Genomic DNA, 54,395 nt, shown 5'->3' with positions numbered 1-54,395 from the left:
GCCCGGCCGCGTTCCCCCGCGTCCGGTCCGTCGAGACCGAGGACCACGTTGTCGAGCACCCGCTTCCAGGGCAGCAGCCGGGCGTCCTGGAACACGACGGCGACCGGGTCGGGGGAGCTGACCTCCCCACTGCCCGCGACATCGTGGTCGAGACCGGCGAGCGCGCGCAGGAGCGTGCTCTTGCCGGAGCCGCTGCGGCCGAGCAGGGCCACGAACTCCCCGGCGCCCAGGTCGAGATCGAGACCGTCGAGGACGTTGCGCTCGCCGAAGGAGCGGATCAGGCTCCGGATCCGTACCGTCGCGGCCGGACGGCCGGTGGTCAGCCCGCCAGTGTGCGTCGCCATGACAGCGTCCTCCGTTCCACGAGCCGTACGAGCGCGTCCGACAAGAGCCCGAGAAGCCCGTACACGACCAGACCGACGATGATGATGTCGGTCTGCCCGTACGTCCTGGCCAGCTCCATCATGTAACCGATCCCGCTGGTCGCGTTGACCTGCTCGACCACCACCAGCGCCAGCCAGGCACCGGTCACGGCGAACCGCATCCCCAGCAGGAAACCGGGCAGCGCGCCGGGCAGGACGACATGCCTCAGGAACGCCGTACGGCTCAGCCCCACCGTCTCGGCCAGCTCCACATAGCGGGTGTCAATGGTGCGCAGCCCGTTGTGCGTATGGATGTAGACGGGCACGAAGACGCCCAGCGCGATCGTGATGACCTTCATCGACTCGCCGATGCCGAACCAGAGGATCAGCAGCGGGATCAGGGCCAGCGACGGGATGGCCCGTTTGATCTGCACCGGGCCGTCGATCACGCCCTCGGCGATCCTGCTGAGGCCCGAGACCAGGGCCAGGAGCAGACCGGCGGCGACACCGAACAGCAGGCCCAGCGCGGCGCGTTGGGCCGAGGTGGCGAGGTTGGACTGGAGCCTGCCGTTCTCGATGAGATCGCCGGCCGTCGTCACGACGGTCCAGGGCGCGGAGAGGTTGCGGGCGTCGATGAGGCCGGTGGCGGAGCCCGCCGCCCATACGGCGAGGAGCAGCAAGGGGCCCAGCGCCCAGCCGTACGGGACGGGGCGTCCCAGGCCCAGCCTGCGGCGGGGCCCGAGCCGCTTGGTGGTGCGGGTGTCGCGGACGGGCGGAGAGGCGCCGGCCGGGGCGCTGCCCGCGGCGGCCGGCTCGGCCTTGGCCAGGGTGACTTCCTCGGCTGCCTCGGTGCTCATGATCCGCCTCCCGTCCCGGCCCCGGTGTCGGCCGCGGTGCCCGCGATCGCCCCGGCCCCGACCTTCTCGTAGCGCCGGTCGAAGAGGATCCCCGCGTCGAACGACTCCTTGCCGGTCTCCTTGGCCAGCAGGTCGATCGTCTTCTGCTGGTCGGCGACGGCCCGGGTCCAGTCGCCCGGGATGGCGGGGTGGCCGCCGGTCCTGACCAGATACTCGCCGTCCTCGCGCGAGAGCCCCTGGTCCTTCACGTAGTAGCCCTCGATCCACTCCTTCGGATGTGTGTCGATCCAGACCTCGGCCCTGGCCCAGTATTTGACGAACTCCCTGATGGCGGCGGCCTTCTGAGGGTCACTCACCGACGCGGTCGGCACCCAGAGATGGCTGGGGTCGTCCCGCAGCCCGTGCGGGATCGTCTTGCCGCCGTCCTTGCCGTACTTCGCCGGATACCGCTTGATGTTGACCCCGCCCAGCGGCGCCGCGTCGACCTGCCCGCCGCCGAGCGCGGTCGGGTAGACGTCCCCGGTGCTCGGCAGCTCGACCAGCCGCACGTCGTCCTTGGTGAGCCCCGCCTTCGCCAGGATGCGCAGCACGAGCGCTCCCTGGGCCTGCCCGGGGCTGTACGCGATCTTCTTGCCGCGAAGGTCGGCGAGGCTGTCGATGTCCGCGCCGGGTGCGATGCCGAGCTCGTATATCGGGTTCTTGATTGGGTCCGTACGGAAGGCCGCGGCCACCAGCTTGGTGTCGAGCCCGGTCCAGTGGGCGTGGATGGACGGGATCTCGGCCGCCGCGCAGACGTCCAGGGAGTTGGCCCGGAACGCCTCGGAGCACTGCGGACCGCCGCTGAGGTTCGCCCACGTGACCTTGAAGGGGAGCTTGTCGATCTGGCCGGAGAGCTTGAGTGCCACCTCGATCTCCGGACTTCCGATCGTGAGCTCGGTGTCCGGATCCACCGTCGTCGGAATCTCGACGTCGGAGAGGTCCTTCGAGGAGGCGGTGGTGGTGGCGGAGTTGTCGGCGCAGCCTGTGAGCACGGCCGAGCCGATCAGGACGGAGGCGAGCAGGGCAGCACGGAGTGCTCTGGACATGTGTGTTCCCGGTTCTCTGAATTGCTGGGGCCGACGCTGGATGGGGCGGAGAGGTCAGCTACAGAGGGCGGTGGCGACGCGCATCAGATCGACGGCGCGTCGTCTCTTGAACCGCTGGGACATGGACATGTCCGCGAAGCTAGCGGCCGTACGAAGCCACGGGCAAGGGAACCGGATCGGATGTGCGATACGGCAACAATGGCTTCGTACGCCCGCTATACGCCCGACACAGAAGGGGCCAGGGCCCCCGGGAGACCGATGGCGGCGCGCCGCCTCAGCCGACGGTGACCGGGACCCTGACCATGGCGTCGAAGAGGTAGCCCTGTGTGTTGGGCACCGAGCGCTCGGGCTGGGTGTTCCCCGCCATGTCCGTGGCGCGTGCCAGGAGGTGCGTCCGTCCCGCGGTGTGCGGGCGCCAAGGGGCCGACCAGCGGACCCAGTTGTTGCGCAGCGGGGTGTCCCGGAGCCGGGCCCGCTGCCAGCGTGTCCCGCCGTCGGTGCTGAGCTCGACGTGACGCACCGGGGCGTGGGCCGACCAGGCGCGGCCGGTCAGCAGATGGGTGCGGCCGGCGGCGAGCACGGTGTCCGGGGCGAGCTCGATGCCGGACTTGATGGTCTGCCGGGTGAGCGGGGCGCTGCCGCCGGGCGGGTACGACGGGCCGAAGAGCCGGTAGAAGTCCGTGTTCCAGGGCGAGTTCAGCGGCTCGGCGCTCACCTCGATGTCGCCGACCCACTTGATGGAGGCGATCCCCACCCAGGACGGCACGACGACCCGGACCGGATACCCGTGGTCGTACGGCAGCGGCTCGCCGTTCATCTCGTACGCCAGGATCACATCGTCCAGAGCCTTCGAAACCGGCAGCGGCCGGCGCACCCGGCCCAGGTTCACGCCCTCGGTGACGTAGTCGGCGTCGAGCCCGCTGGGCATCACGTCGACCGCGTGCGTGCCGATCCCGGCGAGCCGCAGCACGTCCGAGAGCCTTACGCCGCGCCAGCGGGCGACGCCGATGGCGCCGAGCGTCCAGGCCGTGCCGGTGGCGGCGTCGCCCTGCTGGGAGGTGTAGTAGCTGCGGCCGTTGCCCGCGCACTCGACGGCCACGTCGCGGGTGACGGAGGGGAGCCGGCGCAGCTGGTCGTAGGTGAACCGGACGGGGCCGCCGCGCAGGCCGCTGCCCCGGACCGTCAGGCTCCAGGTGTTCTTGTCGAGGACCGGGGTCGACGTGTGGTTGCGGACGAAGAAGCGCTCCACGGGTGTGTGGAGGCCGGTGTCGCGCAGGGCGGCGAAGTTGGCCTCGGCGTTGGTGCCCCGCACGGTGAACAGCTCGGGCGGGAGCGGCTTGACGATGCCGGGCACGGTCGGCCCGGCGCTCGGCCCGACGGCCGTCGCGGGTGTGGCGGTGGCGAGCTGCGCGGCCACCGGGGCGAGCGGGGCGGACGCGAGCAGCTTCAGCAGGGAACGACGGGCAGGGGTCATCACAGGACTCCTCGAAGGAGGGGAGGACCGCGGAGGTCCGGGAAACGGGGAGAGAGGGAGACAGGCGTCAGCGACAACAACAGCGGCGCGGCGAAAGGCGCGACATGACAGCCATGCCCGCATCGTAGACGCGCCTCTCCGGCCCGGTCGGTCCTTTCCCGTAGCACGCCGAGGATCATCGAGGCGGGCGTCCGAGAGGGCGCGGGAGGGGGCGGGGCGGAGAGGGGGCGGAGAGGGCGCCTGCCCGCCGTGCCGTGCGTGTCGCCTTTCTTCAAGACGGTGCCCGACGGGATTCCTACCGTGAGCCGTATGAACAGCGACACGAAGAACGCCATCAGCACCGTCCACCCGGCGATGCGGGAGTGCGCCGCCGAGGCCGCCCGGATCGCCGGCGCCGTACCCGCCGACCGGCTCACGGCGCCCACGCCGAGCGCCGGGTGGGACGTCCGGGCCCTGGTCAACCATCTGGTGCTCCACACCTCGCACGGACTGGAGCACCGCGCCCGGCGCGCCGAGATGCCCGAGACTTTCACGGCGTGCGACTTCACGGCGGACGCGGACTGGTCAGAGCGGTACGGGGTCGCGCTGGAGGGCGCCGTCGCCGCCTGGGAGACTCCCGCCGTCTGGGAGGGCGAGATCGGCGAGGGCGCCGGAGCCTCCCCGGCGGCCTCCGTCGCCGCCCTGATGACCCTTGAGATGGCCCTGCACGGCTGGGAGTTGGCGCGCGCCACCGGGCAGGAGTTCCGGCTCTCCGAGGGGACCGCGGCATTCGTCCTCGGAGTCGTCGAGGAGTACGCCGAGATGTATCGGCAGTACGACGGCTTCGCCGCCCCCGTCCCGGTCGCCGGGACGGCCGGCACCTTCGAGCGCGCACTCGGGGCGAGCGGTCGCGACCCGCTCTGGACCATCTGAGACCCCTGCCGGAAGGAGTCCCTCCGGACTGCTCCGGACCTCTCCCGTCTCAGGCCTCTCCGCTGCTCAGGCGGTCAGTACGGCGACCTTCCCGGGGGCCCTCGCCGCCTCGTAGCGCCGTACCAGCAGCCGCGCCAACTCCGGCGCGGGCCCCAGCACACCCGCCAGCACGTCCGCCCCCGACTCGCGCGCCCCCCGCGCGATACGGTCCGGCAGACGGCCCGGCGCGATCACGTACGGGGCCACGGCCACCCGCCGCGCCCCCTCCGCCCGCAGCTCGCGCACCGCGTCCTCCGTGCGGGGCAATGAGGCGGAGGCGAACGCGGGCCGCACGGCGCACCAACCGGTGCGCCGCCACTCCCGCGCGACCTGTGCGATCACCGCGATCGCCTCCGGGTCGCTGGAGCCCGCCGAGGCCAGTACGACCCCGGTGGAGCCCTTGTCGCCGGGGGTGAGCCCGGCCTCGTACAGCCGCCGCTCCAGCGCCTCGGTCAGCAGTGCCGACGGGCCGAGGACGTCCGCCTGCCGTACGGCGAGCCGGGGCAGCCGCGTCCGGGACTCGTGCAGCACCGCCGGGATGTCGGACTTGGCGTGGAAGGCGCGGGTCAGCAGCAGCGGCAGCGCCACCACGTCCCGTACCCCCTCCGCGTCCAGCCGCTCCAGCAGACGGGGCACCGAGGGGGCGTTGAAGTCCAGGAAGCCCGCCTCCACCCGCAGCCCCGGACGCAGCGCCCGCACCCGGCGAAGGAGCGCGTGCACGGTCGCGGCGTGCCTCGGGTCGCGGCTGCCGTGCGCGACGACCACGAGAACCGGGCGGTCGGCGGAGTGTGCCAAGGGGATCAGCTCCTGACCAGGAGACCGCGGCTGCGCAGGACGCGACGCTCCAGGGGCGAGAAGAACAGCAGGTCGATGCCGATGCCGACGATCAGGATGAGGATGATCGTCGCCAGTACACCGGACATGTCGCTGTAGGTGCGGAAGTTCTCCATGAGCTGGCCGAGTCCGGTCCCGAGGTCCGGCGAGCTGGCGATCAGCTCGGCGGCCATCAGCGAACGCCAGGAGAACGCCCAGCCCTGCTTCAAGCCTGCCAGATAGCCGGGCAGCGCGGCGGGCAGCAGGACGTGCCGGATGCCGTTGACACCGGTGGCGCCGATGGTCCGGCCGGCCCGCAGATAGAGCGGCGGGATCTGGTCGACACCGGCGACCAGACCGTTGGCGATGGACGGCACGGCGCCCAGCAGCACCACCGCGTAGATGGTGGCGTCCGTCAGACCGAACCAGATGATCGCCGCGGGCACCCAGGCCACCGACGGCAGCGACTGGAGCCCGGACAGGATGGGCCCGATCGCCGCCCGTACGACCTTCACCCGGGCGACCAGCAGCCCGAGCGGCGTACCGATGGCGACGGAGACGACGAAGCCCAGCGCGCCCCGGGACACACTCGTCCAGATGTAGCCGATGAGTGTGCCCTCCAGCCACATCCGCTCGATGGAGCGCCAGACGTCGAGCGGTCCCGGCAGGACGTAGTCGGGCTTGATGCCGGACGAGGCGGCGAACTGCCAGACCGTGATCACCAGGACGACCGCCACCAGCGGCGGAACGATCTTGGAGACCACGATGCTGCCGAGCGACACCCGCTCGGTGGTCCGGGTCTCCAGCGCGTCCAGGCCGGCCTCCAGACCCGCCAGATCGTGCTTGGACACCTTGGTGTCCGACGACGCGTCCGCGTCAGTGCTGGCCATGTCGGCGAATCTCCCCACGCAGCTCTTCGGTGATCTCCACGGACAGGTCGGCCACCGCGGAGTCCTCGATCCGGCGCGGCTGCGGGATGTCGATGCGCCACTCCCGCGCGATCCTCCCGGGCCGTGACGACATCAGCACCACGCGCTCCGCGAGCCGGACGGCCTCGCGGACGTTGTGCGTGACGAAGAGGACCGACACGTTCGTCTCGGCCCAGATCCGGGTCAGCTCCTCGTGCAGCACATCGCGGGTGATGGCGTCGAGCGCGGCGAACGGCTCGTCCATCAGCAGCAGTTGGCTGTCCTGCGCCAGCGCGCGGGCCAGTGCCACCCGCTGCCGCATACCGCCGGAGAGCTCGTGCACCCGCTTGCCGTACGCGCCCTTCAGCCGTACGAGCTCCAGCAGCCGCTCCGCCTCGCCGTGCCGGTCGGCCTTGGGCATGCCCCGCATCTTCAGGGCGAGTTCGATGTTCTTGCCCGCGGTGAGCCACGGGAACAGCGCGTGCTCCTGGAACATCAGGGCCGGCCGGCCGCCGGGGACGTCGATCGCCCCCTCCGACGGCAGATCCAGCCCGGCGACCAGATTGAGCAGGGTCGACTTCCCGCAGCCGGACGCCCCCAGCAGGGTCACGAACTCACCCGGAGCCACGTCGAGGCTGACGTCGTCCAGCACGAGCTGCCGGCCGCCGGCCCGGCCGAACGTCTTGGAGACATGGTCGAGACGGGTGGCGTACGGCTCTGTGCCGGCCGTTGTGGCCTGCTTGACGAGTGTGGTGGTCATGAGTCACACCTCCTGGGTCCTGGGGGGGCGGTCCGGTGACGGGCGGATCGGGTGAGCGCCCCGGGCTACTTGACGCCGAGACCGGCGTCGTCGATCGCGGGCCTGCCCTCGGCCTTCAGTACCTTGTTGAGGGGCGCCAGGTCGTAGATGCCGTCGAGCAGCGGGTCTTCGAGCAGCCCCGCCTTCACCGCGTGCTCGGACGAGATGCCGAGCGTCGAGGCGAGCGGGTCGTCGGTGATGTCGACGTTCTTCCACGCGGGGTCGATCACCTCGGGCGGCAGCGCCGCGCCCGAGTCCGACTTGAGCTTGGCGTTGGCCGCGGCCTTGGCCTCGTCGGGGTTCTCGTTGATCCAGGCGTTGGTCCTCACCGAGCCGCGCAGCACCGCCTCGACGACGTCCGGGTGCTCCTTGAGGAACTTCTGGGAGACGATCACGTTCGTGATGACGAACTTGCCGTCCTTCCAGAGCTTCTTCTCGTCCAGCAGCACCGAACCGCCGCCCGCGACCAGCTTCGACGCGGTCGGCTCGGGCACCCACGCGCCGTCCAGCGAACCGGACTCGAAGGAGGCGGGTATCTGCTTGTTGTCCTGGCGGATGACGGTGACGTCGCCCTTGCCGGTGGTGGTGTCGACCTTCAGGCCCTTGTCCGACAGATAGTTGAGCAGGGCCACGTCCTGGGTGTTGCCGAGCTGGGGGGTCGCGATGCGCTTGCCCTTGAGGTCGTCCAGGGACTTGATCTTCTTGGGGTTCACGACGAGCGAGACACCGCCGGAGGCGGAGCCCGAGATGATCCGCAGATTCTGGCCCTTGGACTTCGTGTAGCCGTTGATCGAGGGGGAGGGGCCGATCCAGCCGATGTCGATGGCGCCCGCGTTGAGCGCCTCGATCTCCGAGGGGCCCGCGTTGAAGACCTGCGGCTTGATCCTGGTGCCGCCCAACTCCTTCTGGATCAGGCCTTCCTGGAGGCCGACCAGCGCGGTGGCGTGCGTGATGTTGGCGAAGTAGCCGATCTTCACCTCGGCGAGGCCGTCGACCTTCTCGCCCTTGGCGGCGGGGGCGGCCTTCTCGTCCGTGTCGTCGTTCTCGGAGCCGTAGCCGCAGGCACCGAGCACCACGGTGAGCAGGGGCAGGACGGCGACGGCGGCGAGGGCGCGTCGGCGGCGTGGGGCGGTGGTACGGGTGGCTGGCACGGGAGGCTTTCCTCTCGTCGGCCCGTGCTCACTCCCCTCGGTGACGAGGCGGTGCGGCCGGGCGGTTGGCGGGTCTTCGGCGGAGCGGGTACGGCGGGCACGGCACCGGGGTGCCGGAGATTCGCTGGGCGCGCGTGCGGTGCGCGTACGTCAGCCCGCACATCGCGCCACCCCGCCCGTCCCCGCGCCGAGGGCGCCGCTGCCGACACGGCCGCCCTCCTTCGCGAAGGTCGCGAACACGTCGAGCGCGCCGGCCGCCATCAGAAGTCCCAGCCCTGGTCGTCGGCCGCGGGGTCCGCCGCCGGGGCGGGCGGCGGTTCGGCGGCGAACGACTCGCCCGCCATACCGGCCGTCAGCGTGGTGCCGTCGGCCGGGTCGATCAGCAGGAAGGAGCCGGTACGGCGCGAGTCGCTGTACGCGTCGAGCGCCAGCGGCTCCGCCGTACGGATCACGACCCGGCCGATGTCGTTGGCGACGAGCCGCCCCGGAGCGGGGTGCTGGGACAGGTCGTCCAGGGTGAGCCGGGACGGGATGTCCTTCACGATCGCCTTCACCGTGCGGGTCGTGTGCTTCAGCAGCACCCGCTGGCCGACGGTGAGCGGCCGGTCGGCGACATGGCAGACGGTCGCCTCGACGTCCCGCGTGGTCGCGGGGACGTCGAGGCTGGGCGCGATCAGATCGCCGCGCGAGACGTCCACGTCGTCGGAGAGCCGGATCGTCACCGACTGCGGCGCCCACGCGATGCCGACGCTCTCGCCGAGCGCGTCGATGCCCTCGATCGTGCTCGTACGGCCCGAGGGCAGCACGGTGACCGCCTCGCCGACGCGCAGCACACCCGAGGCGATCTGGCCCGCGTAGCCGCGGTAGTCGGGGTGTTCGGCGCTCTGCGGCCGGATCACGTACTGGACGGGGAAGCGGGCCGGGCAGCCGGACAGGTCGTGGCTGACGGCGACGGTCTCCAGGTGCTCCAGGACGGTGGGCCCGCCGTACCAGTCCATGTTCGCCGACGGCTCCACCACGTTGTCCCCGGCGAGCGCGGAGATCGGGATCGCGGTGATCTCGGGGACGCCGAGCGTGGCGGCGTACCCGGTGAACTCCTCGGCGATCGCCGCGAAGACGGGCTCCGCGTACTCCACGAGGTCCATCTTGTTGACGGCCAGCACCACGTGCGGGACCCGGAGCAGGGCGGCGACGGCCGCGTGCCGGCGGGTCTGCTCGACGACCCCGTTACGCGCGTCGACCAGTACGACGGCCAGCTCGGCGGTGGAGGCGCCGGTGACCATGTTCCGGGTGTACTGCACATGCCCGGGGGTGTCGGCGAGGATGAACCGGCGCCGGGGCGTGGCGAAGTAGCGGTAGGCCACATCGATGGTGATGCCCTGCTCGCGCTCGGCGCGCAGCCCGTCGGTCAGCAGCGCGAGGTCGGGCGTGTCCTGCCCGCGGCCCAGCGAGGCGCGCTCGACGGCCTCCAACTGGTCGGTGAGCACGGACTTCGAGTCGTGCAGGAGCCGCCCCACCAGCGTGGACTTGCCGTCGTCCACGGATCCGGCGGTGGCGAAGCGCAGCAGGGTGGTGGCCGACAACTGCTCGGCCAACTGGTCGGTGGTGCTCTGCCCGGTGGTCGTCATGGTTAGAAGTACCCCTCGCGCTTGCGGTCTTCCATGGCGGCCTCGGACATCTTGTCGTCGGCGCGCGAGGCGCCCCGCTCCGTGAGGCGCGACGCGGTGATCTCCGTGATGACGGCGTCCAGCGTCGTGGCCTCGGAGTCGACGGCGCCCGTGCAGGACATGTCGCCCACGGTGCGGTAGCGCACCAGACGGGTCTCGGTGGGCTCGCCGTCCTTAGGGCCGCCCCAGTCGCCCGCGGTCAGCCACATGCCGTGGCGGTTGAAGACCTCACGCTCGTGCGCGAAGTAGATCTCGGGCAGTTCGATGCCCTCGCGGGCGATGTACTGCCACACGTCCAGCTCGGTCCAGTTGGAGAGCGGGAAGACCCGGACGTGCTCGCCGGGCGCGTGCCGCCCGTTGTAGAGCTGCCACAGTTCGGGGCGCTGGCGGCGCGGGTCCCACTGCGAGAACTCGTCGCGCAGCGAGAAGACCCGCTCCTTGGCGCGCGCCTTCTCCTCGTCGCGGCGGCCACCGCCGAAGACCGCGTCGAACCGCTCGGCCTGGATCCTCTCCGTCAGCGGAAGGGTCTGGAGCGGGTTGCGGGTGCCGTCGGGGCGCTCGCGCAGCGTGCCCGCGTCGATGTACTCCTGCACGGAGGCCACATGCAGACGCAGCCCGTGCTCGGCCACCGTACGGTCGCGGTAGGCCAGCACCTCGGGGAAGTTGTGACCGGTGTCGACGTGCAGCAGTGTGAAGGGCACCGGCGCCGGCGCGAACGCCTTCAGCGCCAGATGCAGCATCACGATGGAGTCCTTGCCGCCGGAGAAGAGGATCACCGGCCGCTCGAACTCGCCCGCCACCTCACGGAAGATGTGCACACCCTCCGACTCCAGGGCGTCCAGATGGCTCAGGGCGTACGGCGCCTCACTGCCGCCGGTGCCCTCGCCCTCGCCGCCCTCGGTCCCGTCGGTGACGGACACGACGCTGGTCGCCATCAGGCCAGACCCCTCTCGGTGAGCAGCGCGTGGAGCGCCGCCGCGGACTCCTGCACGGACTGCGTGTGCGACTCGATCCGCAGATCGGGCTCCTCGGGCTCCTCGTAGGGGTCGTCGACGCCGGTGAGACCGCTGATCTCGCCCGCCGCCTGCTTCGCGTACAGGCCCTTGACGTCCCTGACCGAGCACACCTCGACCGGGGTCGCGACATGCACCTCCAGATACGCGGTCCCCTCGCTCCGGTGGCGCTTGCGGACCGCCTCGCGGCTGTCGGCGTACGGCGCGATCACCGGCACCAGCGCCTTGACGCCGTTGGACGCGAGGAGTTCGGCGACGAAACCGACGCGCTGCACGTTGGTGTGCCGGTCCTCGCGGCCGAACCCGAGGCCGGCGGAGAGGAACTCGCGGATCTCGTCGCCGTCCAGGACCTCCACGCGGTGGCCGTCGGCGCGCAGCCGGCCCGCCAGTTCCACGGCGATGGTGGTCTTGCCGGCGCTGGGCAGACCGGTCAGCCAGATCGTGGCGCCCCGGTCGGCGCGGCCCATCAGTGGAGCCCGCATTCGGTCTTGGAGTTGCCCGCCCAGCGGCCGGCGCGGGCGTCCTCGCCCTCCAGCACGCGGCGGGTGCAGGGCGCGCAGCCCACGGAGGCGTAACCGTCCTGGAGCAGCGGGTTGGTCAGGACGCCGTGCTCGGCGACGTACGCCTGAACGTCCTCCTGCGTCCAGCGGGCGATGGGGGAGACCTTGACCTTGCCGCGCCGGGCGTCCCAGCCGACGACGGGGGTGTTCGCACGGGTCGGCGACTCGTCGCGGCGCAGTCCCGTCGCCCAGGCGTCGTAGGCGGTCAGGCCCTCTTCGAGGGGCCTGACCTTGCGCAGGGCGCAGCACAGGTCGGGGTTTCGGTCGTGCAGCTTCGGGCCGTGCTCGGCGTCCTGTTCGGCCACCGTCGCGCGCGGGGTGAGCGTGATGACGTTGACGTCCATGACGGCGGCGACGGCGTCGCGGGTGCCGATCGTCTCGGGGAAGTGGTAGCCGGTGTCGAGGAAGACCACGTCGACGCCGGGCAGGGCGCGCGAGGCGAGATGGGCGACCACCGCGTCCTCCATGGAGGAGGTGACGCAGAAGCGGGCGCCGAAGGTGGTGGTGGCCCAGGTCAGGATCTCCAGGGCGGAGCTGTCCTCGAGTTCGCGGCCCGCGCGTTCGGCGAGCGCCTGGAGATCGGCGGCCCTGCGGTCGCCGGTCGCGGTGAGAGTGCTCATATCCGTTCCCCTCCGTCGTCCGTCGTCAGCCCGCGGGTCAGCAGCCCGAGGAACCTCAGTTGGAAAGCCCGGTTGCAGGCGCCGCATTCCCAGGCGCCGTGGCCCTGTTCGTTGGGGCGCAGGTCCTCGTCGCCGCAGTAGGGGCAGTAGAAGGGGGCGGCGCGTTCGCTCACGACAGCGCCTCCTCGGAGGCGCGGGCCGCCCAGGTGGCGAAGCGCTCGCCGCTCTCGCGCTCCTTCTGGAAGCGCGTCAGGACCCGCTCGACATAGTCCGGGAGTTCGGCGGCGGTGACCTTCAGCCCGCGGACCTTACGGCCGAACGAGGGGTCGAGTCCGAGCGCGCCGCCCAGGTGCACCTGGTAGCCCTCGACCTGGTTGCCCTCGCCGTCCAGCATCAGCTGGCCCTTGAGACCGATGTCCGCGACCTGGATGCGGGCGCAGGCGTTGGGGCAGCCGTTGACGTTGATGGTGATCGGCTGGTCGAAGTCGGGGATACGGGCCTCCAGTTCGTCGATCAGGGAGGCACCGCGCGCCTTGGTCTCGACGATCGCCAGCTTGCAGAACTCGATGCCGGTGCAGGCCATCGTGCCGCGCCGGAAGGGCGACGGCTTGACGCGCAGGTCCAGCGCTTCGAGGCCCGCGACGAGCGAGTCGACCCGGTCCCCGGCGACATCGAGGACGATCATCTTCTGCTCGACGGTGGTGCGCACCCGGCCCGAGCCGTGCTCCTCGGCGAGGTCGGCGATCTTCTTCAGGGTGGGGCCGTCGACGCGGCCGACGCGCGGCGCGAAGCCGACGTAGTGGCGGCCGTCCTTCTGGCGGTGCACACCGACGTGGTCGCGCCACTCCTCGACGGGCCGCTCGGGTGCGGGTCCGTCGACGAGCGCCCGCTTCAGATACTCGTCCTGGAGGATCCGGCGGAACTTCTCGGTGCCCCAGTCGGCGAGGAGGAACTTCAGCCGGGCGCGGGTACGCAGCCGGCGGTAGCCGTAGTCCCGGAAGATCCCGATGACGCCGGCCCATACGTCGGCGACCTCGTCCAGCGGGACCCAGGCGCCGAGCCGCTGACCGATCTTCGGGTTGGTCGACAGCCCGCCGCCGACCCAGAGGTCGAAGCCGGGGCCGTGCTCGGGGTGCTCGACACCGACGAAGGCGATGTCGTTGATCTCGTGCGCGACATCGAGGAGCGGCGATCCTGAGACGGCCGTCTTGAATTTACGCGGGAGGTTCGAGAACTCCTTGGTCCCGATGAACCGGGCGTTGATCTCGTCGATGGCCGGGGTGCCGTCGATGATCTCGTTCGCGGCCACTCCCGCGACGGGGGAGCCGAGGATCACCCGGGGGGTGTCGCCGCAGGCCTCGGTGGTCGACAGGCCGACGTCCTCCAGACGCCGCCAGATCTCCGGCACGTCCTCGATCCGGATCCAGTGCAGCTGGATGTTCTGCCGGTCGGTGATGTCGGCGGTGTCCCGGCCGAACTCGTGCGAGATCTGGCCGATGACACGCAGCTGCTCGGTGGTGAGCCGGCCGCCGTCGATCCGCACCCGCAGCATGAAGTACCGGTCGTCCAGCTCCTCCGGCTCCAGGATCGCGGTCTTGCCGCCGTCGATCCCGGGCTTGCGCTGGGTGTACAGCCCCCACCAGCGCATCCGTCCGCGCAGGTCGGCCGGGTCGATCGAGTCGAATCCGGCCTTCGAGTAGATCGTCTCAATGCGTGTCCGCACATTGAGACCGTCGTCGTCCTTCTTGGTCTGCTCGTTGGCGTTGAGGGGGGTGAAATGCCCCACGGCCCACTGGCCCTCGCCACGGTGACGGCTCACCTTGCGGCGGGGCGTGGCGGCAGCGGGGTTCTCAGGGGTGGCGGCCATGGCGGCATACGTCCTTCGGGACTACGGAGACGGCTCTGACCCGCACACGTGGCTACGGGCGCAGCGGTGCGCGGGAGGATTCGAGCGAAGGGGGGAGCGGGTGCGGCGTGGCGGTGGCTGTGCTGGTCAGCTCGCCCGACAGATGGCGCTGGACATGCGGCAGAGATCGACGTGCCGCCGACTCACCAAGGCAATTCCAGCTGTAGACATGGGGGAAGCCTGGCACGCGGATCTGAGGCCAGTCCACCACGATCCATGATGTGGACGAGACTGTCCCGCTATGCGAGATTCGATGTCGGGTGGGCGCCGGCCCAGGGCCCCGGCGCCGCCACGTCCGGCTCCTCGGCCACCTTGGTGTCGAAGAGGGTGAAGCCGCGCCGCAGATAGTTGTCCATCGCGTGCTCCCCGTCCTTGGAGCAGGTGTGCAGCCAGACGCGCTTCGTCGGCGTCCGGCCCGGCCGCCGCTCCGCCATGTCCCAGGCGCGTGCCACCACGTACGACAGCAGATGCCCGCCGATCCGGCGGCCCCGGAAGGCCGGGACGAGCCCGAAGTACACGATCTCGACGGTGCCGTCCTCCTGGGCCTGGAGCTCCACGTAACCGGCCGGGGTGCCCTTCTCGTACGCCACCCAGGTCTCGACGCCCGGCGCCGAGACCGCCTCGTGCCACTCCTCGTACGACAGGGAGAGCCGGTCGGTCCAGCGGATGTCACCGCCGACGGCCGTGTAGAGGAACCGGCTGAACTCCGCCGACGGGATCTCGGACCGGACGATCCGCACGTCGCCCCCGGGCTCCGCGGCCGGCCGCAGATCGTCGGGGGAGGTCTGTTCCAGGGACCACGTGGTCACAGTGATGCTCATGGTCGCCAGGGAACCACGCGGCCCCCCACCGGCCAAACCGTGCCGCCGGCCGGGTGACACGGGCGTACCCGGCCGCCCCGCCCCGGGGCCGGACGGCCCCCCTTCAAGGGACCTGGCCCTCGTCCCGCCCGTAGTGACGGCCGCCCGCCACCGCCGGCGCGGTCGAGTGCGGCAGCAGGTCCGCCGGGTGCGCCGGCCGTACGACCTCCACCTCGACCTCCTCGCTGAAGCGGTACGGCCGGTGGGCCAGCACCCCCGCCAGATGACGGCGCACCCGCGACATCTCCGCCCGTACCGTCACCGTGCGCGTCGGGTCCCCGAAGACGTCCGCCGCCAGCTCCGCCGCGCTCCGGCCGTCCCGGTGCACCGCCAGGACGTAGAGCAGCTCCGCGTGGCGCGGCGTCAGCTCCTGCGCCCAGCTGCCCGCCGCCCCCGAGACCGTCAGCGACCAGCGCCGGGGGCGGCTCAGATCCAGCACCACCTTGCTCGGTGCGTCCGGCGGCGGCTCCTCCTCCACCGTCAGCAGCCAGCCGCCGGGCAGCGGTTCGACGGCGCACATGCCGAGCGTCGGCAGCCAGACCCGCCCCGGCCGCAGCGACTTGGGCAGCGGCAGCCGGTCGACCGGCGCCATCCCCGTCACGGCGGCCGTCCAGCCGTGCCTGTCGACGGCCACCGCACGCCCGCCCACCCGGCACAGGATCGGCGCCGCCACCGAACGCAGCCGCTCCACCGCCCGCCGATGCCGCTCCCGCAGCTCGCTCTCGGCGAGTCTGGCGACGGACGTGACCAGCGCCAGCGTCGTCGGGTGGAAGCCCGCGGCCGGGCCGCTCACATCGATGGCACCCAGCAGCCGCCCGTCGCGCGGGTCGTGCACGGGCGCCGCCGCGCACGTCCAGTGCGTCAGGGTGTGCACGAAGTGCTCGGCCGAGTGGACCTGCACCGGGGCCCTCGCGGCCAGCGCCGTACCGATCGCGTTGGTCCCCGTGACCTGCTCCGCCCAGGCCGCGCCCTCCGCCAGGCTGATCGTGTCGGCCTGCCGGCTCACCTTCGGGTTGCCCTCGCGCCACAGGACCCGGCCCTGGTCGTCCGAGACCACCAGGATCTGGAGCGTCGCGTCCGTGACATCCGTCAGCCCGTGGGTGACGCTGCGCATCACCTCCGCGAGCGCCGACGTACGACGCCGGTGTTCGAGCTCCTCCGCCGCGAGGACCACCCGCTCGCTCTGCCGGTCCGGGTCCACCCCCAGCCGCCGCATCCGCTGCCAGGACGCCCCGATGACGGGGCGCGGCGCCACCGGCGGCCGGTCACCGGCCAGCGACGCCTCCCGGATCCGCTGGAGCAGCCGCCTCGCCTGCCCGCCGTCCATCGCCGCGAGGCGTGACAGGTCGAGCGGTGTGTCCTTCATCGGGCCCCCCGCCGCGAACGGCGTGTCTGTCGATTCCGCGACGTCCCGGCGAAGAGGCGCGGGGACTCGGGCACCGGCATGGTCTCGGGCATGGTCTTCGGCGTGAACTCGGGTGCGGGCGGGGTCATGTGGTGCTGCTCGCCCCTCCCCCCATCGTGCCGTTCCGGCCCTCACCGGAGGCGACGGTTCGGATATTCTGCAACCACTTGCAACTCTGGCAAACGCCCACCACATGCGTGAAGGTGACATCAAGTCGTGGGTGGTGCCGTGTCGGCGCAGCACCACCCTCGGCCCCAACGCGTGCCCGCTCACGGCCCGTTCCGGCCGCGCGCCGCAGGTCAGACAGGTCGCGCCCGGGTCACGACCGACTCCAGGTCCAGACTGTGCGGCAGCGTACCGAAGGCCGTACCCCAGTCGCCGCCGAGCCGGGACGCGCAGAACGCGTCCGCGACCGCCGGCGGCGCCCAGCGCACCAGCAGCGAGCCCTGGAGCACCAGCGCCATCCGCTCCACGAGCCGCCGGGCGCGGGCCTCGATGCCGTCCAGATCGGCGAGTTCGGTCAGCAGGTCCTTGATCGCCCCGTCCAGCCGGTGGTCCGCGCCGCGCGCCGCGCCGACCTCCCGGAGGAACGCGTTCAGCGCCTCGGGCTCGCGCTGGAGCGCCCGCAGGACGTCCAGCGCCTGGACATTCCCCGAGCCCTCCCAGATCGAGTTCAGCGGCGACTCACGCAGCAGCCGGGGCATCCCGGACTCCTCCACGTACCCGTTGCCGCCCAGACATTCGAGGGCTTCGGCCGCCACCGGCATACAACGCTTCGTCACCCAGTACTTCGCTGTCGGCACCGCGAGCCGCAGGAACGCCCGCTCCGCCTCCGAGCCGGTGCTCTGCACGGCGTCCTGGGCCGCCGCCAGCCGCAGCCCCAGCGTCGTCGCCGCCTCCGACTCCAGCGCCAGATCGGCCAGTACGTTGCGCATCAGCGGCTTGTCGATCAGCTCGCCCCCGAACGCGCTGCGGTACGCGGCGTGATGGACGGCCTGCGCCACCGACTGGCGCATCAGCGCGGCCGAGCCGAGCACGCAGTCCACCCGCGTCGCCGCCACCATCTCGATGATGGTGCGCACGCCGCGCCCCTCCTCGCCGACCCGGCGGGCCCACGTGCCGTCGAACTCGACCTCGCTCGACGCGTTGGACCGGTTGCCCAGCTTGTCCTTCAGCCGCTGGATCAGGAACACGTTGCGCGTCCCGTCCGGCAGCACCCTCGGAACGAGGAAACACGTCAGCCCGGCAGGGGCCTGGGCCAGCACCAGGAATCCGTCGCACATCGGCGCGGAGCAGAACCACTTGTGGCCCGTCAGCAGATACTCGCCCGCCGCGTCCAGCGGCCTCGCCGCCGTCGTGTTGGCCCGTACGTCGCTGCCGCCCTGCTTCTCCGTCATGCCCATCCCGAACAGCGCGCCCGCCTTCTCACCGGCGGGCCGTAGACCGGGCTCGTACCGGTGCGAGGTCAGCCGCGGCTCCCACTCGGCGGCCAGCTCCGGCTCCGCCCGCAGCGCGGGCACCGCCGCGTGCGTCATGGACAGCGGACAGCCGTTCCCGGCCTCCGCCTGGGTCCACACGTAGAACCCGGCGGCCCGGCGCAGATGCCCGTCGGGCCGCCCCCAGGCGTCCGTCAGCCCCGCCGACACGGAGGCGTCCAGGAGTTGGTGCCAGGCCGGATGGAACTCGACCTCGTCGATCCGGTTCCCGTACCGGTCGTGCGTCCGCAGCCTCGGAGGGTTCTCGTTGGCCAGCGTCCCCCACTCCTGGGCCCGCGCGGAACCGGCCAGCAGACCGAGCGCGGACAGCTCCGACCGTGCCTCGTCGAGGACTTCGGGCGCGGCGTGCCGCTCCAGGCCTTCCGCGAGGGCCCGGTCGCCGCCGAAGACGTCGTATCCGACCAGGGGCGGAACCTGGTTGGTCACTGTGTGGGTGGTGGCAGTCATGCCGCTACGGTAAGGAGGTGCAGGCAGCAAACGAAACACCCGAGCGGCCACGGGGCCGACTCCGCCGACTCCGCCGGGCCCGTGCCCTCTACCGCAACGTCTCCAAGCGGAAGATGGCCTGGCTGCTGCTGAAAGACACGGTCAACTCGTGCATCGAGTACAGAATCCTCGGTCTGGCGGCCGAGGCGGCTTTCTTCACGCTGCTCTCCCTGCCGCCGTTGATGCTCGGTCTTCTCGGCCTGCTCGGGTACATAGACGACTGGACCAACACCACCACGGTCGCCTCGATCGAGGAGAACATCCTCACCGCGGTCGGCACGGTCCTCTCCGACCGGGGCGTCGACCAGATCGCGAAACCTCTCCTGTCGGACGTCACGCACGGCGGACGCCCCGACATCATCTCCATTGGTTTCGCGATCGCGCTCTGGTCGGGCTCCCGCGCGGTGAACGTCTTCATCGACACGATCACCGTGATGTACGGCCTCGACGGCCGCCGCGGCATCGTCGCCACCCGGCTGCTCGCCTTCCTCCTGTACATCGTGGCGCTGCTCATCGGCGCCGTCGTGCTGCCGCTGGCGGTGGTGGGGCCCGACCGGGTCGTCGACATCATCCCGTGGGGCACGGAGGTCGCCAGCGTCCTGTACTGGCCGGTGGTGATCCTGCTCTCGATCGCCTTCCTCACCACGCTCTACCACGTCTCCGTGCCCGCGCGGTCGCCCTGGATAGAGGACGTGCCGGGCGCGCTCGTCGCCCTCGGCATGTGGGTCTTCGGCAGTTTCCTGCTGCGGATCTATCTCACGAGCACGGTCGAGGGCCCCACCATCTACGGATCGCTCGCCGCCCCCATCGCGGTCCTCCTCTGGATCGGTATCTCGGCCTTCGCCGTCCTCGTCGGCGCGGCCGTCAACGCCGCCATCGACCGGGTCTGGCCGTCGGTCTCCACGGCGGCGGCCCGCGCCGCCAACGACCGGCTCCGGGCCGCGCAGGCCGCCGAACTGGTGGCGCGCGTGGAGGCGCTGTCCGGGGAGATGGACGAGGAGGAGTACGGCCCCGACCCCGACATGCCGTCGGAGTTCCCCGAGCGATGGTCCCGCTTCCTGCCCCCGGACGACCTGAAGTCCCGGTTCCACTCCAGCCGGGACCGGGAGGGAAAGCCGTAGCCTGGAAGGGTGTACAGGGAAAGGGCGTCGCACGTCGACGGCGTCGTCGTATGGAGGCGGACGGCGCCGGCGGGTGACCACGGCCCCGTCTACCCAGTCCTGCCGGACGGCTGTATGGATCTGCTCTGGACCGGCGGCCGGCTCGGTGTCGCCGGACCCGACACCCGCGCGTACGCGCCGGACCTCACGGGCGGCGCCGGGACCGGGCCCGGCGAGTGCGTAGGGGTCCGCTTCGCGCCCGGCATCGCGCCCGCGGTCCTGGGCGTACCGGCACACGAACTGCGCGACCGGCGGGTGGACCTGTCCGACCTGTGGCCGGGCCCGGAGTCGCGCGAGATCGCCGAGCGCCTCGCCGCCGCGAGCGACCCGGCCGCCGCACTCGAATCGGTGGCGCTGCGCCGCATGGCCCTCGCGGGCCCGCCCGACCCGCTGCTGCGGGCCGTCGTCGAGGGGCTCGACGCGGGCCGCACGGTCGCCTCCGTCGCCGAGACGGTCGGTCTCGGCACCCGCCGGCTGCACCGCCGCTCCCTGGACGCCTTCGGCTACGGCCCCAAGACCCTCGCCCGGGTCCTGCGGCTCCAGCGCGCGCTCGCGCTCGTACGGGCGTCGGTGCCCTACGCGGAGGCGGCCGCGGCCGCCGGCTACGCCGACCAGGCGCACCTCGCCAGGGAGACGCGCGATCTGGCCGGCCTCACGCTCGGCACCTACGAGGCGTTGGCGAACAGCGAGACACCGCAGCCGTCGGGGTCGAGCACGACCGCGTAACGCTGCCCCCACGTCGCGTCCCACGGCTTGAGGTGTCCGCGGTACCCGGCGCCGATCAGTTCCTCGTAGACCGAGTCGACCTCGGCGGGGCTGTCGCAGAGGAAGCAGAGCCCGATCCGCTCACCGGGCGTCGGCGGGGTCCAGCCGGGGTCGAAGGACCGCATGACCTCCTCCGAGTCCCAGGCGAGACGCATCCCGCCGGGCAGGGTGATCTCCACATGGGGAGCGGAGTCGGCGTCGGCGGGGATGTCCAGGCCGAGCCTCCGGTAGAAGGCGAGAGAGGCCGCCATGTCGGAGGCGACGATGCCGATCATGTCCAGTCGTGTCTTCATGCGTTCACCGTAGGGCGGGCCGGGACGGCCGGTCTTGAACGAATCGGACGACGGGGAGCGTCGCCGCGTTCGATAATCTCGAACGATGCGGGGGCGGGGCGGCGACAGCGAGGCGGGTGGGCCGGCGGCGGTCTTGGGCGCCCGCGGCCGGAAGGCGACCGCGAGGGGTCAGGCCGTACGCGACACCGCGCTGTGGGGTGTCCTGGCCGCGTTCGCGATCGTCTGGTTCCTCGGCCACCCCGACCCGTCCGTCGCGCTGGAGTTGGCGCTTCCGCTGCTCGTTCTCGCCGTCGCGATACCCGCTCGCCGCCGCCGGCCCCTGGCCACCCTGTTCGCCGTCGACGCGCTCTGCGCCCTGGGCCTCGCCCACCCGCTCACCCCCGCCAACGCGTATGTCCTGGCGCTGGCCGTCCTCGCGGGACTGCTGGGCGCGGGACCGACGACCGCGCGCGCCGCGCTGACGGCGTTCGGCGGCTGCCTGGCCTTCGACCTGGCGCTCTGCGCCGTCCTCGGCGTGGGGGCGGTGTGGTGGTACTGGACGCTGACGGTCCTGCCGCTCGCGCTCCTGCTGCCCTGGCTCTTCGGCCGCTACTGGCAGGCCCAGCTCTCCCTCGTGCACGGCGGCTGGCAGCGGGCGCGACTCCTGGAGCGGCAGCAGCGGCTCGTCGCCGAACAGGCGCGGCTGCGGGAACGGAACCGCATCGCCGCCGACATGCACGACTCCCTCGGCCACGAGCTCAGCCTCATCGCGCTCCGCGCGGGCGCCCTGGAACTCTCACCCACGCTGACCGGCCGGGACCGCGAGGACCTCGGCGAACTGCGGGCGGCCGTGGCGGACGCCGTCGGTCTTCTGCGGGACACGGTGGGCGTGTTGCGCGACGACGAGGGCGACCGGGACGGCGGGCCGACTGCCGAGTCGGTCGAGGAGTTGGTGGACCGGGCGCGGGACTCCGGTGTCCGGGTCGAGCTGCGCCGCGAGGGCAGCCCCGCGCCGCCCGGCCCCTCACCGCTCGTCGAACGGGCCGTGTACCGGGTGGTGCAGGAGTCCCTGACCAACGCGGCGAAGCACGCGCCGGGGGCCCCGGTCCTGGCGCGGATCACGCACACGGACGGGCGCACCGAGGTACGGGTGACCAACTCGGCGCCGACGGCGGGGGAGTTGACATCGGGGCCGGAGTCGGGAGGGCGGGGGCTGGCCGGGCTGCGCGAGCGGGTGCGGGTCGTCGGGGGATCGCTGAGGGCGGGGCCGTACGGGGAGGGGTTTGAGGTCGTCGCGACGGTGCCGGACCAGGTGGGACCGGACCGGCAGCCGGGCGCCGACGGGGAGGCCGCGCCGGAGCCGGGCGCGGAATCCGCGTCGGACGCGGGGTCGGAGTCCGTACGACAGCTCACCGCCGCCCGGCGCAGGACAAGGGTGCGGTTCGCCGCCGCGTTCGTGCTGCCCGTCGGGTTCGGGCTGATCTCCCTGGTGTCCGCCGGATACGCCACCTTCCAGCTGGCGACCAGTGTGCTGCGGCCCGCCGACTTCGCCGAACTGCGACTGGGCAGCAGGCGCGCCGAGTTCGCGCATGTTCTCCCGGCACGGCAGTTCCCCTACGTCTCGGACGCCGCGAAGTCCCGCTCCCGGCCGGCCGGGAGCGTCTGCGAGTTCTACCGGTCGAACGGCGGCCTGCTCAACCAGGCGGACGTCTACCGCCTCTGCTACACGGACGCGCGCCTGGTGGCGAAGGACGTGCTCCCCGGGTCGGAGTGACCGTGTCACCGAGGGCGCTTCTGGTCCTGTCCGGCGGCTCTTCGCGGACACGCCCCTTACTTTCGTCGGGGACTCCCGTGTGAGCCCGCTCGGTACACTCCGGCCGTGGTCAGGGTGCTGGTGGCAGACGACGAGGCGCTGGTCCGTGCCGGGGTGCGGGCGATTCTGGCGCGGGATCCGGGGATCGAGGTCGTCGCGGAGGCGAGGGACGGGCAGGAGGCCGTCGAGGCCGTACGCCGTCATCTGCCCGACGTGGCCCTGCTGGACATCCAGATGCCGAGGCTCGACGGGATCGACGCGGCGGAGCTGATCCACCGTGAGCTGCCCGGTACGGCGGTGGTCATGCTGACGACCTTCGGCGAGGACGCCTTCATCGCCCGCGCCTTGCGCGGCGGCGCCGACGGGTTCCTGCTGAAGGCGGACGACCCGAGGGAACTGCTGGCGGGTGTGCACGCGGTCGCCTCGGGCGGCGCGTACCTCTCACCGAGGGTGGCGGCCCGCGTGGTGGCGGGGCTGCGGTCGGGCGGCCCGGGCGCGCCGGCGGTCGGACCGCTCACGGAGCGGCTGACGGAGCGGGAGCGCGAGGTCCTGGCGCTGGTCGGCTGCGGGCTGTCCAACGCCGAGATCGGCCGTCGGCTGTTCCTGGTGGAGGGCACGGTCAAGGCCCATGTCAGCGCGATCCTGGCCAAGTTGGGGGTCCGCAACCGGGTGGAGGCGGCGATCGCCGCGTACGAGGCGGGCCTGTCCGGGCGGGGCCGGGAGACCGGACCCTAGGGGCTCGGCGCCGGACGTACGACGGCGGGCCGCGCCAGGGGCGCGGCCCGCCGGGGACCAGGGTCCCTGCGTCCTTCGGAGCGTCAGAGGATCGTCACCCTCGAAGCTCCCGGATGCCTCGGATGCCTCAGATGATCGACACGCCGTAGGCGCCGAGCGCCTCGGTGACCGGCTGGAAGAACGTGGTGCCGCCGGAGGAGCAGTTGCCGCTGCCGCCGGAGGTGATGCCCAGCGCCGTGGTTCCGGCGAAGAGCGGGCCGCCGCTGTCGCCGGGCTCGGCGCAGACGTTGGTCTGGATCATGCCGGTGACGATGCCGTCGGCGCCGTAGTTCACGGTCGCGTTGAGGCCCGTGACCGAGCCGCCGTGCAGACCGGTCGTGCTGCCGCTGCGGCTGACCGCCTGGCCGACGGAGGGGTCGCCGGCCGAGGTGATCTCCTGGTAGCCGCCGTTGTACAGGTAGACCCTGCCGTCGGCGGCACCCGGGTTGGAGTGCTGGATGATCCCGTAGTCGTTACCGGGGAAGCTGGAACCGACGGTCGTGCCGATCGACCAGCTGGAGCCGATGTTGGTGCAGTGACCGGCGGTGATCGCGTAGTTGGCGCTGCCGTTGGTCACGTTGAAGCCGAGCGAGCAGCGGGCGCCACCTGTGGTGATGGCCTCGCCGCCGGCGATCAGCTTGCTGAAGGTGCCGGGGGTGCGCTTGATCGTCAGGCCCGCGTCGGAGTCGGCGAGAGCCGACTTGACCTCGGCCAGCTCGGCGGCCGAGACGCTGGTGTCGGCGGTCACGACGATCTTGCCGGTGGCTTGGTCGGTGTACCAGGCGGTGCCGGCGACGTCAGCGGCGAGGACGGCCGAGCTGGCGTCGGCGAGCTCGGCGGCGGTCACCTTGGCCTCGGGGGCCGGGGCGGCGACCGCGGACGGTGCCGCGAGCGCGACGGCGGTCACCAGACCGGACGTCACGGCGAGAAGGCGAGCGCGTCTGGACACGCCGGTCAGGGGGGAGAAACGCTTGAAGGTCACGAAATCCTCCATCGGTGGGGGGAAAGCACGGCCCCGTGGGGTGTGGGCCGTTGTGTGTGCGCCGGTCCGGCGCCGGTCGTCACCGGCTGTGGACCTGTTCGATCCGCACGAATGGAATCGTTGACGGGGTCGGCCCCGTACACAAGGCCGAGTTCCGGACCCCGGCCGTCCGCACTGTCCGACCGGGCGCCCGGCCCCTTGAGCCGGGCCGGGATCGCGTTCCCCGTGTATCGGTCAGGCACTTTGCTGCAAAGCGCCGGTGCGCGAATACGCGGGGTGGGTTTCAGGCCGGGAACGCCTGCGGGGCAACGGGTTTGAGCCTGTATACCGGGTGGTGCGCCGGGTCATGTCACGAACACACAGGGTTTGCGCGGCGGTTCGGGACCCGGTACGTGCGGCTGTCCTGCCGGGTGCGGGACGGTGTCGGCGGGGGTGGGTCGGGCATCGCCGCTGTGATCGGTGCGGTGTTATGAGGCGTACGAGCGAAATCCGGGCATCTGCTCGATGGCCGAAAACAGTCGTACGGCCCCGAGTCGGCCTCATCATGTCCGTCCGCATCCGGCCACCGCACAGTACTTGCGAGGCGCGCCGCCATGTGCAGGTCCGTCAGAAACCGTCCGTGGAAGCCGAATCGGAGCCGTGATGCCTGCCGACCGGGATCACCATCGGGGTCCCGCTGACAGGGTCGGTGGCGATCCGGCAGCGAAGCCCGAAGACGTCCTCGACCGTCTCCGCCGTCATCACCGCGGCCGGCGAGCCCTGGGCCACGATCCGGCCCGCCTTCATCGCGATGACGTGATCGGCGTACCGGCAGGCCTGGTTGAGGTCGTGCAGCACCATCACCACGGTCCGCCCCTCGCGGCGGTTGAGGTCGACGATCAGATCGAGCACATCGATCTGGTGGGCCAGATCGAGATACGTCGTCGGCTCGTCCAGCAGCATCACCCCGGTGCCCTGCGCCACCGCCATGGCGATCCAGGCGCGCTGCCGCTGCCCGCCGGACAGTTCGTCCACCGAGCGGTCGGCGAGACCGGTGGTCGCCGTCGCCTCCAGGGCGTCGTGGACGGCCTGCTCGTCGGCCTTCGTCCACTGCCGCCACCACGTCTGGTGCGGTGAACGGCCCCGGGTCACCAGGTCGACGACCGTCAGCCCCTCGGGCGCCACCGGCGCCTGCGGGAGGATGCCGAGCCGCTGCGCCAGCTCCCGGGTGGGGATGGAGTGCAGCTCGCGGCCGTCCAGCCGGACGGCGCCCTGACGAGGCGTCAGCAGCCGGGCCAGCGCGCGCAACAGGGTCGACTTGCCACAGGCGTTGGCGCCCACGATGGCCGTGATCCGGCCCGGTGGCACCGCCAGGTCCAGATCGGTGACGACCGGCCGGTCGTCGTACGCGAGGTGCAGCCCCTCCGCGCGCAGGTCGGGAACACCGGTGTCGGCGACGCCGGTCGCGGCGGCCGGGGCACGGGCGGGTTCGGGGACGGTGGTGGACATCGCTTCAGCCTCCAGAGCCCGCGCGGTTGACGCGGACGAGCAGCCACAGGAGCACGGGTGCGCCGAGCACCCCGGTGACGATCCCGACGGGCAGTTCGGTGTCGGGGATCAGTTCGCGTGCCAGGACGTCGGACACGAGGACGACGAGCGCGCCGGTCAGTCCGGCCGCCAGGGGTGGCGGCCAGGCGGTACGGGTGAGCCGCTGGGCGATCTGCGGCGCGGCAAGCGCCACGAAGGCGACGGGACCGGCGGCGGCGGTCGCGAACGCGACCAGACCGACCCCCACCAGCAGGACGCCCAGCCGTACCGTCTGGACGCGGGTGCCCAGCCCCCTCGCCACGTCGTCGCCGAGCTGGAGCGTCCGCATCAGCCGCCCCGTCAGCAGCGCGGCCGGCAGCAGCACCGCCAGGGCGATCGCGAGCGGGGCGCCCTGCTGCCAGTCGCGCCCGTTGAGGTTCCCGACGAGCCAGCCCAGCGCCGACTGCGCCTCGAACCGGCCGCCCCGGGCGAGCAGATAGTCCGTCGCGCTCAGACACATCCAGGACACACCGATCCCGACGAGGATGATCCGGTAGCCGGTCGTACCGCGCCGCCACGCCAGCGCGTACACCAGCAGCGCGCTGACCAGCGCGCCGAGCAGACCGAGCGCCTGGGGGCCGAGGCCGAAGTCCCAGCCGAGCACGATGCCCGCCACCACGGCGGTGCCGGCGCCCTGCGTCAGACCGATCATGTCGGGACTGGCCAGCGGATTGCGGGTCATGGTCTGGAACAGCGCGCCCGACACCCCGAAGGCGACGCCCGCGAGCAGGCCCACCATGGCGCGGGGCAGCCGCAGTTCCCGGACGACGAGCACGGTCCCCGCGTCGCCCGAACCGGTCAGCGCGCCGGCGACGTCCGTCAGCGGGATGCCGTAGTCGCCGACCGAGACGTCCCAGCACAGCGCCACGAACACGGCGAGGGCGAGCACGGAGGTGACGGCGACGAGCCGCGGGCGTACGACGCCCGAGACAGGCGGCCGGGACAGCCGGAAGGACCGGCCGCTCTCCCTCAACAGCCCTTTGGACACGGGCGGGTGGACGGTCATGGCTCATACCTCCGCGAGCCGGCGCCGCCGGACCAGGGCGACGAAGAACGGACCGCCGATGAACGCCACGATCACGCCCGCCTGCACCTCGGCGGGGCTCGCCAGCAGCCGGCCCAGGATGTCGGCGGCGAGCAGCAGGGACGCGGCGAGCACGGCGGAGAGCGGCAGCAGCCACCGGTGGTCGGGCCCGACGCCCGCCCACTGGGCCAGCGCCCGGGCGGTATGCGGCACGACGAGACCGATGAAGACCACCGGCCCGATCACGGCGACGGCCCCGCCGGTCAGCAACGTCACGGCGACGACGCCCTGGAGCCGCAGCGGTCCCAGCCGGCGCCCGAGCGAGACCGCGACGTCGTCACCGAGGGCGAGGCTGTTCAGCGCCGGGGCGATGAACAGCGCGAGCACGGCGCCGACGGCCAGGAACGGCAGGATTCGTACGACCGTGGCCGCGTCCGTACCGGCGAGCGAGCCCGCCGACCAGAAGCGGTAACGGTCCAGCGCGTCCGGATCGGTCAGCACGACCGCACTGGTCAGCGACGTCAGCACGGACGTGATGGTGATACCGGCGAGGGCCAGCTTCACCGGTGTCGGCCCCGACCGGCCGAGCCGCCCGAGCTGGTGGACGAGCACGCTCGCCGCCATGGCCCCGGCGAAGGCGAACCAGACGTGGCCGTTCACCCCGCTCAGCCCCAGCGGCCCGGCGGCGACCACGATGGCGAACGCGGCGCCCGCGCTCACCCCGAGAATGCCGGGATCGGCGAGCGGGTTGTGCGTCAGCGCCTGCATCACCGCGCCGGACAGGCCGAGCGCCGCGCCCGCCGCCACCGCGAGACCGGTACGGGGGACACGTACGGACATGATCACGTCCTCGACGCGCGCGCCGACCGGCTGCCCGGTCAGGACGTCCAGCACTTGACCGGGCGGGATCCGCAGGGCGCCGAGGCCGAGCGAGAGCAGACACAGCGTCAGGAACAGGGCGGCGACGAGCGTGACGAGCAGCGCGGGGCGCCACCGGCCGCGACGGCCGGCGGCGTCGGCCACCGTGACACGGCCGGTCACGGTCGTGCGCGGCGCCCCGGTCGCGCGCGGGGTCTCGGTCCCGGCCATCGTCAGGACGCCGGCGAGGCGACCTTGGTGGCGGTCTCGCCGTCCACGGCCGCGGCCAGCATCGGCACCAGCCGCTCGACGGTGTACGGCAGGCTCAGGGCGGACACGAACGAGATGGCGCTGCCGAAGTCGGTGGACTCGTCGACGTACACCTCGCGGCCCTCCTTGACCACGTCGAGCTTCGCGTACAGCGGCTCCTCGCGCAGCTTCGGGCCGTCCTTGGCCGGGTCCGCCATCAGCCACACCAGGGCGTCGGTGTCCAGCAGATCGGTGCGCTCCTTGCTGATGTTGGCGCCGAACCGGTCCCCGATGGCCTTGTCGAGCCCCTCGGGGAGGTCGAAGCCGAGCGAGGTGAGGAGCCGGGGACGGGTGTCCTGGCTGCCGTAGACGAACATCCCCTCGTACGCCGTGGCCGCCGCCGCTGTCGCTCCCTTGAACTCGGGGTGCGCGGCCGCCGCGTCCGCGATGGTCCTCTCCGTGTCCGCGACGATCTTCTTCGCCTCGTCGGCCTTCCCCAGCAGGGTGCCGACGGTCTCCGTCTGCTTCTGCCACGGTATGCCGAAGTCCCGGTACTCCTTGGGCTGGGCCACCACCGGGGCGATCTTCGACAGGGTGGTGTACTGCTCCTTCGTGAGACCCGAGTACAGGGCGAGGATCACGTCGGGCCGCAGCGCGGCGATCTTCTCCGGCTGGGGGCCGGTGCCGGTGTCCTTCAGTACGGTGGGCACCGCCTTGCCGCCGAGCCTGTCGGCCGCCCAGGGGCCGATGGCGCCCTCGTAGCCGCCGAGCCATTCGGTGGTGCCGACAGGGACCTTGCCGAGGGCGAGGAGGGCGTCCTGGTCGGTGAGACCGACGGTCACGACGCGCTCCGGGTCCACGGGGACCTCGGTGCTGCCGAACTTGTGCCCGATGGTCACCTTCGCGGCGTCGCCGCCGCTGTCGCCCGTGTCGTCGCCGGAGCCGCAGGCGGCGGCGCCGAGGAGGAGTACGGCCGCGAGAGCCGTGGCGGTGAGTCGGTTCTGGGACATGTGTGGACCTCGGGGATTCGGACGGAGCGGACAGGAGGAAGTGGGGGGTACGGGGCGGTGGTTGATGTCAGGGAGGCGGCGTCGGCGGTGTCGGTGACGACGACACCCGGAAGTTCGCCGGGCCGTACGAGGAGGTCGAGCCCGCGGAGACCGCCGTGGGTGAGTCCGCGAAGCCGCAGTTCGCCGCGCGGCGGATCGGGCGGGGAGACCGGCGGCAGGTCCCCGGCGGTGAACTCCCCCGGCCCGGCGAGCACATCGGCGATCCGCGCCGCCGACGCCCGGCCGCGCGCCGGCTCGGCGCCGACCCGGGCGAGCACCCCGAGCGGCCCCGGCAGGAACAGCGCGAGCCCCACGGCCGACACCAGCTCGCCGAGACCGCCGGAGCCGGACAGCACGAGCCGGCCGCCCACCAGCGCGCCGGGCGGGCGGCCCGCCTCCGTGCCGCCGTGCGGGGCGAGAGCGCGCCGTACGACGTCCAGGCGCAGCGGATGCCCCGCACGTTCGGCGGCGCCTTCGGCGATCCGGGCCCCGGTCCGGAAACCGAGCGTGAGCATCGGATGGACGGCGGCGAGGATGAGGAGCCGGCGGGTGAGCGCGCCACCGTCGGGGCGTACGACGGCGCGGTCGACGACCACACCGATGAGGACGGGAACGAGCGCCTCGCCGATCTGACGGGCCGCGCCCAGCACGGAGCTGAGCACGACAGCGCGGCGCTGTCCCCGGAGGGCGGCACGCGGGACACCACGCCCGGACGCGTCATCCTCCACCACGTGCCGCTCCTTGACCATGTCGACGACCACTTTGACCACATGGTCAACGAAGGTAAGGCTAACCTATGTAAATCCCGAGGCTGTGAGGGGTGCGCACCGCCGGTCCGTCCGTCGCCGACGACACGCCGGGGCACGCGCGGGGGCGCGCGCATGGACGCCGCGCGCGGGGACACCTGGAGAGCATGACGAATGACCTGAGCGGAGAAGGCGGCGGCTCGAACGTCGGTCGGGACGAATCGCCGGAGGAACGCGCCGACCGGCGCTGGGCGGAACTGCTCCAGGAACTACGTGTGGCCCAGACCGGTGTGCAGATCCTCTTCGGGTTCCTGCTCACCGTCGTCTTCCAGTCGCGCTTCACCGAACTGTCGGACACCGACACCAACATCTATGTCGTGACGGTGGTTCTCGGCGCCGTCGCCACGGGCGCCCTCATCGCCCCGGTGTCCTTCCACCGGATGGTCGCGGGGCGGCAGTTGAAGCCCGAGGCGGTCGAATGGGCGTCCCGGCTCACCGTCATGGGACTGATCTTCCTGCTGGGCACCATGGCGTCGGCGCTGCTGCTGATCCTGCGCGTGGCCCTGCACAACGCCGTGGCCCTGTGGATCGTGGCGGGACTCGTGCTGTGGTTCGTGCTCTGCTGGTTCGTCCTGCCGGCCTGGGCCCGCCACCGCGACACCCGGAGCTGACGGCGGGACACAGGTGATGGCCGGGCGGGGCTGATGGTGGGACGGGGCTGACGGCGGGGCGCGCGGGCGCCCCGCCGGTCACCGTCCGGTGCCGTGTCCACCCGCGCGGCGGGTGATCTCCTCCGGGGTCAGGTCCTCCAGATGCGTGAGGAAGACCCACACATGTCCGTACGGGTCCCGCAGGATCGCGGTGCGGTCGCCGTGGAACTGGTCGGCCGGTGGCTGGAGCAGTTCCGCACCCGCCGCGACGGCCCGCCGCGCCAGCGCGTCGACATCCTCGACGAAGACATGCAGCCCCACGGTGGTGCCGCCGAGGGCGCCCGGCGCCCCGAACACGGGCCCCTCCGCGTCGCCCAGCATGAAGACCGACCCCTCGACGCCCATCTCGGCATGGACGATCCGGCCTCGCGGACCGTCGACGCGGAACAGCTCTTCGGCGCCGAACGCCCTGCCGTAGAAGTCGATCGCGGCATGGGCCCCGTCGACCATGACATGGGCGATCACGGAGTGGCGGTAGTGCTCGGGAACGGTGGTCGTGGTCATGGGAACTGCCTCCTCGTTCGGCCGCTGCCGGTGACCACGAACGTAGAAGTTGAACCGCGGTTCAGGTCAAGCGCGAGGCCGAGCCGTCGCGCGGACAAGCGGTCGCACCGACGTGCGGGAGGCCGAACGGTCGGGCGGCCCCGTCCGCCGGATCAGGCCGGCCGGTCCTGGAGCACGGAGAGCGTGTTGCCCGCCGGGTCGGTGAACCACGCGATGTACGGGCCGCCGAGCCGGAAGATGCCCCGCTCGTCGGTCTCCATGTCCGGGTAGCGCTCGAAGCTCACGCCGCGCCGGACCAGTTCGTCCACGGCCCGCTCGATGTCCTCCACGGGGAAGTTCAGGATCGTGAACGTGGCGGGGACATGGTTCGGCTTCGGATAGACGAGCACCTCCGCCCCGCTCCCGAGACGCAGCTGAAGCATCCCGTTCGCCTCGGTGACCTTCAGCCCCAGCGTCTCCTCGTAGAAGACCCGGGCCCGCGGGATGTCGTCCACGGCGAAACCGCTGTACGCCTTGCTGCTGCCGAGCATGGCCGCTTCCTCTCGTCCGACCGGGTCCTGGGACTCCTCCCGACCGTACAAGGGGCGCCGGTCACCGGCAGCGCGACGGAGCCCCGCCGTCCGGTGCGTCCCACCCGGTGCGTAATACTCCCGCCATGACCTCGCGTATTACCGACTCCGGCCGCGCGGCGGGCCGGCGGGGAGCCCGCTCCCACCCGGCCGTCACGCTCCGGCGGGCGACCGCGCGCGACGCCGGACGGGTGACCCGGCTCGTCCGGGCGTCCCGCGCCTACGAGGGCCCCTACGCGCCCATGATCGCCGGCTACCGCGTGGGACCCGACTACATCGAGACCCATCGGGTCTTCCTCGCCGAGGCTCCCGACGGCCGGCTGCTCGGCTTCTACGCCCTGCTGCTCGTCCCGCCCGAGCTGGACCTGATGTTCGTCGCGGACGCCGCGCAGGGCCTCGGTGTCGGGCGGCGGCTGGTCGACCACATGAAGGGGGAGGCGCGCGCCGCCGGTCTCACCTCCGTACGCGTGGTGTCGCACCCGCCCGCCGAGGGCTTCTACCGGAGCGTGGGCGCCGAACGCGTCGGAACGGTTCCCGCCAATCCGCCCGCCGTGATGTGGGACCGTCCGGAGCTGGTCATCGGGGTCGGCGCCGCCGGAACCGCCGCACCCTGACGGCGTGTCGGCCAGGACCGATCGGAAACGCCACCCACACGGGTGGTCGGCTTCCCGGACCCCACCGGTCCGAGTCCGGATGTGATCGGATGGGATGCGGTCCGCCCCATTGACCGGGCCCCGTGCGAGAGGCAACGCTGTGGCACAGGGCTGAACGCCGGACATCGATGTGAATGAGCGTTCGGCGGTCGGCACCGTGTGTCACCGAGAAGTCAAACCTGAATCACTCCTGACCCCCACATCTCAGGAAGGCAGGCACGGCTCATGAACGACTCACAGGAAAAGGCCCCGGAGCCGACGGACTCCACGATCAACTGGCAGACCCCGGAATTCGTGGTCGTCGAGACCGCGCTCGAGGTCACCGCCTACGCCCTGACCGACCGGTAGACCCCACCGCCATGCTGCTGCAGGTGCTCGGCACCGCGGCGGGCGGCGGGCTGCCCCAGTGGAACTGCGCGTGTCCCGGCTGCGCCGGGGCACGCGCCCACCCGCACCGGCGCCGCCGTCACGCCTCACTCGCCCTGCGCGCCGACGAGGACCGCTGGTATCTCGTCAACGCGACCCCCGACATCGGTGACCAGATCGAGGACAGCCCCGCACTGCACCCGGGGCCCGGACCGCGCGACACCCCCGTGGCCGGAGTGATCCTCACCGACGCCGAACTGGACCACACCCTCGGCATCGCCCGGCTGCGCGAGGCCGACGGTTTCGACGTCCTCGCCACCCGGCCCGTCCGCCGCGCCCTGACCGGGCTCATGAGACTGGACGACATCCTCACCCCGTACACCCGCGTCGAATGGCGGGAGTTGGGCGGCGAGCCGGTGCCGCTCACCAAGAGCGGCGGCGTCGAGATCGACGCCGTGCCCGTCTCGCCCAAACGGCCCCGTTACGCCGTCGCGGCCCCCGGCACCGCCGGCGGAACGGACGACGACCACACCTGGGTCGTCGCCCTGCGGCTGCGCGAGACCGCCACCGGCCGCAGTCTCGTCTACGCGCCCGCCCTCGCCCGCTGGACCGACACCTTCCAGGACGCCGTCGAGGCCGCCGACTGCGTGATCGTCGACGGCACCTTCTGGGACGACGAGGAGCCCGTACGGACCGGCATCTCGTCCAGGACGGCCACCGGCATGGGACATCTGCCGATCGCCGGACCCGGCGGCACGGCGCGCCGGCTCTCCGGTCTGCGCGCCCGCTGTCTCTACACCCACCTCAACAACACGAACCCGCTCGGCGACCCGGACGCCCCGCAGCACGAACTGCTGGGGGAGTGGGGCCTGGCGGTCGCCGCCGACGGAATGGTGATCGAGCTGTGAGCACAGCCGCCCCGACCGCGACGCGCACGGACGGGCCCTGGAGCCCCGAGGAGTTCACGGACCGGCTGCGCGCCGTACCGGCCGAGCGCTACCACGACCGCCACCCGTTCAACCTGCGGATGCACGAAGGCACCCTGGAACCGGCCGAGTTGCGCCGCTGGATCATCAACCGCTTCCACTACCAGCGGCACATCCCCGTCAAGGACGCCCTGATCCTGGCCAAGTTCGACGACTCCTCCCTGCGCCGCTCCTGGCTCCGCAGAATCCAGGACCACGACGGCCCGGCCGAGGGCCAGGGCGGCATCGAGCGCTGGCTCCGCCTCGGCGAGGCCGCCGGGATCGACCGGGCACGGCTCCGCTCGGGCGCCGAAGTCCTGCCGGGCGTACGGCTCGCGGTCGACGGCTACGTCAACTTCTGCCGACTGGGCTCACCCCTCGAAGCCGTCGCCGCCTCCCTCACCGAACTCGCGGCGCCCGGCATCATGCGCACCCGTATCGCCGCGTTCGAGCGCCACTACCGCTGGATCGAGGCCGACGGCCTCACCTACTTCCGCGACCGCGTCGGACAGGGCCGGCGGGACAGCGAGGAAGCCCTCGCCCTGGTCCTGGCGTGGGCCGTGACCCGGCGGGAGCAGGAGGCGGCGGTGGCCGCGCTCCGGTTCAAGTGCGACGTGCTCTGGTCCCTGCTCGACGCGGTCGACCACGGTACGGGGGAGCGACAGCCATGACTGGACCGCCGCCGGACATCGAATCCGGCTGGAAGCCGGTGCTCTCCCGCTCGGTGGTGTTCCGGCACGACCGGGTGCGCGACACGGACCTGCTCGTCCTGCCGGAGCGCGTCGTCGTGCTCCAGGGCAACGCCGGATCCGTCCTGCGCCTCTGCGACGGCGCGAACGACGTCGGCACGATCGTCGCCACGCTGGCCGGGGAGTATCCCGGCGCGCCTGTCGCCGAGGAGGTCCCGGTCTTTCTGGGCCGGTTACGCGCGGAAGGATGGCTCAGGTGACGGGACCGACCAGTCACGCGCCCGGACCGAGCGGTCAGGCGGCCCCGGCCGGGCCACCCGCCCTCCCCGCCCCGCCGTGGGCGCTGCTCGCCGAGCTGAGCCACGGCTGCCCCCTGCACTGCTCGTACTGCTCCAACCCCGTCGAACTGGTCTCCAGGGCAAGCGAACTGACGACCGATCAGTGGACGGATGTGTTCCGCCAGGCTGCCGGCCTCGGAGTCGTACAGAGCCATCTCTCGGGCGGCGAACCGCTCCTGCGCCGCGACCTGACCGAGATCGTCGCCGCCGCGGACGGCGCCGGGATCCACACCCAGCTCGTCACCAGCGGCGTCGGACTGCACGAACAGCGGCTCGCCGCCCTGGTCGACGCCGGACTGCGCAGCGTCCAGCTCTCGGTGCAGCACGCGGACCCCGCCGCGTCCGAACTCATAGCCGGGGCACGCTCGTTCGCCGCCAAGGAGCGCGCCGCCCGGCTCGTCCGCGCGGCGGACCTGCCCCTCGGCCTCAACGTCGTCCTGCACCGCGCCAACCTCGACGCGCTGGACGACCTCGTCACCCTCGCCCTCGACTGGGGCGCGGAGCGCCTCGAACTCGCCAACACCCAGTTCTACGGCTGGGCACTGCGCAATCGCGACGCGCTCCTGCCCGACCGCGCCCGGATCGCCCGGGCCCTGGAGTCCGTCGAGCGCTGGCGGACACGGCTGGCCGGGCGGCTGGAGCTGGTGTGGGTGGTGCCGGACTACGTGGACGGGACCGCCAAACCCTGCATGGGCGGCTGGGGAGCCCTCTCGCTCACGGTCGCTCCCGACGGCACCGTCTACCCCTGCCCGGCCGCCGCCGCGCTGCCGGGACTGGACGCGCCCAACGTCAAGGACCACTCCTTGGAGTGGATCTGGCGGGAGTCGAGGGCCTTCAACCTCTACCGGGGCGAGGAGTGGATGAGCGACACCTGCCGCGGCTGCGAGCTCCGTAAGAAGGACTTCGGCGGCTGCCGCTGCCAGGCCCACGCGCTCACCGGCGACGCCGCGCGGACCGACCCGGCCTGCCGTCTGTCGCCCGACCACGCGCTCGTACGTGACCTGGTGGACACCCCGAGAGGGCCCGGACCCCTGCGGGCCGGCGCGGCACCGCCGGCGCCCCCGTACATCTACCGGGATCACCCGAAAGACCACGGAGCGGCGCCCGCTCACCCTTAGAACTTCCTTTCCAGCGGCCCTTCATGGCCGCACCACGCGCACCTCCCGACCCCCCACCCCATCCGGAGGAATCCATGCAGGGAAGCAACCCGACGAAGACCCTCGCCAGGACGGCGGCGGCCACGGTCGCCGCGGCGGCGCTCGTCGCCGGACTCGTCCAGACGGCGAGCGCGAACGAGCCCCGCGCCCGCGCCGCCGGTGAGCCGACCGGCATCACCACCATCTCCACCGGCTACTCGATCCCCTGGGGCATCCACTGGATGCCCGACAACTCCTCGGCGCTGGTCACCGAGCGCGACACCTTCAAGGTCTTCAAGGTGACACCGGACGGGCGGCGGACCCAGATCGGCACCGTCCCCGAATCACAGACCACCGGCGGCGAGGGCGGGCTGATGGGCGTCGCCGTCGACCCGCAGTGGCAGAGCAATCACTTCGTGTACTTCATGCACACCTCGTCCGAGGGCAACCGGATCGCCCGGATGACCTACGACGGCACCTCACTCACCGGCTACACGGCCCTGTTGAAGGGCATCACGAAGAACAGGTACCACAACGGCGGCCGGCTCGCCTTCGGCCCCGACGGCTATCTCTACGCCACCACCGGCGACGCGCAGAACACCGCTCTCGCCCAGGACAGGAACTCGCTCAACGGCAAGATCCTTCGGATGACCAAGGACGGCCGCCCGGCGCCCGGCAACCCGTTCGGCAACCACGTCTTCAGCCTCGGCCACCGAAACCCGCAGGGCATCGCCTTCGACCCGCAGGGCCGTCTCTGGGAGGCGGAACTCGGCGAGAACGCCAGGGACGAGCTCAACCTCGTCAAGGCCGGCAACAACTACGGCTGGCCCGTCTGCGAAGGCAACTGCTCCCAGGCCGGGATGACCAACCCCAAGGCCACCTGGACCACCGCCGAGGCCTCGCCCAGCGGTATCGCCATCGTCGACAGCGCCGTCTACATGGCATCGCTGCGCGGCGAGAGGCTCTGGCAGATCCCGATCAACGCCGGCAACGAGAACGTCGGCACACCCCGGGCGCACTACGTCGGCACGTACGGGCGGCTGCGCGGTGTCACCAAGGTGCCCGGCGCCGACGCGCTCTGGCTCTCCACGACCAACGCGGACGGCAACGGCGGTGAGCCGGCCGGCGCGGACAAGATCTTCCGCGTGACGATCGGCTGAGCCGGCGCGCACCCCTCCCACGAGCGACCGCGCGCTCCTCCCACGAGTGACCGCGCGCCCTCCCCGGTACGGCCGCTGCCCCGCGCGGAACTCCCCTTCCGCGCGGGGCAGTCGGCCCGCTCCTCTCCCCCCGCCGTGCTTCCCGCCGTGCCTCTGCTCGCTCAACCGGCCAGCGGCTTCAGCAGCATCGGCAGCGCCGCCTTCAACTCGCGCTCCCAGTACGCCGGGGAGTGCGTGCCCGGGTAGAAGTGCGTCGTCACCCGGACCCCCGCCTCCCTCAGCCGCCCCGCCAGCGCCCTGGACTCCCGCTCCATGAGCGCCTCGGTCGGCGAGATCACGTCGGGGCCGAACGGGTCGTCGGGGTCCTCCAGGCCCGGGATGTGCTCGTCCGGCTCCACGTCCGGCGGATCGAGCACCCCCGCCGTCCCGTCACCGCTCGCCAGCCGGACCGGCGTGCCCCGCAGCCGCTCCGCCAGGTAATACGGGTCGTGCGCCTCCCAGTTGGCGCGCTGGGCGACCGGATCGCCCCAGATCGCCTTCCAGTCCAGACCCAGATGGTCCATGCCGGCCTTGATCGCGTGCGGGTGCTGGAGCGGATGCACGTAACCGCTGAAGCCGGCCGCCGCGCGGAACATCCCCGGCCGCCGCGCCGCGTACGAGACCGCGCCGAACCCGCCCTGCGACTCTCCCGCGACCGTGCGCCGGGTGCCCGCGCCGTACGCGCGCTCCAGGAGCGGGAGTACCTCGTCCAGCTGGAACCTCTCCACGGCCGGGGGCCCGCCCGCGCCCCCGTTCCACCAGTTCGTGTAGAAGCCGAACAGCGGCATCTGCGGCATCACGACCAGGACGTCGCGCAGTTCGGGCAGGTCCTGCACCCGATGGTCGCGGGTCCAGCTCTCGTGGTCCCCGTCGCCGCCCGCGAGCAGGAGGAGCACCGGCCAGCGGTCGTCCGGCCGGCGCTCCTCCCACCCGTCAGGGGTGGTCAGCCGCACCGTCGCCGTCCGGCCCAACGCCGGTGAATCGACGGTGAGATCGACGATCCCCTGAGCGGTACTCCGCTCGCTGACGACGCGTACCCCCGGTCTTCCCGGGTTCCTCGGCCTTCCGGGCCGTGGGATCTCGACGCGCATACGGCACCCCATTCCTGTCGTCTCCTGTCGTCGTGTTCCGCCTTCGACGCTACGGAGCGACCCGGTGCCTCCACATCCCGCCGCAGGAGTCGCCCGCTACTCCGGGCGGCGTACGAAGGCCGTTCTCATACCGGACACATCGGGCGGCGGTCACCCCGATAGGGGCAATTACGAGTGCATCTCCCCAAGAACGCGGTGCGCACACGCCCGATGACGGTGTGTACTGTGCGGGTCCGCCCCCGGGTCCAACCGAACCCGCCCGAAGTCCCCGATCCTCCCGAGGTCCGTCCGATGATCGAGATAACGGTTCCGGCCGCGGCCGGCCTGGCCGCCGGGACACTGCTGGCTCTCGTCCTGGCAGCGGTGCTCCTTCGCTCCCGTCGTGACCGGTCCGGGCTCCGTGCGGAGATCGGCGGCCTGCGGGAACAGTTGGAGAACACCCGGACCAAGGCCGAACGCGCCTCCCACGAGCTGACCGCGGAGATCGCCCATCTCACCGAGAGGCGCCTCCCCGCGGTGGCCACCCGTGCCGCGCACCCGCACGCCCAGGTGCCCGGACCGGTGAACCCCGTCTTCGCCCGCACCGGACCAGGCGCTGCTCTGGAAGGGGTGCTCGACGGCCTGCTCGGCGCCATGAGACAGGAGCGCAAGAGGGTCGACGCCGCGGCCCGGGCCGGTATGCGCGGCACCACCCGCGAGATCCAGGCCGGGCTCTACCGGCTCCAGGACGTGCTCAGGGGACTGCAACAGCAGTACGACGACCCCGAGTTGGCACAGACCCTGTTCGCGCTCGACCACGAGAACGAGCAGTCGCTGCGGCGCGCACAGGTCGCCGCGGTGGTCTGCGGTGCCTGGGTGGGGCTGGCCCGTGAGGAGTCGCACCTGGTGGACGCGGTGACCGGCGGTCAGTCACGCCTGGTCGGATACCGCCGCGTCCGCGTCAACAACCATCTGGAGCCGGGCACCGGGCTCGTCTCGCACGCCGTCGAGCCGGTCGCGATCATCGTCGCCGAACTCCTCGACAACGCGCTGCGGCACTCCTCACGCGACACCGACGTCACCGTGAACCTGGAACGCGCCCACCACGGGGTCGCCGTCACCATCGACGACGCCGGAGTCGGCATGTCGGCCGACGAACGCGCGTACGCGCAGCGGATGGTGGCGAGCAGCGAACCGATCCTGCTCTCCGACCTCGGCGACCCGCCCCGGATGGGACTGGCCGCGATCGGCCAGCTCACCCGGCAGTTCGACCTGTCCGTCGACCTCTCGACCCCGTCGCCGTACGGCGGCGTACGAGCGGTGCTGCTGGTCAGCAACCATCTGCTCAGCCATGTCGACCCGGTCCTCAGACCACCGGCCGCCGCCGCGCCGCGCTCCACCCGTCCGGCCGGGGCGCCGGAGCCGCCCAGGCAGGAGGCGAACGGGAAGCTGCCCGTCAGGACCGCCGCGTCCTCGCGGACCATGAGGACCCGTCACTCCCCCAAGTCCATCGCGTCCATCACCCCCGAGACGCTCACGGCGGCCCACCCGGCCCACACCGAGCTCCCCGGCCCGGCCGCCACCATCCCGATCGACGACGACCTGCCCCAGCGCAGGCGCCGCCGCGCCCGCCCCGCCGCCGACACGGCACCCCCGTCCGTCCGGCCCGTTCCTCAGCAGGCCCAGCCATCCGCCCGTACCCCCGAAGACTCCGCCGCGGCGCTCGGCGCGCTCCAGACCGGCACCGCAGCGGCACGATCCACCGCCGACCCCGAAGGGAACGACCCGCGATGAAAAGCCGCGACGCCGGCGAAACGGCGTGGGTGCTCGATCCGATCCTGGAGATCCCGCATGTGCGGGCAGCCGTCCTCCTCACGAGGGACGGCCTGGTCTCCGGTTACACGGAGGCGCTCAGCCAGGCCACCGCCGAACGCACCTCGGCGATCACCAGCACCGTGCAGGGCGCGTGCCGTACGGCCGCCGCCGCCTTCGCAGACAAGGACGAGGCGGACATCCGACAGATCGTCATCGAGTCCGACCACGGTTACATCCTGGTCGCGCCCACCTCGCACGGCACCTGTGTCGCCGCGTACGGGGGGCCCGAGGTACGGCTCGACCTGCTCGCCCACCGCGTGCACTCGCAGGTCGCCAGACTCGGTGAGAAAACGATGACCGCCGCCCCCCGCGCGGGCGAGGGCGGCACTCCGGCATGACCGGCCGCAGGAGCGGCCGTCCACTCGTTCCCGCCTATCTGTCCACCGGCGGGGTGGCGCGGCCGCGCCGTACCGAGCTGGAGCGGCTATCGCTGCTGACCGGCGGGACCGGGCCCGCCCCCGACGGACTGCCCGCCGCGAGCCACGCCCTGTACGACGTGCTCGACGGCGGAACGCTCACCCTGGTGGAAGCCGCCGCCCTGCTGGAGCTGCCGGTCTCCGCCGTACGCGTACTCGCCGCAGAGCTGGCGGAACAGGCTCTGGTGAACGTACGCCCGCCGGTGCCCCCGGCCGCCCTGCCCGCCTCCGACCTGTTGAAGAGAGTGGCCGATGGCCTCCGCGCCCTCAAGCAGTAGCACCAGCGCCGGCGGGCTCCACCTGCCCGACACCACGAGCGAGTTGGTCAAGATCCTGGTGGCGGGCCCCTTCGGGGTCGGCAAGACCACCCTGATCGACTCGGTGTCCGAGATCCGTCCGCTGCACACCGAGGAACACCTCACCGAGGCGTCCGTGTCGGTGGACAACCTCGCGGGCGTCCGTGACAAGACCACCACGACCGTCGCGATCGACTTCGGACGGATCAGCCTGGGCGCCGGGATCGTGCTCTATCTGTTCGGCACCCCCGGACAGGAGCGCTTCCGCGCCCTGTGGGCGGACATCGCCCACGGCGCGCTCGGCGCGCTCGTCCTCATCGACACCCGGCGTATCGACGACTCGTTCGACGTGCTCGGGCTGGTCGAGGAGTCGGGCCTGCCGTACGCCGTGGCGCTCAACACCTTTCCCGACTCGCGCCCCTACACGGAGGAGCAGCTGCGCGGCTCGCTGGATCTGGAGCCCGGCACGCCGATGATCGTCTGCGACGCCCGGGACACCAACTCCTCCGTCGACGCACTGCTGGCGCTGGTACAGCATCTGATAGCGGCTCACGCGGCGAGCCGGCCCGCCGAGGCCGTGACCTCGGCCGAAGCCGTCGCCGGCGCCGTCGAGAGCGGCGCCGCGCCCACCGAGGGAAACACGGTGACCTGGTGACCACCTACCCCCCACCCGCGAAGGCCTTCTCACTCTCGGCGCCGGTCCGGCTCTGGGACGAGGGCTTCGCGGCCGATCCGCACAGCCGCTACGAGGCCCTCAAGGCGCAGGGCCCCGTCGGCTGGGGCGAACTCGCCCCGGGCGAGCCCGCGTACATCGTCACCGACCGCCGGGCCGCCCTCGACATCCTGCACGACCCCGACACCTGGTCGCACGACTCACGGGAGTGGGAGTCCACCGCCGCCCCGGACTCACCGATCCTCAGCATGCTGAAATGGCGCCCCAATCCGCTCTTCAACGACGGCGCGGCGCACGCCCGTTACCGCACCGCGCTCATCGACGCCTTCGACCTCGTCGAGCCGCACGACCTGCGCGAGCGGGTGCACCGCGCCGTGGACCTGCTGGTGGGGCGGTTCGGCCCGGCGGGCAGCGCGGACCTGGTGGACGACTTCGCCCGTCCGCTGATGACGCTGATCTTCAACAACCTCTTCGGACTGCCCGACAGCGAGAGCGTCCGGCTCCACAACTCCATCGGCCGGCTCATGGAGGGCGGTGAGGAGGCCGCCGCCGGTGAGGCGGAGTACGGCCTGTACGTCACCGAGCTCGTCACCGCCAAGACCCTCAGACGCGGGGACGACCTGACCAGTTGGCTGATCGACCACCCGGCGGACCTCGCGTACGACGAGGTCGTCTGGCAGGTCTTCATCATGATGGCCGCCGGCCACGAGCCCACCGCGAACCTCGTCGCCAACGCGCTCTCCCGGATCCTCGGGAACCCCGCGTACTACTCCACCCTCACCAGCGGCTCCCGCCCCGTGATGGACGCGGTCGTCGAAGTGCTGCGCCACGAGACCCCGTTGGCGAACTACGGCATCCTCTACGCCCGTGAGTCGCTGACCTTCCACGGCGTCTGGGTGCGCAGGGCGGTGCCGGTCATCGTCAGCTACGGAGCGCTCGGCTACTTCTCCGAACAGGACGACGCCGGAGTACCCCACCATCCGCACGACGCCTCGCACCTGTCCTGGGGCGCCGGCGCGCACAAGTGCCCCGTCAAACAGCAGGCGCTGCTCATCGCCACCGAGGCCATCGAGCGCATCACCCAGTGGCTGCCGGACCTGGAGCCCGTCATGCCGCGCGACCAACTCGCCTGGCGCCCGGGCCCGTTCATCCGCTCCCTGCGGTCACTGCCCGTCCGCTTCACCCCACGTACGCCGGACACCGCCGTCTCCACCCCCTGACGACGTCCGGCGGTCCGCCCGTCACCTCCGTGACCCACCCCGAGAAGTCAGGAGACCGAGCATGACGACCGAGATCACCCGCGTGGCCATCGATCCCTTCGGCGCGGACATCCCCGCCGAGACCGCCCGACTGCGCGAACTGGGCTCCGTGGTCCCCGTCGACCTGCCCGGCGGCATCCCCGCCTGGGCCCCCACCGGCTTCGCGTCCCTGCGCGCCCTCATGCTGGACCCGCGCGTCAGCAAGGACCCCCGGCTGCACTGGTCGCTCTTCGACGAGGCCAAGGCGAGGCCCGAGTGGAGCTGGATACTCGGCTGGGTCGACGTGGTGAACATGCTCAACACCTACGGCCCCGACCACACCCGTCTGCGCAAGCTCGTCTCGCCGAGCTTCACCCACAAGCGCACCGAGGCGATGCGGGCACAGGTCGAGGAGATAACCGCCGACCTCCTCGCCGGTCTCGACGCCGCCGCCGCGGCGGCCCCGGGCGAGCCGGTCGATGTGAAGGCCCGCTACGCCCAACCGCTGCCCATGCGGCTGATCTGCGAACTGTTCGGGGTACCCGAGCACCTGCGCGAGGCCGCCGTGCGGATGATGGACGACATATTCGACACCTCCGACCCGTCCCCCGAACGAGCCGCGGCCGTGCAGGAGCAGATCGGCGCGGTGCTCCCGGCGCTCATCGCGTACAAGAGCGAGAACCCGGGCAACGACATGGCCACGGAGCTGATCCGGGTACGCGACGAGGAAGGCGGCCGGCTCACCGACGACGAACTCTTCTACACCTTCCTGCTCGTCATCGGCGCTGGGTTCGAGACCACGGTCAACCTCATCGGCAACGCGATCGTCACCCTCCTGAACCACCCCGACCAGCTCGCCGCCGTCCGCGCCGGTGAAGTCGGCTGGGAGGCCGTCATAGAGGAGGTCCTGCGTGTGCACCCCTCGATCGCCAGCCTCCCGCTGCGCTACGCCGTCTCCGACATCACGATCGACGGTGTCACCATCCGGGCGGGCGACGCCATCGTGACCACGTTCGCCGCCGCGGGCAACGACCCCGCCCAGTACGGGCCCGACGCCGCCGAGTTCGACATCCACCGGGGCGCGGACGAACACCTGTCGTTCGGTATCGGCGTCCACCGCTGCGTCGGCGCGCCGCTCGCCCGGATGGAGGCCCTCACCGCCCTGCCGGCGCTCTTCGACCGCTTCCCGGACATCCGACTGGCTGTCTCAGCCGACCAGTTGGAGCAGGTGCCGTCCTTCGTGGCGCTCGGCTGGCAGAGGGTACCCGTGCTGCTCCACGGCAGGTGAGGGGGCGTCACCTGATGACGATGGGGAGGGGAACGGGCCGCACAGGGAGCCGGGGAACGTCGTGACCGGCGCGCTGGGCCAGGGCCTCGGCGGCGGGGTGTTCGCACTCCTCGCCGCCGTGGTCGCGCTCGCCGCGTTCGTCCAGGGGACGAGCGGGCTCGGCTTCGCCCTCATCGTCGCCCCGGTCGTCGGCATGGTGGACCCCGGTCTGCTGCCCGTCTTCCTGCTGGCCTCGATGATCCCGCTGAATCTGTACGTGGCTTGGCGGGAGCGCGCCGACCTCGACGTACGCGGCGCCCGCTGGATCTCGGCGGCGCGCCTCGCGGCCACGCCCGGGGGACTGGCTCTGCTGTGGGCGGTCCCCGAACGCCACCTGGGCGTGGTCGTCGGCGCCGCGACCGTGCTGGCCGCGCTGGTGAGCCTGCTGGCACCCGCGTTCACCCCGGGCCGGGCCGCGTACATCGGTGCCGGCGCCGTCACGGCTCTCACCGAGACGGCGACCGGCGTCGGCGGCCCGCCGCTCGCGCTGGTCTACCAGCACCGGCCGCCGGCGGAGCTGCGCTCGACGGTCGCCGTCTGCTTCCTTGTGGGCGAGGTCGCCTCTCTGGGGCTGCTGTTCGCCACCGGGCAGGGCAGCCCCGGCCAGGCGTGGCCCGCGCTGCTGCTCCTGCCCGCCCTCGCGCTCGGCGTACGGCTCAGCCGTCTCGTACACCACCGCGTGGACGCGGCGAAGCTGCGGATCACGGTCCTGGTCTTCGCGACGGTGTCGGGCGCGGTGCTGATCGCCGGATTCTAGGGATGTCCGTCAGCGCAGATACGCCAGGCCGGGGTGCGCGCCCACATAGCCGTCCAGCAGCCGCCGGGCCACGGTCACCGAGTCGACGAGCGGATGCAGCGCGAACGCCTTCACCGCCGCCGTACGCGAGCCGTTCTCCGCCGCCGCCAGCACCTCGCGCTCGACCGCCTTCACCGCACAGACCAGAGCGGTGGCGTGATACGGCAGCGGTGCCGCCGAGAGCGGGTGGGCGCCGTTCGCGTCCACGAGGCAGGGGACCTCGACGACGGCCTCGGGGTCCAGCACCGAAAGGGTGCTGCCGTTGGGGACGTTGAGGATGAGCGTCGAGCGGCTGTCGTGGGCGATGGCCCGCATCAGGGCGAGCGCGACCCTCTCGTACCCGCCCGACTCCAGGTCCTCGGGGGCGCGTTCACCGGCGCCGGCCGCTTCGCGGTTGTGCGCCATGTAGGTGGCCTCACGTTCGGCGCGGGTACGGTCCCAGGACTCCAGCGCGGGTGCGCCGGGCCGCTCCATCTCCTCGTAGAAACGGGCCTGTTGGTCCCGGAGGAACGCGCCACGTGTGCGCTCGGCCTCCCGGTAGGCGCGTACCGTCTCGCGGTTGAAGTAGTAGTAGTGCAGATACTCGTTGGGGATCGAGCCGAGGGAGCGGAGCCAGTCGGCGCCGAACAGCCTGCCCTCCTCGATCGAGCCCAGCAGTCCCGGATCGGCGAGCAGGCGCGGGAGTTGGTCGCGGCCGTCGATACGCAGACCCCGCAGCCAGCCGAGATGGTTGAGGCCGACGTAGTCGATGAAGGCGGTGCCCGGATCGCCGCCGAGGACGCGCGCGACGCGGCGGCCGAGTCCCACGGGGGAGTCGCAGATCCCGATCACGCGCTCGCCGAGATGGCGCGCCATCGCCTCGGTGACCAGCCCGGCGGGGTTGGTGAAGTTGATGACCCAGGCGTCCGGCGCCAGCCGCGCGACCCGGCGCGCGATCTCGACGGCGACGGGCACGGTGCGCAGCCCGTACGCGATGCCTCCGGCCCCGACGGTCTCCTGACCGAGCACCCCCTCGGCGAGCGCCACGCGCTCGTCGGCCGCGCGGCCTTCGAGACCGCCGACCCTGATCGCCGAGAAGACGAAGTCGGTGCCCCGGACCGCCTCGTCCAGATCGGTGGTGACGGTGACCCGCGGCGCGTCCGGCACGCCCGCCGCCTGGTCGGCGAGCACCCGGGCGATCGCGGAGAGCCGGGCGGTGTCCACGTCGTGCAGGACGACATCGGTGACCCGGCCCTCGGCATGGTCGCCGAGCAGCGCGCCGTACACCAGGGGGAGCCGGAAGCCCCCGCCGCCGAGGACCGTGAGCCTCATCCGACAACCACCTTCGACGTGCGCCGCGGATGTGGTGCGGCGAGGGACAGTTCGGTCCCGTTATACGTCACCCCGGAGGCCGGAGATGTTCTCGGTGTTGGCACCGCCGCCGACGGGATCGGGCTGTCGCGCGGGCTCGGGCGAGACGGCGAGCGTGAAGGAGTGCCCGGCCGGATCGGAGTACGTGCGTACGTCGCGCGGGCCGCTGTTGTTCTTCGCCTCCACCGGCCTGGCGCCGAGCCCGACCGCCTCGCGCTCGGCCTCGTCCATCTCACCCCGCTTCACCAGGATGCGCAGATGGGCCTGCTGGGAGTCGTCGGGGCGGGGCCAGCTCGGGGGCGCGTAGCCGTGATCGCGGTGGATCGCCAGATGGACGCCGTTGTTGCCGACGACCTCCACATAGTCGGGGTCGCCCCACGGGCGGATCTCCGCGTCGAGCAGACCGGCGTAGAACTCGGCCAGTTCCATGGGTTCGGCACAGTCCAGAACGAGGACAGTCGTCTTCTCAACCATGCTCTCGCGTGTACCCGCCGTCGTCGTCGGCATACGGCGGGTCGGGTCGGCATACGGCGGCGCGACGGGGCGGGCGGGTCGGCGGGGCGGGTAGGTCGGCGGGGCGGGTAGGTCGGCGCCGCGGGTGGGTCGGCGCGGCGGGAAAGCGCTGGCGGCCCCGGCCGTCCCCCCGGCATGCTGGCCCCATGCTGATCAGGGAAGCCACCCGCGAGGACTGGGCCGCCATCTGGCCGTTCTTCCACCGGATCGTGGCCGCGGGCGACACGTTCACGTATCCGACGGACCTCGGTGAGCAGGTGGCGAGCGAGTGGTGGCTGCTCGCCCCGCCGAACCGTACGGTCGTCGCCGTCGACGAGGCGGGCACGGTCCTCGGCACCGCCAAGATGAACAACAACCACATGGGCCCCGGCTCGCACATCGCGAGCGCCAGTTACATGGTCGACGCGGCCCACACCGGCCGGGGCGTGGGCCGGGCGCTCTGCGAGTACAGCCTGGAGTGGGCGCGTTCGGCGGGTTTCCGCGCGATGCAGTTCAACGCGGTGGTGGAGACGAACACGCACGCCGTGAAGCTCTACGAGTCACTCGGCTTCACGGTGCTGGGCACGCTCCCGGAGGGCTTCCGCCATCCGGTGCAGGGCTATGTGGGGCTCCACATCATGCACCGCGCGCTCTGACCGACTCCGCTGTCTCCTTTTCTACGTCTTCTATGCCCTCTACGTCTCGGGGCGGCCCTGTAGACGGGCGGCGCGTTCGCGTATCCGGGGGAGCGCCCCGTAGAGGGCGCCGCCGGGGCAGCGCGTGGAGTAGCCGTCACGGTGGCCCGAGACCGTACGGAAGATCTGGCGGGTGCCCTTCTTGTACCGGCTGCCGTCGTTGGTGGACACCAGCGTCGTCGTGCCGCGCGGGTCCACCCCGTACAGGCCGAGCTTCCACGCGATGAGCTGGGCGAGCGACTCGACCATGGCCTCGGGCACGGTCTCGCCGTCGCTGAAGTCGCCTATGGCGGCGATGCCGACCGTGCCGACGTTGAACCCCAGGGTGTGCGCGCCGACGACGGGGTTCTCGATGCCGCCCGCGCGGCCCTCGTAGATGACGCCGCCCCTGTCGACGAGGAAGTTGTAGCCGATGTCGTCCCACTGCCGGTTGTCGACGTGGTCGACGGCGAAGGTACGGATGAGATGGGGGACCTCGGGGCGCGTGTAGTCGTTGGGGCCGATGGTGTGGTGGATGAACACGGCCTTGACCGCGTTGGCCGTACGCTCCGGCTTCCGGTGGGGCGGGGGCTTCGTCTGCCAGAACGTCCGGGGCTCGACGGCGGGTGCTGTGCTGCCCCAACGGAGCGCCTGCTCGGGGCGTGCCTGCGGGCGCGAGGGAGGGGCGGACCCGTCCTCGCCGGCTCTGCCGGCGGCGTCGGCGGCCAGGGTGAGGCCCGCCCCCGCTGCGGCGGCCCAGCCCATGCCACGAAGCAGCACGCGCCGGTCGATGCTCATGTGGTCGAGCGTATGGCGACACGCCGGTGTCCGCCTCCCCTCGGGGGTGCCTCTCCGGTGACTTTTCGGGGGCTCCCGGGGTGCTCCCGGGTTCTCGCCGAGGGGGCGGGCCCGGGCGACGGGATTCGAACAGTTCGGCCAGACGGAGGTCGTACCCGACGGTGCCGATCGGCGAAGGGGCAGGCCAGGGCCTCAGTCGTGGGAGGGGCGGCCGTCCAGCTGGTGGTCGGCCAGACTGAGCGCCTCGTCGATCACGCGCCGCAGATGGCCGTCCCGGAGGCTGTAGACGACCCGGCGGCCCTCCTTGCGGGTGACCACCAGACCGGCGAGCCGCAGCTTGGCGAGGTGCTGGCTCACGGCGGGGCGGGCCGCGCCGCACATCTCGGTCAGCGTCGTCACGTCCGCCTCGCCGCCGGCCAGCCCGTGCAGCAGGACCAGCCGCGTGCGGTCGGCGAGCACGGCGAAGACCTCGGCGGCAAGCGTGAACTGCTCCTCGCCGGGGATGGGCGGGTGCGCATCGTGCGCAGGTGATAGTTGCATGCGTGCGTTCATATGCACATAATGGCGAACGGGGTACGCGGCTGTCCACCCCTCACCCCGCCGCCCCTGGAAGTCGGTCCACCGCCCCCGCGTCGGAAGGCCCCAGCGATGAACGCTCCGCACGGACACGATGACCCGTACGAGGGCGAGGGTCTCGGCCACACCCACAGCCATGGGCACGCCCCCGCTGGCCACGCGCACCCTCACCACGGGCACACGCACCCTCACGGGAAGCCCGACGGCCCGCGGGTCGTGCGGTGGTGGTGGCGGGTTGGGCATGTTCTTGCGCCGCACTCCCATGAAACCGTCGACAAGATCGACTCCGCCCTCGAATCGTCCGCGAAAGGCATGCGTGCGCTCTGGGTCTCGCTCGTCGTGCTCGGGGGCACGGCTCTCGCGCAGGTGGTCGTCGTCGTTCTGTCCGGATCCGTGGCGCTGCTCGGTGACACCGTCCACAACGCCGCCGACGCCCTCACCGCGCTGCCCCTCGCCGTCGCCTTCGTGCTCGGTCGGCGGGCCGCCACCCGCAGGTTCACCTACGGGTACGGGCGGGCCGAGGACCTCGCGGGCATCGTCATCGTGCTGACCATCGCAGCCTCCGCCGTCCTCGCCGCGTGGACCGCCGTCGACCGGCTGTTCGATCCGCAGCGGATCAGCTATCTGCCGGCCGTCGCCGCCGCGGCCGTCGTCGGCTTCGCCGGGAACGAGTGGGTCGCCCGCTACCGCATCCGCGTCGGCCGCGAGATCGGCTCGGCCGCCCTGGTCGCCGACGGGCTGCACGCCCGTACCGACGGCTTCACCTCGCTCGCCGTCCTGCTCGGCGCGGGCGGCGCCGCGATCGGCTGGCCGCTCGCCGACCCGATCGTCGGGCTGCTCATCACCGCCGCAATCCTCCTCGTCCTGCGCGACGCCGCCCGCGAGGTGTTCCGCCGGATCATGGACGCCGTCGATCCCGCGCTCGTGGACGACGCCGAGCGGGCGCTGCGTGCCGTCCCCGGCGTACGGGCGGTGGGCGAGCTCCGGCTGCGCTGGATCGGGCACCGGCTGCGTGCGGAGGTGGCCGTCGTGGTGGACGGCGAGCTGACCGTACGTCAGGCGCACGACGTCGCCGTCGCGGCCGAGCACGCGCTGCTGCACGCCGTGCCCGGGCTGACCGCCGCCCTGGTGCACGCCGACCCCGCCGCCACCGCCGACGGGGCCGACCCGCACGCGGCGCTGACCCACCACACCCTGGCCGACGGCCACGCCGTCGCCCATGTCGCCTGATACCCACGCTATTTGACGATCTGTCAGCACTGTTACGCCCGAGAGGGGAGATCTCTCCCTCATCGGCCCTTGTCGGTTACATGACACCCTCACTAGCGTGTGCCGGGTTCCATCCCCCACACCGAGGAGACCGGCATGAAGGACCGAGCGAGACCCACGTACCGGCGTCGGATCACCGTGGCCCTCTCCCTGCTCGCCTGCGTAGGCGTCGCTGTCGCCACACCACCGGCCGGAGCGGCCGACGGCCAGAAATCAACGCGCGTAGCATCCTCACCGACCTCCTGGTCGGCGGATCTGACCCGCATCACCTCCGACGACGTCAACGTCCGCTACACCGACGGTGCGTTGAGCGTCCGGAGCACCGCCTTCCGGCCGGCGTCGGCGGAGGCCGGTCAAGGCTACGGCACCCAGGTGCTCGCCGCCGAGGAACTCGACACCCCGGTCAACCGGGTCAGCGCCGAACTCGTCGCCGACACACCCGCCGGCGCGGAGGTCGCCGTCGACGTACGCGGCCGCTCCGCCCAGGGCACCTGGACCGAGTGGACACCGGCCGACGGCGGACCCGCCGTCCTGCCCCGCGCGGTCACCACCGTCCAGGCCCGGATCACCCTCTGGGACGAGAAGGGCGACGCGGCCGTACGGAGCCTGCGGCTCTCCGCCGAGAAGGGCGCCGCGCCCAGGACCGCGGCGGGCGCGACCGCCGTCACCGCCCGGGTCTTCGCCACCCGCGAGGGTCTCGTCGGCCGTACGACCGCCAACGGCCATGTCATCCAGCCCAACGACCACTTCGTCGCACTGCCCTCGCGCCGTGGCCTCTCGCCCAACGGCAGCGGCCAGTACTCCGTGCAGGTCTGCGGGCCCGCCCGCTGCGAGACCGCGCCGGTGTGGGACGTGGGTCCCTGGAACACCAAGGACGACTACTGGAACCCCTCCCCGACCCGGGAGATGTTCAAGGACCTGCCCCAGGGCAAGCCCGAGGCGCAGGCCGCCTACGAGAACGGCTACAACGGCGGCCGGGACGGCTCCGGCCGTGTCGTTCTCAACCCCGCCGGTATCGACCTCGCCGACGGCACCTTCTACAACGTCGGCCTGAACGACAACGGCTGGGTGACCGTCACCTACCTGTGGACCGGCGACCAGACGGGCAAGTCCTTCCCGACCTGGGGCACGGACGTCCGTATCCGACAGCAGGCGACCACCGCGTCGCCCGAGGTGGCGCGGCTGGCCGGTCCCACGACGGTCAACGTCAAGTGCCAGGTCCACGGCCAGCGGATCACCGTGGACGGCATCACCAACGACGGCTGGGCCTATCTGCCCGCCTTCGGCGGCTACATCTCCAACATCTTCATCGACGTGGTGGAGTCCTGGCTGCCCGGCGTACCGAACTGCTGAACGGGCGGGGGCACTTGGGACCGCAACGGCGGTTCCAAGTGCCCCCGCGCGCTCGCCGGGGGCGAGGCTCTAACCGACGATCGCCAGCTCCCGCTCCGTCGTGTTGAGCCGGCGGCCCCCCGCCTCGGTGACCGTCACGATGTCCTCGATCCGGACCCCGAAGCGGCCCGGCAGATAGACGCCGGGCTCCACCGAGAAGCACATGCCGGGGACGAGCGGCAGCTCCTCGCCCTCGACCATGTACGGCGGCTCATGGGTGGTGACACCGATGCCGTGGCCGGTGCGGTGGATGAAGTACTCGCCGTACCCGGCCTCCGTGATCACCGCGCGCGCCACCCGGTCCACCTCCTGGCAGGCGATACCGGGCCGCACCGCCTCGCAGGCGGCCTGCTGCGCCGCACGCACCACGTCGTGCACGCGCCGCTCCTCGTCGGTGGGCTCGCCGACATGCACGGTGCGCGAGGTGTCGGAGCCGTAACCCTGGCACAGCCCGCCGAAGTCGAGCACGACCATGTCGCCGTTCCCGATGACCCGTTCACCCGCCTCGTGGTGCGGGTTGGCGCCGTTCGGGCCGGAGCCGACCACGGTGAAGTCGACCTGGGAGTGGCCGGACCCGCGCAGCAGACCGGCGAGATCCGCGGCGACCTCGGTCTCCCGGCGGCCCGCGAACGGCACCTTCTTGATCTCCTCGTACGCCGAGTCGGCCGCCGCGCCCGCCGCCGCGAGCCGCTCCACCTCCCGCGCGTCCTTGACCGCGCGCAGCATCGGAAGCGCGTTCGTCAACGGCGCGTAGGACGTGCCGGGCAGGGCTTCCTGGAGGCCGATGAGATGCAGGGCCCAGGTGTTGTCGCTGATGCCGTAGCGGCCGGTGGGGGCCAGCGCCGGCGCGGTCACCCCGTACGGGTCGACGCCGTCGGTCCAGTCCCGCAGGGTCAGCGCGGGCGCGCCGACGGCCTTCGCCGCGTCGGGCGCCTCCAGCTTGGGCACCACCAGCACGGGGCCGGTGTCCGGTGTGAGGACGAGCAGGGTGAGGCGCTCGGTGTCGGCGGGCGGCCGGTAGCCGGTGAGCCAGACCATGTCGGGGCCCGGTGCCACGAGGACGCCGGCCAGCCCGGCGGCCGAGGCGTCGCGAACGGCGCGCTCCATCCGGGCGCGGTAGTCGTCGGCGGTGAAGGGGGCCGGGGCCGCCCCGGCGGCCGGGGGCGGGGTGGATGCGTCGCTGCCAGTCATACGCCCATCCTGCCGCCGCCCCGAACCGCCCCGCGACCCCGCCCCGCTCCCGGTGCCCGCCGGGGCCGCACGGCCGGGCGCCGCCGGACGGGACCTGACTAGTCCCGTCCGGCGGCGCCCGCGCCCGATCCCGTCTCCCGGTCCGACGGCGGGGCCGACGGCGGGTCCGACGGCGGGGTCGGACGATCGTCGTGAGGTGGCCGGCCATCAGCGGCCGGGCTCTCCGGACGCTCCGGGACGGCGGCTACGACTTCGGCTGGGTGAAGCGGATGTTGTTGCCGAACGGGTCGCGGAGCCCGCAGTCGATGCCGTACGGCCGCTCGGTGGGCTCGTCGGTGAACTCGACGCCGCGGCCCTTCAGCGTCTCGTACGTCCCGCGGCAGTCGTCCGTGCTGAAGATCAGGGAGCCGCCGGTGGCTCCCTTGGTCACCAGTTCACGGACCTGCTGGGCGGTCTCGTCGGACATCGCCGGCGGGCCCGGCCGCTCCAGCAGGATCTGGCGGTCGGGGTGGCCGGGTACGTTGACGGTCAGCCAGCGCATGAAGCCCAGGTCGACATCGGTGTTGACCTCGAGCCCGAGGGTGCCGACGTAGAAGTCGAGTGCCTCGTCCTGGTCGAGGACGTAGATCTGTGAGTGCGTGAGTGCGTTGAACATGGTCGCCACGCTACGGCCGGAGCCCGCCGAAAACTTGTCCAGAACTGCTCAGTCCGGAGAGGGGGCGCCGCTCGGCCGCGTCCAGGCCCTCGTGAAGCACGTCGGTACGTGCCGGGTGGCCGCCGCCACCTCCTTGCGGTACGTCCTCGGCGGCCGGCCGACGATGTCGCGGAAGGTCCGGCTGAAGGTCGCCGGACTGGAGAAGCCGACCTCGAAGCAGATGTCCGTCACACCGCGGTCCGTCTCCCGCAGCAGGAACATCGCGCGCTCCACCCGTCTGCGTTGCAGATAGCGGTGCGGTGTCTCGCCGAACGTGGCGCGGAAGGTCCGGGTGAAGTGCGCCGGCGACACATGGGCGATCCGTGCCAGGGCCGGGACGTCGAGTGGTTGCGCGTAGTCGCGGTCCATCGCGTCCCGCACCCTCAGCATGCGGCGATTGGTCTCTTCCACGGCGCGGCCCACACGACCATCACACCACGGGTGGTACGTGGTCCCCACACCGAGGCGGACCACTACGCGCGGTCCGCCGGGTGGGTGTGCAGCCGGGCCCAGAACGTGGTCGAGTTCCCGCCCTCGTACCCGTGCGCCTGGGCGAGCGCGGCGACGATGGACAGCCCCCGGCCGCCCTCCCCGACGTGCTCCAGATCCTGCTCCGGACCCGACGGATAGGGAATGTGGCCGTGGTCGCTGACACTTATCGTCAGGGCGCCGCGGCCCCGGTGGAGCCCCCGGTGGAGCGCGATGTGCACCGGACTTCGACCGTGGCGGAGCGCGTTGGTCACCAGCTCGCAGACCACGAGGATCGCGTCGTCGACGGTGGCGCGCGGCAGCCGCCACCCGTGGAGCACACCCGCGGCCCTGCGGCGGGCATGAGCCGCGCCGGTGAGACCGATGTCCGGCAGGCACCAGATGTGCCGTTCACCGGCGGGCGGCAGGTCCTTGGCGGGCGGCAGGTCCGGGGCGGCGGGCTGAGGGGCCAGAAACTCCATGATCCTCTCCTGGGAAACGAAACTCTCCAGCTCCCACCGAAGCGCCTGGCGCCGGCCCGGGGAAGGGTGTGGCGGTGACCGGACACCGCCGTGTCCGGTCCTCCGGCGCGCGCCACCGCCTTGGAGAGGGACGATGGAAGGGGTGCGCCGGCAGCGGAATCGCAGGTGGCCGGGGGCCCGGAGGTGGCGAGATGGCGAGAGCGGAACCGGCCCCTCAGTCGGACATGACCAAGATCATGCGTACCTGGAGAGCGCGCCGGAATCTGGCGGACGTGCCCGGGACGGACGATCTGCCCCGGCACCGGCACCGCCGGGGACGGCTCACCCAGTCGATCATGGCCGAACTGCTCGGGGTGGACGAGCGGCACTACCGGCGCCTCGAACACGGTGAGGGGCGGATCAGCACGGACCTGGTCGAGGACTGCGTACGGATTCTGGACCTGAACCCGGCGGAGGCGTCCGCCCTGTACGTCTGGTCCGGTCACCGGCCTCCCGGCGCGGTCGCCCCGGAACACCCG

At 72.1% G+C, this 54,395-nt stretch carries 60 protein-coding genes (2 of these 60 running past the window's edge); 24 read left to right on the top strand and 36 right to left on the bottom strand.

Translation table 11 applies throughout. From position 1 onward, the window contains the following. From ACFWU9_RS23495 to ACFWU9_RS23480, 4 genes are all read right to left on the bottom strand, one after another. Positions 1-344: the beginning of an ABC transporter ATP-binding protein gene (locus tag ACFWU9_RS23495; protein WP_384321455.1), read on the bottom strand. The gene continues 418 nt to the left of window position 1, outside the view; 344 of the gene's 762 nt are visible here — the first part of the coding sequence; it begins with the start codon at positions 342-344; the stop codon falls past the left edge of the window. Continuing rightward, positions 320-1,219, bottom strand: coding sequence for an ABC transporter permease (locus ACFWU9_RS23490; RefSeq protein ID WP_384321453.1), 900 nt, complete (start codon positions 1,217-1,219; stop codon positions 320-322). Before ACFWU9_RS23490 ends, ACFWU9_RS23495 begins: the two co-directional genes overlap by 25 nt. After that, positions 1,216-2,304 (bottom strand): ABC transporter substrate-binding protein, encoded by a 1,089-nt coding sequence (locus ACFWU9_RS23485; RefSeq protein ID WP_384321451.1) that lies wholly within the window; start codon positions 2,302-2,304, stop codon positions 1,216-1,218. Before ACFWU9_RS23485 ends, ACFWU9_RS23490 begins: the two co-directional genes overlap by 4 nt. A gap of 274 nt (positions 2,305-2,578) precedes the next feature. Beyond that, the gene (locus ACFWU9_RS23480) at positions 2,579-3,778 is read right to left on the bottom strand and encodes a sulfite oxidase (protein WP_384321449.1); all 1,200 of its coding nucleotides are present in this window, start codon (positions 3,776-3,778) and stop codon (positions 2,579-2,581) included. 309 nt (positions 3,779-4,087) lie between these two features. Here ACFWU9_RS23480 and ACFWU9_RS23475 point away from each other — a divergent pair, with 309 nt between their 5' ends. Then, entirely contained in the window at positions 4,088-4,690 is a 603-nt protein-coding gene (locus ACFWU9_RS23475) for a TIGR03086 family metal-binding protein (RefSeq protein WP_384321447.1), read from the top strand. Between the two features lie 66 nt (positions 4,691-4,756). On the opposite strand, the gene ACFWU9_RS23470 is transcribed toward ACFWU9_RS23475, so the two are convergent. The 14 genes from ACFWU9_RS23470 to ACFWU9_RS23405 form a co-directional block, all read right to left on the bottom strand. Further along, positions 4,757-5,524: a sirohydrochlorin chelatase gene (locus tag ACFWU9_RS23470; RefSeq protein ID WP_384321445.1), complete on the bottom strand. Its 768-nt coding sequence runs from the start codon at positions 5,522-5,524 to the stop codon at positions 4,757-4,759. Between the two features lie 5 nt (positions 5,525-5,529). Further along, complete coding sequence (locus ACFWU9_RS23465; RefSeq protein ID WP_384321443.1) at positions 5,530-6,432, bottom strand: ABC transporter permease; 903 nt, start codon at positions 6,430-6,432, stop codon at positions 5,530-5,532. Then, the gene (locus ACFWU9_RS23460) at positions 6,419-7,210 is read right to left on the bottom strand and encodes an ABC transporter ATP-binding protein (protein ID WP_384321441.1); all 792 of its coding nucleotides are present in this window, start codon (positions 7,208-7,210) and stop codon (positions 6,419-6,421) included. Before ACFWU9_RS23460 ends, ACFWU9_RS23465 begins: the two co-directional genes overlap by 14 nt. Before the next feature lie 65 nt (positions 7,211-7,275). After that, a complete protein-coding gene (locus tag ACFWU9_RS23455; protein ID WP_384321439.1) occupies positions 7,276-8,400 on the bottom strand; it encodes an ABC transporter substrate-binding protein in 1,125 nt (374 codons plus the stop codon). Positions 8,401-8,660: 260 nt separating this feature from the next. Beyond that, positions 8,661-10,028 carry a sulfate adenylyltransferase subunit 1 gene (locus ACFWU9_RS23450; RefSeq protein WP_384321437.1) on the bottom strand — a complete coding sequence of 456 codons (1,368 nt, stop codon included), beginning with the start codon at positions 10,026-10,028 and terminating at the stop codon, positions 8,661-8,663. 2 nt (positions 10,029-10,030) lie between these two features. Then, entirely contained in the window at positions 10,031-11,002 is a 972-nt protein-coding gene (gene cysD, locus ACFWU9_RS23445; RefSeq protein WP_384321434.1) for a sulfate adenylyltransferase subunit CysD, read from the bottom strand. Continuing rightward, a complete protein-coding gene (cysC, locus tag ACFWU9_RS23440; RefSeq protein ID WP_384321432.1) occupies positions 11,002-11,562 on the bottom strand; it encodes an adenylyl-sulfate kinase in 561 nt (186 codons plus the stop codon). Before cysC ends, cysD begins: the two co-directional genes overlap by 1 nt. After that, entirely contained in the window at positions 11,547-12,260 is a 714-nt protein-coding gene (locus ACFWU9_RS23435; RefSeq protein WP_384321429.1) for a phosphoadenylyl-sulfate reductase, read from the bottom strand. The genes cysC and ACFWU9_RS23435 overlap by 16 nt, the downstream gene beginning before the upstream one ends. Beyond that, complete coding sequence (locus tag ACFWU9_RS23430) at positions 12,257-12,433, bottom strand: hypothetical protein (protein ID WP_384321427.1); 177 nt, start codon at positions 12,431-12,433, stop codon at positions 12,257-12,259. The genes ACFWU9_RS23435 and ACFWU9_RS23430 overlap by 4 nt, the downstream gene beginning before the upstream one ends. Next, positions 12,430-14,127 (bottom strand): nitrite/sulfite reductase, encoded by a 1,698-nt coding sequence (locus ACFWU9_RS23425; RefSeq protein WP_384321425.1) that lies wholly within the window; start codon positions 14,125-14,127, stop codon positions 12,430-12,432. The genes ACFWU9_RS23430 and ACFWU9_RS23425 overlap by 4 nt, the downstream gene beginning before the upstream one ends. Before the next feature lie 126 nt (positions 14,128-14,253). Beyond that, complete coding sequence (locus tag ACFWU9_RS23420) at positions 14,254-14,337, bottom strand: putative leader peptide (RefSeq protein WP_329082446.1); 84 nt, start codon at positions 14,335-14,337, stop codon at positions 14,254-14,256. Between the two features lie 68 nt (positions 14,338-14,405). Further along, positions 14,406-14,987, bottom strand: coding sequence for a GNAT family N-acetyltransferase (locus ACFWU9_RS23415; protein ID WP_384321423.1), 582 nt, complete (start codon positions 14,985-14,987; stop codon positions 14,406-14,408). Positions 14,988-15,090: 103 nt separating this feature from the next. Next, positions 15,091-16,392 (bottom strand): GAF domain-containing protein, encoded by a 1,302-nt coding sequence (locus ACFWU9_RS23410; RefSeq protein WP_384321421.1) that lies wholly within the window; start codon positions 16,390-16,392, stop codon positions 15,091-15,093. 338 nt (positions 16,393-16,730) lie between these two features. Beyond that, the gene (locus ACFWU9_RS23405; RefSeq protein ID WP_384321419.1) at positions 16,731-18,374 is read right to left on the bottom strand and encodes an acyl-CoA dehydrogenase family protein; all 1,644 of its coding nucleotides are present in this window, start codon (positions 18,372-18,374) and stop codon (positions 16,731-16,733) included. Between the two features lie 17 nt (positions 18,375-18,391). On the opposite strand from ACFWU9_RS23405, the gene ACFWU9_RS23400 reads away from it, so the two are divergent. Together ACFWU9_RS23400 and ACFWU9_RS23395 are read left to right on the top strand one after the other, a co-directional pair. Further along, on the top strand, positions 18,392-19,534 hold the full coding sequence (locus ACFWU9_RS23400; protein WP_384321417.1) for a YihY/virulence factor BrkB family protein: 1,143 nt from the start codon (positions 18,392-18,394) through the stop codon (positions 19,532-19,534). Between the two features lie 9 nt (positions 19,535-19,543). After that, complete coding sequence (locus tag ACFWU9_RS23395; protein ID WP_384321415.1) at positions 19,544-20,299, top strand: helix-turn-helix domain-containing protein; 756 nt, start codon at positions 19,544-19,546, stop codon at positions 20,297-20,299. Here ACFWU9_RS23395 and ACFWU9_RS23390 read toward each other — a convergent pair. Beyond that, a complete protein-coding gene (locus ACFWU9_RS23390; RefSeq protein ID WP_384321413.1) occupies positions 20,239-20,631 on the bottom strand; it encodes a VOC family protein in 393 nt (130 codons plus the stop codon). The genes ACFWU9_RS23395 and ACFWU9_RS23390 overlap by 61 nt on opposite strands. Positions 20,632-20,716: 85 nt before the next feature. Between ACFWU9_RS23390 and ACFWU9_RS23385 the strand changes: the two genes are divergently transcribed. Both ACFWU9_RS23385 and ACFWU9_RS23380 read left to right on the top strand, forming a co-directional pair. Continuing rightward, positions 20,717-22,384, top strand: coding sequence for a sensor histidine kinase (locus ACFWU9_RS23385; protein ID WP_384321411.1), 1,668 nt, complete (start codon positions 20,717-20,719; stop codon positions 22,382-22,384). A gap of 114 nt (positions 22,385-22,498) precedes the next feature. Further along, positions 22,499-23,158: a response regulator gene (locus ACFWU9_RS23380; protein ID WP_384321458.1), complete on the top strand. Its 660-nt coding sequence runs from the start codon at positions 22,499-22,501 to the stop codon at positions 23,156-23,158. Between the two features lie 127 nt (positions 23,159-23,285). On the opposite strand, the gene ACFWU9_RS23375 is transcribed toward ACFWU9_RS23380, so the two are convergent. From ACFWU9_RS23375 to ACFWU9_RS23350, 6 genes are all read right to left on the bottom strand, one after another. Further along, positions 23,286-24,179 carry a S1 family peptidase gene (locus ACFWU9_RS23375; protein WP_384321409.1) on the bottom strand — a complete coding sequence of 298 codons (894 nt, stop codon included), beginning with the start codon at positions 24,177-24,179 and terminating at the stop codon, positions 23,286-23,288. A 606-nt stretch (positions 24,180-24,785) separates the two neighbouring features. Next, complete coding sequence (locus tag ACFWU9_RS23370) at positions 24,786-25,667, bottom strand: ABC transporter ATP-binding protein (protein ID WP_384321407.1); 882 nt, start codon at positions 25,665-25,667, stop codon at positions 24,786-24,788. Positions 25,668-25,671: 4 nt separating this feature from the next. After that, the gene (locus tag ACFWU9_RS23365) at positions 25,672-26,751 is read right to left on the bottom strand and encodes a FecCD family ABC transporter permease (protein ID WP_384321405.1); all 1,080 of its coding nucleotides are present in this window, start codon (positions 26,749-26,751) and stop codon (positions 25,672-25,674) included. Positions 26,752-26,754: 3 nt separating this feature from the next. Further along, the gene (locus ACFWU9_RS23360; RefSeq protein ID WP_384321403.1) at positions 26,755-27,858 is read right to left on the bottom strand and encodes a FecCD family ABC transporter permease; all 1,104 of its coding nucleotides are present in this window, start codon (positions 27,856-27,858) and stop codon (positions 26,755-26,757) included. A 2-nt stretch (positions 27,859-27,860) separates the two neighbouring features. Continuing rightward, positions 27,861-28,886 carry an iron-siderophore ABC transporter substrate-binding protein gene (locus ACFWU9_RS23355; RefSeq protein WP_384321401.1) on the bottom strand — a complete coding sequence of 342 codons (1,026 nt, stop codon included), beginning with the start codon at positions 28,884-28,886 and terminating at the stop codon, positions 27,861-27,863. Next, positions 28,772-29,695 (bottom strand): hypothetical protein, encoded by a 924-nt coding sequence (locus tag ACFWU9_RS23350; protein WP_384321399.1) that lies wholly within the window; start codon positions 29,693-29,695, stop codon positions 28,772-28,774. The genes ACFWU9_RS23355 and ACFWU9_RS23350 overlap by 115 nt, the downstream gene beginning before the upstream one ends. 143 nt (positions 29,696-29,838) lie before the next feature. Here ACFWU9_RS23350 and ACFWU9_RS23345 point away from each other — a divergent pair, with 143 nt between their 5' ends. Next, positions 29,839-30,342, top strand: coding sequence for a DUF6328 family protein (locus ACFWU9_RS23345; protein ID WP_384321397.1), 504 nt, complete (start codon positions 29,839-29,841; stop codon positions 30,340-30,342). 78 nt (positions 30,343-30,420) lie between these two features. Here the strand turns inward: ACFWU9_RS23345 and ACFWU9_RS23340 are convergent, their stop codons facing one another. After that, entirely contained in the window at positions 30,421-30,885 is a 465-nt protein-coding gene (locus ACFWU9_RS23340; protein WP_384321395.1) for a VOC family protein, read from the bottom strand. Between the two features lie 152 nt (positions 30,886-31,037). Beyond that, the gene (locus ACFWU9_RS23335; RefSeq protein ID WP_384321393.1) at positions 31,038-31,415 is read right to left on the bottom strand and encodes a VOC family protein; all 378 of its coding nucleotides are present in this window, start codon (positions 31,413-31,415) and stop codon (positions 31,038-31,040) included. A 125-nt stretch (positions 31,416-31,540) separates the two neighbouring features. Here ACFWU9_RS23335 and ACFWU9_RS23330 point away from each other — a divergent pair, with 125 nt between their 5' ends. The 7 genes from ACFWU9_RS23330 to ACFWU9_RS23300 all read left to right on the top strand — a co-directional run bounded on the left by ACFWU9_RS23330 (position 31,541) and on the right by ACFWU9_RS23300 (position 36,761). Then, entirely contained in the window at positions 31,541-32,068 is a 528-nt protein-coding gene (locus ACFWU9_RS23330) for a GNAT family N-acetyltransferase (protein ID WP_384321391.1), read from the top strand. Positions 32,069-32,332: 264 nt separating this feature from the next. Then, a complete protein-coding gene (pqqA, locus tag ACFWU9_RS23325) occupies positions 32,333-32,455 on the top strand; it encodes a pyrroloquinoline quinone precursor peptide PqqA (RefSeq protein WP_384321389.1) in 123 nt (40 codons plus the stop codon). An 11-nt stretch (positions 32,456-32,466) separates the two neighbouring features. Next, positions 32,467-33,381, top strand: coding sequence for a pyrroloquinoline quinone biosynthesis protein PqqB (gene pqqB, locus ACFWU9_RS23320; protein ID WP_384321387.1), 915 nt, complete (start codon positions 32,467-32,469; stop codon positions 33,379-33,381). Then, entirely contained in the window at positions 33,378-34,109 is a 732-nt protein-coding gene (pqqC, locus tag ACFWU9_RS23315) for a pyrroloquinoline-quinone synthase PqqC (protein ID WP_384321385.1), read from the top strand. The genes pqqB and pqqC overlap by 4 nt, the downstream gene beginning before the upstream one ends. Next, positions 34,106-34,387 (top strand): pyrroloquinoline quinone biosynthesis peptide chaperone PqqD, encoded by a 282-nt coding sequence (pqqD, locus tag ACFWU9_RS23310; RefSeq protein ID WP_384321383.1) that lies wholly within the window; start codon positions 34,106-34,108, stop codon positions 34,385-34,387. The genes pqqC and pqqD overlap by 4 nt, the downstream gene beginning before the upstream one ends. Then, positions 34,384-35,583: a pyrroloquinoline quinone biosynthesis protein PqqE gene (gene pqqE, locus ACFWU9_RS23305; RefSeq protein ID WP_384321381.1), complete on the top strand. Its 1,200-nt coding sequence runs from the start codon at positions 34,384-34,386 to the stop codon at positions 35,581-35,583. The genes pqqD and pqqE overlap by 4 nt, the downstream gene beginning before the upstream one ends. A gap of 74 nt (positions 35,584-35,657) precedes the next feature. Beyond that, a complete protein-coding gene (locus ACFWU9_RS23300) occupies positions 35,658-36,761 on the top strand; it encodes a PQQ-dependent sugar dehydrogenase (RefSeq protein WP_384321379.1) in 1,104 nt (367 codons plus the stop codon). 161 nt (positions 36,762-36,922) lie between these two features. Here ACFWU9_RS23300 and ACFWU9_RS23295 read toward each other — a convergent pair whose 3' ends face one another. Continuing rightward, the gene (locus ACFWU9_RS23295; protein ID WP_384321377.1) at positions 36,923-37,891 is read right to left on the bottom strand and encodes an alpha/beta hydrolase; all 969 of its coding nucleotides are present in this window, start codon (positions 37,889-37,891) and stop codon (positions 36,923-36,925) included. A gap of 291 nt (positions 37,892-38,182) precedes the next feature. Between ACFWU9_RS23295 and ACFWU9_RS23290 the strand changes: the two genes are divergently transcribed. The 7 genes from ACFWU9_RS23290 (at position 38,183) to ACFWU9_RS23260 (ending at position 44,452) form a co-directional block, all read left to right on the top strand. After that, a complete protein-coding gene (locus tag ACFWU9_RS23290) occupies positions 38,183-39,664 on the top strand; it encodes an ATP-binding protein (protein WP_384321375.1) in 1,482 nt (493 codons plus the stop codon). After that, positions 39,661-40,083: a roadblock/LC7 domain-containing protein gene (locus tag ACFWU9_RS23285; RefSeq protein WP_384321373.1), complete on the top strand. Its 423-nt coding sequence runs from the start codon at positions 39,661-39,663 to the stop codon at positions 40,081-40,083. The genes ACFWU9_RS23290 and ACFWU9_RS23285 overlap by 4 nt, the downstream gene beginning before the upstream one ends. Next, positions 40,080-40,439 (top strand): DUF742 domain-containing protein, encoded by a 360-nt coding sequence (locus ACFWU9_RS23280; RefSeq protein ID WP_384321371.1) that lies wholly within the window; start codon positions 40,080-40,082, stop codon positions 40,437-40,439. Before ACFWU9_RS23285 ends, ACFWU9_RS23280 begins: the two co-directional genes overlap by 4 nt. After that, positions 40,414-41,112 carry an ATP/GTP-binding protein gene (locus ACFWU9_RS23275; RefSeq protein ID WP_384321369.1) on the top strand — a complete coding sequence of 233 codons (699 nt, stop codon included), beginning with the start codon at positions 40,414-40,416 and terminating at the stop codon, positions 41,110-41,112. Before ACFWU9_RS23280 ends, ACFWU9_RS23275 begins: the two co-directional genes overlap by 26 nt. Then, a complete protein-coding gene (locus tag ACFWU9_RS23270; protein WP_384321367.1) occupies positions 41,109-42,350 on the top strand; it encodes a cytochrome P450 in 1,242 nt (413 codons plus the stop codon). The genes ACFWU9_RS23275 and ACFWU9_RS23270 overlap by 4 nt, the downstream gene beginning before the upstream one ends. 61 nt (positions 42,351-42,411) lie before the next feature. Beyond that, positions 42,412-43,656, top strand: coding sequence for a cytochrome P450 (locus tag ACFWU9_RS23265; protein ID WP_384321365.1), 1,245 nt, complete (start codon positions 42,412-42,414; stop codon positions 43,654-43,656). 61 nt (positions 43,657-43,717) lie between these two features. Continuing rightward, entirely contained in the window at positions 43,718-44,452 is a 735-nt protein-coding gene (locus tag ACFWU9_RS23260) for a sulfite exporter TauE/SafE family protein (RefSeq protein ID WP_384321363.1), read from the top strand. Between the two features lie 9 nt (positions 44,453-44,461). Here ACFWU9_RS23260 and ACFWU9_RS23255 read toward each other — a convergent pair whose 3' ends face one another. Beyond that, on the bottom strand, positions 44,462-45,802 hold the full coding sequence (locus ACFWU9_RS23255; RefSeq protein ID WP_384321361.1) for a 6-phospho-beta-glucosidase: 1,341 nt from the start codon (positions 45,800-45,802) through the stop codon (positions 44,462-44,464). A gap of 60 nt (positions 45,803-45,862) precedes the next feature. After that, positions 45,863-46,315 carry a VOC family protein gene (locus ACFWU9_RS23250; RefSeq protein ID WP_384321359.1) on the bottom strand — a complete coding sequence of 151 codons (453 nt, stop codon included), beginning with the start codon at positions 46,313-46,315 and terminating at the stop codon, positions 45,863-45,865. 185 nt (positions 46,316-46,500) lie between these two features. On the opposite strand from ACFWU9_RS23250, the gene ACFWU9_RS23245 reads away from it, so the two are divergent. Further along, on the top strand, positions 46,501-46,989 hold the full coding sequence (locus tag ACFWU9_RS23245) for a GNAT family N-acetyltransferase (protein WP_384321357.1): 489 nt from the start codon (positions 46,501-46,503) through the stop codon (positions 46,987-46,989). A 39-nt stretch (positions 46,990-47,028) separates the two neighbouring features. Here ACFWU9_RS23245 and ACFWU9_RS23240 read toward each other — a convergent pair whose 3' ends face one another. Further along, entirely contained in the window at positions 47,029-47,805 is a 777-nt protein-coding gene (locus tag ACFWU9_RS23240) for a peptidoglycan recognition protein (RefSeq protein WP_384321356.1), read from the bottom strand. 192 nt (positions 47,806-47,997) lie between these two features. Next, positions 47,998-48,357, bottom strand: coding sequence for a metalloregulator ArsR/SmtB family transcription factor (locus ACFWU9_RS23235; protein WP_189106655.1), 360 nt, complete (start codon positions 48,355-48,357; stop codon positions 47,998-48,000). Positions 48,358-48,453: 96 nt separating this feature from the next. On the opposite strand from ACFWU9_RS23235, the gene ACFWU9_RS23230 reads away from it, so the two are divergent. Beyond that, positions 48,454-49,611: a cation diffusion facilitator family transporter gene (locus ACFWU9_RS23230; RefSeq protein ID WP_384321354.1), complete on the top strand. Its 1,158-nt coding sequence runs from the start codon at positions 48,454-48,456 to the stop codon at positions 49,609-49,611. 135 nt (positions 49,612-49,746) lie between these two features. Continuing rightward, positions 49,747-51,003 (top strand): hypothetical protein, encoded by a 1,257-nt coding sequence (locus tag ACFWU9_RS23225; RefSeq protein ID WP_384321352.1) that lies wholly within the window; start codon positions 49,747-49,749, stop codon positions 51,001-51,003. A 69-nt stretch (positions 51,004-51,072) separates the two neighbouring features. On the opposite strand, the gene ACFWU9_RS23220 is transcribed toward ACFWU9_RS23225, so the two are convergent. From ACFWU9_RS23220 to ACFWU9_RS23205, 4 genes are all read right to left on the bottom strand, one after another. Continuing rightward, positions 51,073-52,233, bottom strand: a complete 1,161-nt coding sequence (locus ACFWU9_RS23220) for an aminopeptidase P family protein (protein WP_384321350.1) — start codon at positions 52,231-52,233, stop codon at positions 51,073-51,075. Between the two features lie 244 nt (positions 52,234-52,477). Next, a complete protein-coding gene (locus ACFWU9_RS23215) occupies positions 52,478-52,888 on the bottom strand; it encodes a VOC family protein (protein ID WP_384321348.1) in 411 nt (136 codons plus the stop codon). 48 nt (positions 52,889-52,936) lie between these two features. Further along, positions 52,937-53,350, bottom strand: a complete 414-nt coding sequence (locus ACFWU9_RS23210; protein ID WP_384321346.1) for a helix-turn-helix domain-containing protein — start codon at positions 53,348-53,350, stop codon at positions 52,937-52,939. 50 nt (positions 53,351-53,400) lie between these two features. Continuing rightward, positions 53,401-53,877, bottom strand: a complete 477-nt coding sequence (locus ACFWU9_RS23205; RefSeq protein ID WP_384321344.1) for an ATP-binding protein — start codon at positions 53,875-53,877, stop codon at positions 53,401-53,403. A gap of 236 nt (positions 53,878-54,113) precedes the next feature. On the opposite strand from ACFWU9_RS23205, the gene ACFWU9_RS23200 reads away from it, so the two are divergent. Then, on the top strand, positions 54,114-54,395 hold the 5' portion of the coding sequence (locus ACFWU9_RS23200; protein ID WP_384321342.1) for a helix-turn-helix domain-containing protein. It continues 573 nt past the right edge of the window; 282 of the gene's 855 nt are visible here — the first part of the coding sequence; it begins with the start codon at positions 54,114-54,116; its stop codon lies off the right edge, out of view.

The sequence above is a fragment of the Streptomyces sp. NPDC058653 genome (assembly GCF_042716895.1).
In the GTDB taxonomy this organism is placed as follows: domain Bacteria; phylum Actinomycetota; class Actinomycetes; order Streptomycetales; family Streptomycetaceae; genus Streptomyces.
The sequence above is the reverse complement of the archived record's forward strand: the minus strand, read 5'-3'. Positions and strand labels throughout refer to the sequence as shown.

Excerpts from the sequence above, each read along its gene's own strand:
- ACFWU9_RS23490 (WP_384321453.1), bottom strand. The coding sequence starts at position 1,219 with ATGAGCACCGAGGCAGCCGAGGAAGTCACCCTGGCCAAGGCCGAGCCG.
- ACFWU9_RS23485 (WP_384321451.1), bottom strand. The coding sequence starts at position 2,304 with ATGTCCAGAGCACTCCGTGCTGCCCTGCTCGCCTCCGTCCTGATCGGC.
- ACFWU9_RS23480 (WP_384321449.1), bottom strand. The coding sequence starts at position 3,778 with ATGACCCCTGCCCGTCGTTCCCTGCTGAAGCTGCTCGCGTCCGCCCCG.
- ACFWU9_RS23475 (WP_384321447.1), top strand. The coding sequence starts at position 4,088 with ATGAACAGCGACACGAAGAACGCCATCAGCACCGTCCACCCGGCGATG.
- ACFWU9_RS23465 (WP_384321443.1), bottom strand. The coding sequence starts at position 6,432 with ATGGCCAGCACTGACGCGGACGCGTCGTCGGACACCAAGGTGTCCAAG.
- ACFWU9_RS23460 (WP_384321441.1), bottom strand. The coding sequence starts at position 7,210 with ATGACCACCACACTCGTCAAGCAGGCCACAACGGCCGGCACAGAGCCG.
- ACFWU9_RS23450 (WP_384321437.1), bottom strand. The coding sequence starts at position 10,028 with ATGACGACCACCGGGCAGAGCACCACCGACCAGTTGGCCGAGCAGTTG.
- cysD (WP_384321434.1), bottom strand. The coding sequence starts at position 11,002 with ATGGCGACCAGCGTCGTGTCCGTCACCGACGGGACCGAGGGCGGCGAG.
- cysC (WP_384321432.1), bottom strand. The coding sequence starts at position 11,562 with ATGCGGGCTCCACTGATGGGCCGCGCCGACCGGGGCGCCACGATCTGG.
- ACFWU9_RS23435 (WP_384321429.1), bottom strand. The coding sequence starts at position 12,260 with ATGAGCACTCTCACCGCGACCGGCGACCGCAGGGCCGCCGATCTCCAG.
- ACFWU9_RS23425 (WP_384321425.1), bottom strand. The coding sequence starts at position 14,127 with ATGGCCGCCACCCCTGAGAACCCCGCTGCCGCCACGCCCCGCCGCAAG.
- ACFWU9_RS23420 (WP_329082446.1), bottom strand. The coding sequence starts at position 14,337 with ATGTCTACAGCTGGAATTGCCTTGGTGAGTCGGCGGCACGTCGATCTC.
- ACFWU9_RS23415 (WP_384321423.1), bottom strand. The coding sequence starts at position 14,987 with ATGAGCATCACTGTGACCACGTGGTCCCTGGAACAGACCTCCCCCGAC.
- ACFWU9_RS23410 (WP_384321421.1), bottom strand. The coding sequence starts at position 16,392 with ATGAAGGACACACCGCTCGACCTGTCACGCCTCGCGGCGATGGACGGC.
- ACFWU9_RS23405 (WP_384321419.1), bottom strand. The coding sequence starts at position 18,374 with ATGACTGCCACCACCCACACAGTGACCAACCAGGTTCCGCCCCTGGTC.
- ACFWU9_RS23390 (WP_384321413.1), bottom strand. The coding sequence starts at position 20,631 with ATGAAGACACGACTGGACATGATCGGCATCGTCGCCTCCGACATGGCG.
- ACFWU9_RS23385 (WP_384321411.1), top strand. The coding sequence starts at position 20,717 with ATGCGGGGGCGGGGCGGCGACAGCGAGGCGGGTGGGCCGGCGGCGGTC.
- ACFWU9_RS23370 (WP_384321407.1), bottom strand. The coding sequence starts at position 25,667 with ATGTCCACCACCGTCCCCGAACCCGCCCGTGCCCCGGCCGCCGCGACC.
- ACFWU9_RS23365 (WP_384321405.1), bottom strand. The coding sequence starts at position 26,751 with ATGACCGTCCACCCGCCCGTGTCCAAAGGGCTGTTGAGGGAGAGCGGC.
- ACFWU9_RS23360 (WP_384321403.1), bottom strand. The coding sequence starts at position 27,858 with ATGGCCGGGACCGAGACCCCGCGCGCGACCGGGGCGCCGCGCACGACC.
- ACFWU9_RS23355 (WP_384321401.1), bottom strand. The coding sequence starts at position 28,886 with ATGTCCCAGAACCGACTCACCGCCACGGCTCTCGCGGCCGTACTCCTC.
- ACFWU9_RS23345 (WP_384321397.1), top strand. The coding sequence starts at position 29,839 with ATGACGAATGACCTGAGCGGAGAAGGCGGCGGCTCGAACGTCGGTCGG.
- ACFWU9_RS23340 (WP_384321395.1), bottom strand. The coding sequence starts at position 30,885 with ATGACCACGACCACCGTTCCCGAGCACTACCGCCACTCCGTGATCGCC.
- ACFWU9_RS23335 (WP_384321393.1), bottom strand. The coding sequence starts at position 31,415 with ATGCTCGGCAGCAGCAAGGCGTACAGCGGTTTCGCCGTGGACGACATC.
- ACFWU9_RS23330 (WP_384321391.1), top strand. The coding sequence starts at position 31,541 with ATGACCTCGCGTATTACCGACTCCGGCCGCGCGGCGGGCCGGCGGGGA.
- pqqA (WP_384321389.1), top strand. The coding sequence starts at position 32,333 with ATGAACGACTCACAGGAAAAGGCCCCGGAGCCGACGGACTCCACGATC.
- pqqB (WP_384321387.1), top strand. The coding sequence starts at position 32,467 with ATGCTGCTGCAGGTGCTCGGCACCGCGGCGGGCGGCGGGCTGCCCCAG.
- pqqD (WP_384321383.1), top strand. The coding sequence starts at position 34,106 with ATGACTGGACCGCCGCCGGACATCGAATCCGGCTGGAAGCCGGTGCTC.
- ACFWU9_RS23300 (WP_384321379.1), top strand. The coding sequence starts at position 35,658 with ATGCAGGGAAGCAACCCGACGAAGACCCTCGCCAGGACGGCGGCGGCC.
- ACFWU9_RS23295 (WP_384321377.1), bottom strand. The coding sequence starts at position 37,891 with ATGCGCGTCGAGATCCCACGGCCCGGAAGGCCGAGGAACCCGGGAAGA.
- ACFWU9_RS23290 (WP_384321375.1), top strand. The coding sequence starts at position 38,183 with ATGATCGAGATAACGGTTCCGGCCGCGGCCGGCCTGGCCGCCGGGACA.
- ACFWU9_RS23285 (WP_384321373.1), top strand. The coding sequence starts at position 39,661 with ATGAAAAGCCGCGACGCCGGCGAAACGGCGTGGGTGCTCGATCCGATC.
- ACFWU9_RS23280 (WP_384321371.1), top strand. The coding sequence starts at position 40,080 with ATGACCGGCCGCAGGAGCGGCCGTCCACTCGTTCCCGCCTATCTGTCC.
- ACFWU9_RS23275 (WP_384321369.1), top strand. The coding sequence starts at position 40,414 with ATGGCCTCCGCGCCCTCAAGCAGTAGCACCAGCGCCGGCGGGCTCCAC.
- ACFWU9_RS23265 (WP_384321365.1), top strand. The coding sequence starts at position 42,412 with ATGACGACCGAGATCACCCGCGTGGCCATCGATCCCTTCGGCGCGGAC.
- ACFWU9_RS23255 (WP_384321361.1), bottom strand. The coding sequence starts at position 45,802 with ATGAGGCTCACGGTCCTCGGCGGCGGGGGCTTCCGGCTCCCCCTGGTG.
- ACFWU9_RS23250 (WP_384321359.1), bottom strand. The coding sequence starts at position 46,315 with ATGGTTGAGAAGACGACTGTCCTCGTTCTGGACTGTGCCGAACCCATG.
- ACFWU9_RS23245 (WP_384321357.1), top strand. The coding sequence starts at position 46,501 with ATGCTGATCAGGGAAGCCACCCGCGAGGACTGGGCCGCCATCTGGCCG.
- ACFWU9_RS23240 (WP_384321356.1), bottom strand. The coding sequence starts at position 47,805 with ATGAGCATCGACCGGCGCGTGCTGCTTCGTGGCATGGGCTGGGCCGCC.
- ACFWU9_RS23235 (WP_189106655.1), bottom strand. The coding sequence starts at position 48,357 with ATGAACGCACGCATGCAACTATCACCTGCGCACGATGCGCACCCGCCC.
- ACFWU9_RS23230 (WP_384321354.1), top strand. The coding sequence starts at position 48,454 with ATGAACGCTCCGCACGGACACGATGACCCGTACGAGGGCGAGGGTCTC.
- ACFWU9_RS23225 (WP_384321352.1), top strand. The coding sequence starts at position 49,747 with ATGAAGGACCGAGCGAGACCCACGTACCGGCGTCGGATCACCGTGGCC.
- ACFWU9_RS23220 (WP_384321350.1), bottom strand. The coding sequence starts at position 52,233 with ATGACTGGCAGCGACGCATCCACCCCGCCCCCGGCCGCCGGGGCGGCC.
- ACFWU9_RS23215 (WP_384321348.1), bottom strand. The coding sequence starts at position 52,888 with ATGTTCAACGCACTCACGCACTCACAGATCTACGTCCTCGACCAGGAC.
- ACFWU9_RS23205 (WP_384321344.1), bottom strand. The coding sequence starts at position 53,877 with ATGGAGTTTCTGGCCCCTCAGCCCGCCGCCCCGGACCTGCCGCCCGCC.